Genomic DNA, 57,671 nt, shown 5'->3' with positions numbered 1-57,671 from the left:
CCATTGCTATGGAATATATTAAATCTAATGCTGAATATTTTGGTATCGACCCAGAGGTTTTTGAAAAGTACAATGTACATATTCACGTTCCGGAAGGGGCAACGCCTAAAGATGGTCCGAGTGCAGGTATAACCATGTTAACTTCTTTAGTTTCTTTATTCACTCAAAAGCGCATTAAAAAGAGCTTGGCGATGACAGGTGAAATAACCTTAAGAGGAAAAGTATTGCCTGTTGGCGGAATAAAAGAAAAGATTCTTGCTGCAAAAAGAGCAAAAATTAAAGAAATTATTCTTTGTGCAGATAATGAGCGTGATATTAAGGAAATCAAAGAATCTTACTTAAAAGGATTGACTTTTCATTATGTAAAGGAAATGTCTGAAGTAATTGATATTGCAATTACCGATGTCAAAGTAAAAAACGCGAAAGAGTTGTAATACAGCTTTTCTTTATATTTTTGGAACAATGAAAAAAATCACTATTGCAATTGACGGATTCTCTTCTACGGGAAAAAGCACTTTGGCTAAGCAGTTGGCTAAAAAGCTAGAATATGTTTATGTAGATACTGGGGCAATGTATCGTGCAGTTACATTGTTCGCAATGAAGTCCGGTTTTGTAGAAGCTGGTGAGGTTGATGAAGATGCATTGGTGAGATCATTAGGCGATATTGAACTGAACTTTATTTTTAATTCAGATTTAGGGTATGCCGAAATGTATTTGAATGGTGAAAATGTAGAGAAGGAAATTAGAACCATGCCTGTTTCGAAAAATGTAAGTCAGGTTTCGGTTATAGCAGCTGTTCGAGAGAAATTGGTAGCCATGCAACAAGCGATGGGTGTAGATAAAGGTCTAGTTATGGACGGTAGAGATATCGGTACCGTGGTTTTTCCTGATGCTGAGCTTAAAATTTTCATGACCGCTTCACCAGAGAAACGTGCGGTAAGAAGATATAAAGAATTATTGGATAGGGGAGAGAATGTTATTTATACAGATATTCTTGAAAATGTACAAAAACGAGATTATATTGATAGTAACCGTGCAATTTCACCTTTAAAAAGAGCAGATGATGCTATTGAGTTTGATAATAGTGATTTAGGACTAGAAGATCAGTTTCAAAGAATCTATGAACACTCGCTTCGGGTTATTGAAAAACATCAAGCATAAAAAAAGAGGTTAGCAAAGCTAACCTCTTTTTATTTATATAGTATCGATACTATTTATTTGGAATAACCAATACTTGATCTGGATGAATAACATCTGGATTTTTCAAGATACCGGTGTTGGCTTCGAATATAGCTTTGTATTTCATAGCATCACCATAGTAGTGCTTAGCTATTTTGCTTAAAGACTCACCACCTTTAACAACGTGTCTGTGATATACAGTATCGTCTTCAACAGTTATATTAGCTTTAATATCAGAAGGGCTTTCACCACCTATTTGCTTTATTTTATCCCACATTAGGTCTTTCTCGTAAGGAGTTTTTGCTTGTCCTTTAATTTTAAGGACATCACCTTCAACGGTTACATTTCCGTCTTTTATACCCAATTGCTCACCAAGATCTAACAAACCTTGATATTTTGCCTTAACACTCATAATTTTACTTTTTTTAATGGTTATTATAATACTTCTAAGATAAGCATATTTAAGATATTTAATTCTAAAATCATGCCAAATTCATTAAATGAACGCGTAATACTTTGTTGTGTTGCCTAATTTAAATAAAATGATTATTTTTGCACACCTTTTTTGCAAGGAAGTCAAGAGAAAAAGGGTTAGAAAAAAAATAAATGTAACTACTTTCATAGTCGTTGCCTAAGTCTTGATAAGGTTATGGAATACAAACTATTAATCAGCAAATGGCTGAAGAAAAAACAAACGCAGAGGTAGAAGCTACTACTGAAGCAACACAACAAGCTGTTGAAACTCCACAGCAAGATCCACAAGAATTTTTAGAAAGTTTCAATTGGGAAAAGTACGAGCAAGGAATTGAGCGTGTTGATGATTCTAAATTGAAGGAATTTGAAAAATTAGTGGCTGAAAATTTCGTTGACACCGCAGATGCTGAGGTTGTTGAAGGAACTGTAGTTTATATTACTGATAGAGAAGCTATTATTGATATCAACGCAAAATCTGAAGGTGTAATTTCGTTAAACGAATTTCGTTATAACCCAGGTTTAAAAGTTGGTGACAAAGTAGAGGTTTTGATCGATATTCGTGAGGATAAAAGTGGTCAATTAGTATTGTCTCACAGAAAAGCAAGAACTATCATGGCATGGGATCGTGTTAACGCGGCTCATGACAAAGAAGAAATCGTTAGTGGTTTTGTTAAATGCAGAACTAAAGGTGGTATGATCGTTGATGTTTTCGGAATTGAGGCATTCTTGCCTGGTTCTCAAATTGACGTGAAGCCAATTCGCGATTACGATCAGTATGTAAATAAAACAATGGAATTCAAGGTTGTAAAAATCAACCACGAATTTAAAAACGTTGTTGTTTCTCATAAAGCTCTTATTGAAGCTGATATTGAAGAACAGAAGAAAGAAATCATTAGCCAATTAGAAAAAGGACAAGTATTAGAAGGTGTTGTTAAAAACATTACTTCTTATGGTGTGTTTATTGATCTTGGTGGTGTTGATGGTTTAGTTCACATTACTGACCTTTCTTGGAGCAGAATTAACCACCCGAACGAGGTTGTTGAATTGGACCAGAAATTAAATGTTGTAATTCTTGATTTTGATGAAAACAAATCTAGAATACAATTAGGTCTTAAGCAGTTAGAGAAGCACCCTTGGGAAGCTTTATCTGATGAAATTAAGATTGGTGATAAAGTAAAAGGTAAAGTAGTTGTTATAGCTGATTATGGCGCATTCATCGAAGTTGTTGAAGGTGTTGAAGGTCTTATTCACGTTTCTGAAATGTCTTGGTCAACGCACTTGCGTTCAGCTCAAGATTTCGTGAAAGTTGGTGATGAGGTTGAAGCAGTTGTATTGACATTGGATCGTGAAGATCGTAAAATGTCTCTTGGTATCAAGCAATTGACTCCAGATCCTTGGACTGATATTACTACTAAATACCCTGTAGGTTCTAAGCATAAAGGTATTGTAAGAAACTTTACAAACTTTGGTGTTTTTGTTGAACTAGAAGAAGGTATCGATGGTTTAATTTATATCTCTGATCTTTCTTGGACTAAGAAAATCAAGCATCCATCTGAGTTTACCAATGTTGGTGATACTTTAGAGATAGAGGTGTTAGAATTGGATGTTGATGGTCGTAAGTTAAGCTTAGGTCATAAACAAACTACTGAAAACCCTTGGGATAAATATGAAACTGAATTCGCATTGGGTACAGTTCATACAGCTACCATTTCTGATGTAGTTGATAAAGGTGCAACAATTGAATTTAACGAAGATATTACTGCATTCATTCCTCAACGTCATTTAGAGAAAGAAGATGGTAAAAAACTAGGTAAAGGCGATGAAGCTGAATTCAAGATTATTGAGTTCAATAAAGACTTTAAACGTGTTGTAGCTAGTCATACTGCTATTTTCCGTGAAGAAGAGCAACGTAATGTAAAAGCGGCTGTCAAAAGACAATCAGCTAGCGCAGATGAAGCTAAGCCTACTTTAGGTGATGCTAACGATGCACTACAAGCGTTGAAAGACAAAATGGAAGCTGATTCTAAGAAGAAGTAATTTCATAGTATAGATTCTGAATAAGAATCAAAAGTAAAAGCCCGGATAATTATCCGGGCTTTTTTTATATCCATACTATCAGTTCCTATTAGGGTTCCAACAAAATGAATTACTAATGGAGATTTTATATTTAGAAGTTAAAATTCCTTCTAATTTTTTTTTTTGAAGTTTTGGTGTCAATGGTTGACTTAGTATACCTTCTTTTTTACGAACCAGATATCTTCTAAGCTTAAGTTCAGGGTAACCAGATGATATTTCTCTTTAATAAGTACATTCTGTAATAATCCCTTAGAGCCATAACTGTAAGAAAGGTTGATCATAGAGTGGCTACCTCTACTCGCTGGTATTCCGATACCTGCCGTTAAGTTATAACCTTCTATTTTTTTATCGCCTATTGCTAAATAGCCGTTATCATAATTGTAACCTAATTTATAGCTAATTCGTTGACCGTATTTATAACTAGGGGGGTCTTTAAGGTATTCTAAACCAAACGCGTAAATGTCTTGGTCTTGATAGCTACCTATGTTTTCGGATTGATCAGTATCTGTCCAGAAGTTTTTCTTATAATCTGCACTAAAGGTTAACGCCTCAATTGGTTTTATACTCATACCAAAGCCGAGCTCTAATGGAAGTTTAAAATCAGAAACATTATCAGAACTTTCGTCTTCAACAGTAATTTCAGTTCCTAATAAAGTTTTATTAACTGACCTTTTTAAACTGCCGTTTAAGCTAGTAGGCAGCTGAACCGTACTACCAATGGTTATATTATCATTGACATCAAACTGTAGTCCGAAACCTAATCTCGCACCGCTATAATTAGTTTTTTCTGTAGACTCGAAAGTAGAAGAACTATAACTAAAAGATTCGGTTTCATCAATGCTTCCAAATAGAAACGACGCACTTAATCCTAATCTCAATTTTGGAATAACTGAATATCCAACATTCAGTTTAATATCATTTAGCCCGCCCAGTCCGGTAATATTACTTTCAAAAGTTTCTGTAGAACCTTCAATATTAGTGTTTACACCTAGTAATGAATACCCAACATCGCTATAAGGTATCATGGTTATACCGGCACCTAAATTATCGGTAATTCTAAATCCGAAGGCTATATTAGAAAAGTTAACGGTCGATTTTTCTTCAGATGTAGAAGTATTGCTATAGTTATTGAATTCGCCCGTTACACCGATATCATATAAAAAAGAATGTTGAGGTATTAGAGCATAGTTTGCGGGGTTGAGGTTATTAAGTTCATATGGCGATTTTATACCGATACCACTATAACCTAGACTATTAAATTTACCAATGCTGGTTTGGTTTATTACTCCGAGTCTGTATAAAGAATAAGGTGAGCTTGTTAACGCTTCAGACTGGGCAGAAGCTAGTTGACATGCTGATACTATTCCTATTGTAAAAAAAATAATTTGGTTAATCTTCATCGTATATACCGTATGTTAATTCTAAAATTGTTTCGTTTTCTCCATTTCCATTTCCACTCATAATAAATCGATCGACCGAAGAATTATAGTCAATCGGCAGAAGAATCAACGCATCATCTATGTCTCTATCTTTTAACTGCAGTTCTTCTAAAAAGTAGGCTAGTGATATTTCATAATAGATATCATTGAATTCTTGGTTTTCTCTGTTAAGTATGGCATAATACGTTGAGGTTAGTGTTTCTACTAGTTCATTATTTTGATCAACCACGTAAACGGCAAGCGTATCTCTTAGCTTTAAATTGTTGTTATAAGATTGGGCAACCGGTTTAATTTTTAAAACTCCGTCTAATATGGTGCCGTTGCCTGGTATATCGTACAGACTACCAATATGTGGAAATTGAATTCGCATGGCAATTCCGATTCCCGATTCAATATAGCTTTGGTTGTTAGAATCTGAACTAGCAAGATTGGTCTTGCTATCTGTCAAAGATTGTAATGGGGTAATGGGGTCGTCAGCGATAATTTTATTAAAAAATGGTAGGGGAGAAGTGGCGGCATTTATTTGAACATCAATATATTCTTGAATATTATCATCGGCAGTATCTGTGCTAAAATACAAGCGCATATAGGTGTTTTCAGAAGATTTAGAAAAACCAATAATAGAACCGTTATCAGTTTCGTCTGGTAGAATACCGATACCTTTAAAATAATCTCTGTACTCGTCAGAGTTTACAATATTCTTGTCTTGAAGTTGGGTAAATACATCAGACCCAAAATCATCTATCAGCTTAATAGTAATTGAGTCGCCCGCTAGAGGTCTTGGGTAATATTCAAGTATGCCAAGGTCAGCTTCTTCATAACCAATACTGCTGGTATTGTAGAAATAATCATCGCTAATTGGTTTTAAATTTTCATTTATTTTTTTAATGTGGATGGTATTTTTCTGTAATGTGTCATTATAATAATACTGGTCGTAACCTAAAACCATAACAAGGCTGTCAAATTTGGCATCGCTATCAATAGTGTAAGATGCAGGTAAAAATTGCATGTAGCTAGATGCTGTTATAGTGCCAAAAACGGTATCGGTATATTTTCCTGTGAGTATTCGTGTAGATACAGATGTAGCGATACTATCAAACTTCATCGTAGAAGTGCTAACTGTCAACGTATCTATCAATAAAAGTCGAATAGTACTATTTGTAAAAGTTTCACCGGCAACAAATTCTGAATCATTATAAATATCATCACTGCAAGAAACTGCGATTATCGTAAAGACACCACCGAACATAATCATGTAGAACACATGTATTTTATTTAAGAACACCTTCATTTAGAATTTAATTTTTATCAAAGCTAAATGTCAGTCTTGGTTGTAAAAACCCGAATAGACGAATCGTGTATGTTAAGGGATGAATACTGTTATTTGAACTATCAAAGAAAAGTTCGTGTTGGTAGATGAAATTTTGGGTTTGGTATGTTAAAAACCAATTTTAATCTATTGTGTTTTTTTGAACCCTAAGGCCTCTAGTAGATTTGAACTCGAATACAACGAAACTTAAAACAAAAAATGATGAATAAAAGAAAATGGTATGTGTACAAGATTACTGGTATGCTGATTATGGCTATGGTATTTACGAGCTGTTCAAGTGAAGATGAAGATGATGATTTAGGTAACTGGGTAGATAAATCTGTTTTCGATGGTAGTGCGAGAAGTAGTATATCTGGTTTTACAATAAACAATATCGGCTACATGGGGGTTGGTTATGATGGTGACGATTATCTATCCTCGTTTTGGGCATATGATATTGAGGGTGATTATTGGTCACAGAAAGCAGATTTTCCGGGGGTGGCCAGAAATGCTGCGGTAGGTTTTGAGGTTGATGGTGTCGGTTACATTGGCTCCGGCTATGATGGTGTAGATGAGTTAACAGATTTTTACAAGTATAATACAGCCTCTAATACATGGACTGAAATTGCATCGTTGCCAACGGCAAGAAGAAATGCGGTAGGCTTTGGCGTAAACGGTTTTGGCTATGTAGGTACTGGTTATGACGGTGAAAACGATAGAAAAGATTTCTGGAAGTATAATCCGGCAAACGATACATGGACAGAGTTAGTTGGCTTCGGTGGAAATAAAAGAAGATCGGCCACGACATTCACTATTAATGAACAAGTGTATTTAGGTACAGGAGTGTCTAATGGTGTTTACCTAGATGATTTTTGGGTTTTTGATCCTACCACAGAAAGCTGGACAAAGAAGTTAGATTTGGACGAAGAAGATGAATACGCAATACAACGAAGCAATGCAGTTGGTTTTACCGTAAACGGATATGGTTATATCGCTTGTGGAGAGCTAAGTGGTGCTACAAATACTGTTTGGGAATATGACCCGATTACAGATGAATGGGAACAAAAGACTTCTTTTGAAGGAGCAACGCGACAAGATGCAATAGCTTTTTCAAATGGCAGTCGGGTATTTATAGGTATGGGTAGAACGGGTACATTATACCTAGATGATTTAGATGAATTCTTTCCTCAAGATGAGTATGAGGAGGAAGATTAATTTTCATAGTGAGTGCAATTGTTAATTTTTTGGGTCAATCTATGTGAATTGGCCCATTTTTAAACATTTATTTATGATTTCGACTGCAAAATTTTGGGTACTTATTGTTCTATTTTTGGCACTTGTGTTCGGTTATTCAATTTATAATCAAACATTCACTAATGAAACTCAAAGTTTTCATAGTCAGGTGGTCAATCTAAATGATGGTTATGGTTATCAGATTATGAGAGGAGAAAAAATAGTGATTTTACAAGAGTTTATACCAGGTTTTACCGGTAAACAAAAGTTTGTTAACGAGGCTCAAGCCTTAAAAATAGCAGACCTTGTTATAGCAAAAATAGAAGCAGGTAAGTCTCCCGTTTTAAAACTATCAGATTTGACTGATAACAAAATTTCAACTGGGGCAGCGCACTAGTTTCTATATGAGAATAAGTTTAAAAAATAGGGTTCAGATAGTTGTTCATATGAGTATATGGATATTGTTATACGGACTCGCTTTTTACCCGATTTTAAATAACGATAGACCTATACCGTCAGATGTTTTACCTAAGCTGATTGTTATTCTGGTTCTTTTCTATTTTAACTACTTCTATTTAGTACCAGAGTATTTATTAAAGAAAAGTGTATTGATTTATCTCTTTGTTTCAATTGGGTTATTAATTATTGCAGTAGCGGGGCTTAACCATTTTTATGAGCCTAAACTACAAGAAGATTTTTTTTTAGAAAGACAGCCACCAAGAGGGTTCGGGTATATGCCTATTTATAGGTCGTTCATAAACTTAGGTATACCCTATGTTATAAGTGCAATTTTAAGAATGTATGTAGAATGGAAACGTAACGAGAACTTACGATTGTCTGTTGAAAAGGAAAATATTAAATCAGAGTTGCAATTTTTAAAGGCACAGTTAAATCCGCATTTTTTATTCAATTCACTAAATACGATTTATGCGCTTTCTGTAAAAAAATCGCCAGATACCTCTGACGCCATAGTTGATTTATCTGAATTAATGCGCTACATGATTTATGAGGCGGATAAAGATCTAGTGCCATTAAATAAAGAGTTAGACTACATAAAAAGCTACATACAGTTACAACGTCTGCGTTTATCTGATAGTGAAAACGTATCGTTAAAAATTACAGGTGAAGATAGAGGTAGGGCCATACCGCCATTATTGTTTATCTCATTTATAGAAAATGCATTTAAATATGGCACAGATTACAAAGGTAAAACTTATGTTAAAATTACATTGATTATTACAGATGTCGCTGTTTATTTAAATGTGAGAAATAAGATTGGAATTTTTAGAGAACCAACCAAAAACTCGGGCATCGGACTCCAGAATATTAGAAACCAATTAAAATTGATTTATCCGGAGTTGCATAATCTAGAAGTAGAAAATGATGGCAAAGATTATGAAGTTTCATTAACTATTTATCAAAAACAAGCGAAACCATGAGATGTATAATAATTGATGACGAACCATTGGCAATAGAAATACTATCAAGCTATTGCCAAAAATTAGATTTTATCGATTTGGTAAAAACATACACCAACCCTTTAGATGCGATAAGTGAAATAAAAGAGAAGAAAATCGATTTAATTTTTTGCGATATCGAAATGCCCCAAATTAACGGAATCGATTTTATGGGTACGCTAGATAATAAGCCATTTTTCATATTTACAACAGCCTATTCTCAATATGCCGTTGACGGTTTTGAGTTGAACGCCGTAGATTATTTAGTGAAACCGATACCGTATCACCGTTTTATTAAGTCGGTATCAAGAGTTCAAGATTTAATTTCTAAAAAACAAAAAACTATCATGGAAGCAAACGTATTCTCATCGACCGGAGATAATTCAGTAGATAAAAAGTTCATTTTTGTAAAGGCAGAATACGAAAGTATTAAAATCGATTTAGACCAAATTGAATATGTACAAGGTTTAAAAGATTATTTAAAAATCCATATTTATAATACCAACAAAACCATTCTTACGCTCATGAGTTTCAAAGAAATTATGAGTAAGTTACCTTCAAATCAATTTCTTAGAGTACATAAATCTTACATTGTAAATGTAAATTTCATTAAAACAGTACAGCGTAATAGAATAGTTATAAACGATATGCGCATACCAATTGGTGAAAGTCATAAAGAAGCATTTTTCTCTATATTGGGTTTATAGTAGACACTTTAGAATATAATAATTGAGTATTTCAAAATCACTTCTTACTTATGCTATCAAAGTTTAAATAGAATTATCTATTTTTGTTTAGCTAAAAGCATGGGTGCCTATTATGAGTCAAAAAGTTTTACTCTCTTCTAAAGAAATAAATATCATCCTGCATCGATTGGCTTGTCAGCTTCTTGAAACCCATTTAAGTTTTGAGAATACTGTTTTAATAGGTATTCAGCCAAGAGGCAAGTTCCTTGCCCAGCGCTTGACCAAAATTCTTAAAGAAGAATATAAAGTAAAGCATATTGACCTTGGTTACTTGGATATCACTTTTTATCGTGATGATTTTAGACGGGGAGACAAAACTTTAGAAGCCACAAAAACAAAAATAGATTTCTTGGTAGAAGATAAGAATGTGGTCTTAATTGACGATGTTCTATATACCGGTAGAAGTATTAATGCGGCATTAACAGCTTTACAATCTTTTGGCAGACCAAAAGATGTTGAACTATTGTGTTTAATAGATCGCAGATTTAGCAGACATTTACCTATACAGCCTAACTATAGAGGTCGTCAAGTAGATGCCATAAACGATGAAAAAGTTAAGGTGATGTGGGAAGAAAATGATGGGGAAGATATTATATATTTAGTAAATAGATAAGAAAATGAGCGAACTGAGTGTTAAACACTTGCTGGGAATTAAATACCTAAAGGAAACCGATATTCAGCTTATTTTTGAAACTGCCGATCATTTTAAGGAAGTGATCAATCGATCTATTAAAAAAGTCCCTTCGCTTCGAGATATTACCATTGCCAATATCTTTTTTGAAAATAGTACCAGAACCAAATTATCATTTGAACTTGCTGAAAAACGGCTATCTGCCGATGTACTTAATTTCTCTGCCAGCCAGTCTTCGGTAAAAAAAGGAGAAACCTTAATAGATACTGTAAACAATATATTATCTATGAAAGTAGATATGGTGGTCATGCGGCATCCAAATCCTGGTGCAGGTATATTTTTATCAAAGCATGTTAATGCTTCTATTGTAAATGCAGGCGATGGTGCTCATGAGCACCCTACTCAAGCGTTGTTAGATTCTTATTCCATCCGAGAAAAACTTGGCGATGTAGCTGGTAAAAATGTGGTAATCGTAGGTGATATTTTGCATTCAAGAGTAGCGCTGTCAAATATCTTCGCATTAAAATTACAAGGAGCAAATGTTAAGGTCTGTGGGCCTAAAACATTGTTGCCTAAATATATAGACTCTTTAGGTGTTGGTGTAGAAACAAATCTAAGGAAAGCTTTGGAGTGGTGCGATGTAGCAAATATGCTACGTATACAGAACGAAAGGTTAGATATCAGTTATTTTCCGACTACAAGAGAATATACCCAACAATTCGGGGTCAATAAAAAGCTATTGGATAGCTTAGATAAAGAGATTGTAATCATGCACCCCGGACCAATAAATAGGGGGGTTGAAATTACCAGTGATGTTGCAGATTCAAAACAATCTATAATTTTGAATCAAGTTGAAAACGGAGTTGCCATACGTATGGCGGTTATTTATTTGTTAGCATCTAAAATAAAGTGATATGATTTTTACTAAAGAAGGATCGTTGATTATTGTTTCTCAAGAAGAAATATCAATAGAACGTTTTTTACAAAATTTGGAGAATGAATATGCCAAATTAAAGAATGATAATTTGGTGTTAGATTTATTAGGGTTCTCAAAACTGACGCCTTATAATGTTATTTCGTTTTTAGAAATAGCTAGAAAACATAAAAAAAACGGACAGTCATTTGTTTTGGTTTCCGATAAAGTATCGTACGACGATGTGCCAGAAGAAATGAGTTTGGTACCTACACTTCAAGAAGCACGAGATGTTATTGAAATGGAAGATATAGAACGCGATTTAGGTCTGTAATTACAGATACCTAAAGAACATAGAACATAATTAATATGCGACTTACCGTATTGGGTTGTTACGCTGCAACACCAAGAACACTTACAAACCCAACTTCTCAAATACTTGAAATTAATAACCATATGGTTTTAATAGATTGTGGCGAAGGTACTCAAGTAGAGCTAAGAAGGCATAAAATTAAGTTCTCAAGAATCAACCATATTTTCATCTCGCACCTTCATGGTGATCATTTTTTTGGTCTTCCCGGCTTCATTTCTACGATGAGGTTGTTGGGTAGAGAGAAAGAGCTCCATGTGTATGGTCCAAAAGGTATAAAAGAGGCTATAACATTGCTTTTGAAATTAGGCGATTCATGGACGAACTATCCCTTACTGTTTCATGAGCTCTCAAGTAAAGATTCTGAGCTGGTCTTTGAGGATACGAAAATCACAGTAACCACAATTCCGTTAGATCATAGAATCTATACTAATGGATTTTTGTTTAGAGAGAAAGTAGGTAAAAGAAAGTTGAATATAGCTGCTGCTGAAGAGTATGGCATTGACAAAGCCTATTACCAAAACATAAAAAATGGTAAAGATATTACCTTAGACAATTGTGAGGTAATTGCGAATAGCGAATTGACTTTTGATCCACCTAAACCTAAATCTTATGCTTTTTGTAGCGATACTATTTATGATGAAAATTTAGCTGCGAAAATTAAAGATGTTGATGTTTTATATCATGAATCTACCTTTTTAGAGTCAGAAGCAGAATTGGCAACGAAAACTAAGCATGCAACAGCAATGCAAGCGGCTAAAGTGGCTAAAGCGGCAAATGCTAAAACCTTGGTATTAGGTCATTATTCAACACGGTATAAATCTATCGAGCTTTTTAGAGAAGAAGCTTCAACTATATTTGAAAATGTACTTCTTGCCGATGATGGTAAGAGTTTCGATTTTTAAATCTTTTAATACGTTTTTATACCATTTATTTTCCTTTCTTTTTAGAACTTTGTTTATCTTGTTTTTAACACGAAAATGATGCAGAAAGATTTAGGAGATTATAGAAAATCGTATGAGAAAAGTGCGTTGATGGAAGACAGTATATCTGACAACCCCATTCAGCTATTTCAAACTTGGTTTTATGAGGTTGAAAAATCAGATGGAGTTGATGAGCCTAATGCCATGACAGTTTCTACGGTGGGGTTAGACGGTTTTCCTAAAAGCAGGGTAGTTCTTCTAAAAAAATATACCCACGAAGGTTTTATATTTTATACCAATTACAATAGCGAAAAAGGAAGAGCGATAAACGAAAATCCGAAGATTTGTATTTCTTTTTTCTGGGCGAATTTAGAACGTCAAATAATTATAAAAGGCACCGCCGAGAAATTGGCAAAAAATCTTTCTGATGGTTATTTTGAATCGAGACCAGATGGTAGCAAATTAGGTGCTTTAGTTTCTGATCAGAGCACGGTAATTAACTCTAGGTCTATTTTAGAAGATAAACTTACCGAGTTAGAGAAAGAGTATGAAGGTAAAGAAATTGAAAGACCAGAGCATTGGGGCGGCTATTTGGTAAGACCGGTCTCAATGGAGTTTTGGCAAGGTAGACCCAACAGGTTGCATGATCGAATTCGATATACCCTGACCGATGATTTTGATTGGAAAATGGAAAGATTGGCACCATAAATTTAATTAAGCCGTATGAAGAATTTATATTTAATGCGACATGGTAAGTCATCTTGGGAACTCAATGTAAGTGATCAAGATAGGTCGCTATTGCAAAGAGGTATTTTTGATGCCCATTTGATAGGGGAAAAAATAGCAAGTAAGAATTTAAAAATAGACCAGGTATATACGAGCCCCGCAAACAGGGCGTTTCATACCTGCATAATTTGTCTACGTGCACTTGAGTATCCTCTTGAGAATTGTAATATAACTTCAGAGTTGTATGATTTTTCTGGAGATCAGGCACTTCAATTCATTAAGAATTTAGATGATAATTTAGATGATGTCCTCCTTTTTGGGCATAACCATACCTTTACCCATTTGGCAAATTCCCTTGGAGATAAACATATCGATAATGTTCCTACCAGTGGCTTTGTTCACTTACAATTCAATGAAAATACTTGGGCTACTATTTCAAAAGGCTTAACAATACAAACTATTTTTCCGAAGCAACTAAAAGCATGATAAAAAATAACAACCAGTACATAAACAGAGAGATAAGTTGGTTATGGTTCAACGAACGGGTTTTGCAAGAAAGTGCAGATAAAAATGTACCGTTAATTGAGAGACTTCGTTTTTTAGGTATTTTCTCTAACAATTTAGATGAATTTTTTAAAGTGCGTTACGCAACTGTTAAGCGTATTGTAGAAGCTGGTAAGACCGGTAAAAGTGTGCTGGGTGGCGAAAAAGCTAAGGATCTTTTAGATGACATTACAAATATTGTAATAGAGCAACAAACCAAAAGTTTAACGATTCTTAGAAGAATAGAACACGAACTAGAGGGCAAGAATATTTTTATTATTCAGGAGACGGAATTAAATGAAAATCAGAAAGAATTTGTAAAAGCTTATTTCTTAAAAGAGGTGAGTCCGCAATTAATGACTATTATATTAAATGATCTTACACGTTTTCCTACGCTAAAAGATACTGCGGCATACTTGGCGGTAAAAATGGTAATTAAGAGTGAAGAAAGTAAGAAAGAAAAACGTTACGCTTTAATTGAGATTCCGAAAGGAATAGATCGTTTTGTGGTATTGCCAGATGAAGGTGAGAAAAGTTACATTATCATTTTAGATGATATGATCAGGTATTGTTTAGATAATATTTTTACCATGTTCGAGTACGAATCTATTTCGGCACACATGATAAAAATTACAAGAGATGCCGAATTAGATATAGATAATGACCTAAGTAAGAGTTTCATTGAAAAAATATCATCAAGTGTAGAGCATAGAAAAACTGGTGATCCAGTTCGTTTTGTATACGATAAGAGTATAGGTAGAGATACTCTAGCTTTTCTAAAAGAAAAAATGAATATTGAAGATACGGATAGTGTAATACCTGGTGGTAGATATCATAACCGTAGAGATTATATGGGCTTTCCTAGTTTAGGTAGAAAAGATCTTTTGTATGATAAAATCGTCCCATTACCTGTAAAAGGGTTAAGTGTAGAAGGTAGTATATTAGAAAGTATTGCGAAAAAAGATTATTTACAATACACTCCGTATCACACCTTCACCTATATCTTAAAGTTTTTGCGTGAAGCTGCTTTAGATCCCAAAGTTCGTACTATTAAAATTACGGTGTACAGGTTGGCAAGTGATTCTCAAATAGCTGCATCATTAATAAATGCGGTTAAAAATGGAAAACAAGTAACCGTACAAATAGAACTTCAAGCCCGTTTTGATGAGCAGGCGAATATTGAATATGCAGAGCAATTACAGGCAGAAGGTGTAAAACTTATTTTCGGAGTACCAGGCTTAAAAGTACATAGTAAAATTTGTATGATCGAACGCGAAGAAGCAGGGTCTTTAAAAAGATACGGATTTGTTAGTACAGGTAATTTCAACGAATCTACAGCAAGAATTTACACAGATTTTACCTTGTTTACTGCAGATGAATCCATATTAAAAGAACTGAACAAAGTTTTTGATTTCTTTGAGACGACGTATAAAATTAATAAATACAAACATCTTATCGTATCGCCGCATTATACCAAGAATGCGTTTATGAAATTAATTGATAATGAGATTGCAAATGCTAAGCAAGGTAAAGTAGCTTTTATCAAAATAAAAATGAACAGTTTTACCTCTTATAAAATGGTAGATAAACTGTATGAAGCAAGTAGAGCTGGGGTAAAGATCCAGTTGATCATAAGGGGTATATGTTGCTTAATACCAGGTGTTAAGGGTATGAGTGAAAATATCGAGGCTATTAGTGTTATTGATAAATTTTTAGAGCATACACGCCTTTTTGTTTTTGCCAACGGAGGAGATACAAAAATATATATTTCATCTGCAGATTGGATGACCAGAAACCTCGATTATAGAGTAGAGGTAGGTTGCCCAATTTATGATGTAGACATAAAAAAAGAGCTGATGGATACTTTTGACATTTGTTGGAAAGACAATATGAAAGCTCGTATTTTCAATGAAAAACAAGATAATGCCTATAGAAAGACAACCGTGCCAAAAATAAGGTCACAGTTTGCTACTTATGAGTATTATGCGAATAAACTAGAATCTTAAAAAAGTAATCTTTTGAAGATAAGAAAATTTGCGGCGATCGACATAGGCTCTAATGCAATTCGGTTGCTTACACATAACGTAATTGAAGATAAGGGGAAAAGAACCCAATTCAGAAAAAGCTCTTTAATTAGGGTGCCTGTGCGACTGGGCGAAGACTCATTTACAGTAGGTGAAATTTCTGAGATAAATGAAAAAAGGTTAATAAGTACTATGAAAGCTTTTAAACTGCTGATGGAAGTTGCAGGAGTTGAAAAATACAGAGCTTGTGCTACCTCTGCGATGAGAGAAGCCAATAATGGAAATGAGATAATTAAAAAAATTGCTTTAGAATCAGGAATACAAATAGATTTGATAGATGGTAAGCAAGAAGCAGCTATAATAGCCGCGACAGATTTAAAAAGTCTTATTAAGGAAGATCAATCTTATTTATATATTGATGTTGGTGGCGGTAGTACAGAATTCACCTTGTTTTCTAATGGTAAAATTCAAGTTTCCAAGTCGTTTAAGTTAGGTACTGTCAGACTATTGAATAATATGGTCAAACCCGAAACTTGGAATAAATTGGAAGAGTGGATAAAATCAATTCTGAAAGATAAACCCAAGTTATCCATAATTGGCTCAGGTGGTAACATTAACAAATTGCATAAGATTTCAGGAAGAAAAGAAGGCGAACCTTTGTCTTATTTATGGTTGAATGCCCAATATCATTTTTTAGATAGTCTAAGCTATGATGACAGAATTTCAGAGCTAGGGTTAAATCCAGATAGGGCAGATGTTATTATACCGGCAACCAAAATTTTTCTATCAGCGGCCAAATGGAGTGGCGCTAAGAAAATTCATGTTCCCAAAATCGGACTTTCAGATGGTATTATCAAAGATTTATATAATTCAGAAAGTAAATAAGGTTTGTTTTAGCCGTGAATACTTTCTTTTGTGCCTAAATCTTTCATGATTTGAGCTTCATATTCCAAGAGGCTATTCCATTTTGTATTCACCTCTTCTAGTTCGCCATATTTACGAGCAAATTTTAAGAACATAGTATAATGTCCGGCTTCACTGATCATTAGTTTATGATAGAATTCGGCTAATTTTTTGTCTTCTAACTCTTCAGATAATAACCTAAAACGCTCGCAACTACGCGCTTCAATTAGTCCGGCATATAATAATCGATGTACGAGTTGGGTAGTTCTGCTACCTCCTTTTGGAAAGAATTTTATTAGCTGAATGACATAATCATCTTTGCGGTCTCTGCCTAAAGTGTTGCCACGTTTTAGTATAAGGTCATGCACCATTTTAAAATGGCCCATTTCTTCTCTAGATAAAGCAACCATTTCTTCAACAAGCTCTGTATATTCAGGGAAAGATACAATTAGGGATATAGCGGTACTAGCAGCTTTTTGCTCACAATAGGCGTGATCCGTTAAAATTTCATCAATATTTTTCTCAACAATATTTACCCATCTTGGATCGGTAGGTAGTTTTAAGCCTAGCATAGTTTACTTTTTTTCAAAATTAGAAAAGATTTCGAGACCTAGCCAATTATAATCAAGAACCTAGACAAGTTACTGCTGAATAATAATTATTTTTGATGTAAAGTCAATCTTATTACAAAATGCACAATCAAAAAGACATGCGAAATATTTTAGCACAATTTGGAACACCAGAAAGTGTTAGTTGGCTAGAAGGTAAAATTGAGAAGTTGGTTGGCGATAAGTCTTCAAAAAATTTATTCATGGCCTATAGTCTTCTAAATGTAAAATTTGATGCTACAAAACCAATTTCATTTAAACAATTAGATACTGAAAGTGCTAGCTATTTCAGCGCACATAGAGCAGATATTCTACAAGTAGCACGTATCTATTTGTTGTCAGAAGTTCTAGGGCATGATGAGGAATATTATACACCTAAAGTTGCAAATATTATACAGGTGGCTGATACAAGTGAGTTAGAAACTTTTCTGAAATACTTGATTTTATTGCCAAACCAGGAAGCCTACAAACAAACAGCGGTAGAAGCTTTAAGAACGAATATTGCTACCATTTTTGATGCAATTTCATTGAATAATCCATATCCAGCGAAATATTTTAACGATCAACAATGGAATCAGATGTTTTTAAAAGCCGCATTTATGGAACGAGATCTTTCGCAAATAGAATCTGTTGATGAAAGGGCAAATGCTGATTTAATTAGAATAATATCTGACTATGCACATGAAAGGTGGGCTGCAGGCAGAAAAATTGATCCATTATTTTGGAGACCAGTTTCTAAATTTTTAAATGAGGACCTGTTGAATGATATGAAGACACTTCTTCTTAGTGATGATGAATTAGAAAATATGTCAGGAGCTCTTTGTTGTTATCATTCAGAAAATGATAAAGCATTGGCACTTTTGAATAGTAAACCAGAGCTAAAACATAAAATAGCAGAGGGGCAGATAACGTGGAATACGATTAAACAACAATAGAATGGAAGATAAAATGATGATTATTGACCCGCATGTTCACATGACGTCAAGAACAACAGATGATTATGAAGCAATGGCAGCAGCGGGAGTTGTAGCGATAATAGAACCTTCATTTTGGTTGGGTCAACCTAGAACCCAAGTAGGTTCTTTTCAAGATTACTTTAGCAGTCTTGTTGGTTGGGAGCCTTTTAGAGCTAGCCAATTTGGTATTAAGCATTATTGCACAATTGGCTTAAACTCTAAAGAGGCTAATAATGAGGCTTTGGCAGAACAAGTTATTGAATTATTGCCATTATACTTACATAAAGAAAATGTTGTTGCCATTGGTGAAATCGGTTATGACGACCAAACACCTGCAGAAGACAAGTTTTTTAGAATGCAATTAGAGATGGCTAAAGAGTTGGATATGACCGTACAGGTACATACACCACATCGCGATAAAAAAGCCGGTACCATTAAGAGTATGGAAGTTTGTTTAGAACATGGTTTAGATCCTGCCAATGTAATTATTGACCATAATAATGAAGAAACGGTTAAAGAGGTTCTTGACCGCGGATTCATAGCTGCATTTACTATTTACCCAAAAACAAAAATGGGTAATGAACGAATGGTAGAGGTGGTTAAGAAATTCGGTAGTTCTAATATTATCGTAGATAGCTCGGCAGACTGGGGTGTAAGTGATCCATTAGCAGTGCCGAAAACAGCTTCTTTAATGTTGAAAAGAGGTATTTCTATGGAAGATGTTAGAAAGACCTGTTACCAAAATGCTTTGGATGCTTTTAGTAAAAATGGTAAAATGAAAGAAGCGCATTGGTTACAGCCAGATAGCATTAATCAATCGCAATTGTTTAATGATAATAGTGTGTTAAGAGGTCAGAAACCAAGAATAGACGAAGACCAAATTACCTAAAATGAAAGAGAAGTTAATGGGTTTTGCTCGTTTGGCAAGACCCGCAAATTTGCCGACTGCAGCAGCAGATATTTTGGCGGGTATTACAATAGCATTTTATCTAAAAAATATAGAGGCGCTAAAATTTTTAACAGAACAAAGGGGTGATGTTCTTTTATTAGTATTCTCGTCTGTTGCTTTATATGCTGGAGGTGTAGTTTTTAATGATGTATTCGATGCAGAATTAGATGCGATTGAAAGACCAGAAAGAGCTATACCAAGTGGATTGGTGCCTAAGCGTGAAGCTATTTATTTTGGAACCATTTTAATGTTAATTGGCGTTACCTTGGCGTTTAAATGTAATATGCTTTCAGGGATAATATCAGTAGTCTTGACTATTGCTATTTTAACTTACGATGGGTATTTCAAGCAATTCGGTTTCGCAGGTCCTTTGAACATGGGTGTTTGCCGTGGATTAAACTTATTAATGGGAATGTCAATTTTAGGGATACTTTCTCATTGTTACATAGCGTTAGTGCCTGTAGTTTACATTTTTGCCATTACATTAATCAGTAGGGGCGAAGTAAATGGTAATAATAAGAAACACATTGTTCGGGCAGGTGTTTTGTATGCAATAGTCATATTGTCTATTGCGTTAATTGTAATTCAACAGGGAGACAATGTTTTAGTCTTATTGCCGTTTTTAATTCTGTTCGGGTATTTAATATTTACCCCATTGGTAAAGGCATACAAAGAGAATTCGCCTAAGAATATAAAGAAGGCGGTAATGGGCGGTGTATTATCACTTGTTGTCATGAACGCTTGCTGGGTAGCCGGTTTTTCAGATTGGTATTTGGCAATAGCGGTTTTGTTGTTATTACCGGTATCAATGCTGTTATCAAAATTATTTGCTGTAACATAAAATCATATGCAATTACAACCTATAAAACAGTCTTTTCAAGTACAATACGATTATCAATTGTACTTTACTTCAGGGCTATTTGCTTTAGAAAATCCGTTATTCGAAAAATTAATTGCGGACTATAAAGATTTTGAACCTGTCAAACTTCTTTTTGTATTGGATGACGGAGTTAAAAAGCATCATCCTGCATTAATAAATCAGATCGAAGCCTATTGTAAAAAAAATCAGGAAACTATAAAGTATACAAATACTTTAGTATTGCCAGGTGGTGAGCAAGTTAAAAACAGCGATGCGGCTATTGAGTCTGTTTTGAAAGGAGTCAATGAAAACAAAATTTGTCGTCATTCATTTGTAGTTGTCATAGGTGGTGGTGCAGTAATCGATATGGTTGGTTATGCAGCTGCAATTGCACATAGAGGTGTTAAGTTGATAAGAATACCCACTACAGTGTTATCTCAGAACGATTCTGCAGTTGGGGTAAAGAATAGTGTAAACGCTTTCAAAAAGAAAAATTTTTTAGGAACGTTCGCTCCACCTTTCGCAATCATTAATGATAGTAATTTTCTAAAAACCCTAGAGCAACGCGATTGGATTTCTGGTATTTCGGAAGCTGTAAAAGTTGCTTTAATTAAGGATAAAACCTTTTTTAAATACATAGCTGATAATGCTACGGCATTGAAAAATAGAGAAATGGAACCTATGCAATATGTAATTTATAAGTGTGCAGAAATGCATATGCATCATATAGCGCAAGGTGGCGATCCATTTGAATCTGGTTCTTCAAGACCCTTAGATTTCGGACATTGGGCAGCCCACAAAATGGAATTCATGACCAATTATGAATTGCGACATGGTGAGGCAGTAGCAAAAGGTATTGCATTAGATGTAACCTATGCGCAATTAACCGGTTTAATTTCAGAGGCAGATTTACAGCATATTTTAGACGTGATGATTGCTATAGGTTTTGACCTTTCTCTTCCGGTAGAAAGCGGTGTGGAGATTCAATCTTTGTTAGATGGTCTTGAAGAGTTTAGAGAGCATTTAGGAGGGCAATTGACAATTACCCTAATTTCTGACTTAGGTGTTAAACATGACGTACATACAATCGATATGGGGCTGATGACACAAGCAGTTTTAAAGTTGAATCATCAATTCGCATTAAATTAAGTTCAATGCAACTAAAAGAAAATCTTCATTTAACCTATTGTACAAATATCCACCCTGGTCAAGATTGGAAAAGTACCTTTGCGAGTATTAAAAAACATGTGCCAGGAATAAAACAAGAAGTTTCAAAAAAACAACCATTTGGTCTAGGACTTAGATTATCTAACAAAGCCAGTGAAGAGCTTGATATAGATACTAATATGTCCGATTTCAAAAAGTGGCTAGATTCCAACAATCTATATGTTTTCACCATGAACGGATTCCCATATGGAAACTTTCATGATGAACGGGTAAAAGATATGGTGCATGCTCCAGATTGGACTACCGATGATCGATTGAAATATACAAAACGATTGTTTCGTCAATTATCCGAATTAATACCTGCGGGAATGAATGGCGGAATTTCTACATCACCAATTACATATAAATACTGGCATAAAACTGAAAGTGAAACAAAGAACGCCTTTCAGTTAGGAGCTAAAAATATGTTAGAGGTTGCCAAACAATTGTTCGCAATTGAGAAAACTACAGGAACTTATTTGCATTTAGATATAGAACCAGAGCCAGACGGATTGTTGGAAAATAGTGATGAAGTATTATTCTTTTATTCTGACTACTTATTACCAATAGGAGCATCATTTTTCAAACAGGAATTAGGGTTAGGGCAAAAGGAATCTGAAGAGTTAATTAAAAAATATATCACCGTCTGTTATGACGTTTGCCATTTCTCATTGGCCTATGAAGAACCTACAGATACCTTTTCTAAGTTTAAAAAAGAAAATATACGAGTAGGTAAAATTCAAGTTAGTGCAGCATTAAAAATTCTTTTTAGTGGAGATAGTGATGAGGTTATTTGGAAACAATTATCTCAATTCAACGAACCTACCTATTTACATCAGGTAACTGAGATAATAGATGGCAAAGTAAAAACATACAGCGATTTACCTCTGGTTTTAGAGGGGGAAAGAAATCACAAAGAACTTAGGGCACATTACCACGTTCCTATTTTCTTAGAAAAATATGGCGAGTTGTTTTCAACGCAAGATCATATTTTAAAAACGATGGAGTATATCAAATCTAATCCTGTATCAGAACATTTAGAAATAGAAACCTATACTTGGGATGTACTTCCTCCAGATTTAAAACAAGATTTATCAGTATCCATAATTCGAGAAATAGAGTGGTTTAAATCACACATGTAATATGAAAAAAACGGTAGTTATAAATGTAGTTGGGTTAACGAAGCGATTGATTGGTGAGCATACTCCGTTTATAAAATCATTTTTAGAAAAAGGTCAATCTTCTTACATAGAACCTGTATTGCCAGGTGTAACCTGTGCCGTGCAATCTACCTATGTAACAGGTAAATGGCCATCAGAGCATGGTATTGTTGGCAATGGCTGGTATTTTAAAGATGAATGCGAGGTCAAGTTCTGGCGACAATCGAACAAATTGGTAGAGCAACAAAAAATATGGGACGATTTAAAAGAGAAGGATTCTAATTTCACTTGTGCCAATCACTTTTGGTGGTATAATATGTACAGCAATGTAGATTATAGCCTTACACCAAGACCTAATTATTTAGCAGACGGTAGAAAAATTCCAGATGTATATTCTTTTCCGGCTGAGTTGCGCGACGAAATGCAAAAAGCATTAGGTACTTTTCCGTTGTTCGAATTTTGGGGTCCTAAAACAACCATTAATTCTTCTAAATGGATAGCTAATGCCGCTTTATTGACAGATAAAAAGTACAATCCAGATTTAACCTTCATTTACCTTCCACATTTAGATTATAATTTACAACGGTACGGTCTTGATTTCAAGATTATTTCAAAAGACCTGAACGAGATAGATGCTGTAGTCAAGCAATTGGTGCAACATTATGAAGTGTTGGATACCAGAGTGATTTTGCTTTCAGAATACGGAATTACAAATGTAAACAGACCAATTCATCTTAATCGTGTATTAAGAAAAGAAGGAATGTTGGCTATTCGTGAAGAACGAGGTTTAGAGCTTTTAGATGCAGGAGCCAGTGATGTGTTTGCAGTTGCTGATCATCAAATAGCACATGTCTATTGTAAGAATTCTAAAGATATAGAGCGTATTACCGAATTGATGAAATCAATTGACGGTGTAGAGAAAGTTCTTTACGGAGAAGATTTAAAGACCTATCACATAGACCATGAGCGTTGTGGTGATATTGTGGTAGTTGCAGATAAAGATTCTTGGTTTACCTATTATTTCTGGCTAGATGATGCAAAGGCGCCAGACTATGCAAGAATGGTAGATATTCATAAAAAACCAGGTTACGATCCAGTTGAAATGTTGACAGATCCAAAAGATAAATTGGTGATGGCAAAAGTAGTGGGTAAGCTGCTTAAAAAGAAAATGGGCTTTAGAACGGTCATGAATATTATACCAATTGATGCTACTTTAATAAAAGGTTCTCATGGTCGTTTAACTGAAGATATCGAAGATTTTCCCATCTTCATAAGCAATCATGTGACGGGTGATAACAATCAGAAGATTAGTGCAATACAAGTGCGTGATCTTATTGAAAATCACCTATTAAACTAAATTTAAATGAATCTATTATTTAAGATATTAGAGTATGTTTTTGCAGTCTTATTTACTGTCGGTGCAGTTCTTCAATACAATGATCCAGACTCATTAAATTGGATTATTATATACGGCGTTGCGGCTTTAATATCTTTATTATTCGCATTAAATAAAATTGGGTACATAGTACCGATGATTTTAGGTGTACTCGCTTTTATTGGCTTCTTGTATCTATATCCATCAGATTTTCAAGGATTCGATTTAAATGATGGTGATATAGTTACCGTAGAATTAGGAAGGGAAGCCTTCGGACTTTTAATAATTTCAATAGTACTATTAATATTTGTTTTTCGAAGTAAAAGAAGGTTATAAATACAGGTCGAACTCTGTTCTTAATAAATCGATAACCGGATTTTTTTCTCTTAATTTTTCGTATTTCTCTTCGGGCGTAAATGCATACTTGGTTTCGGTTGTTTCATTCACGGTAATTACTAAATGAACAAAGTGATTATTCAGTTTTGCACGTAGATATTCCATTAATTCGAACTGCTCACGCTCAATTTCCTTCTTCATAGTCCCGTTAGGAAGCTCAATATGAATAGCAAAATTCTCTTTTAGTTTCGGAATATCTGAATGAAGATTAGAAGCAAGAATCTTTTGACCTTTCTTATCAATGATTTCTATAAAATCTGCCCAGTGCTTACGTAGTTCTTCTTCCGTAAAATTATCTTTTGGTAAGTTGTTTTCATCAATAACAACTTCAATTTTATTAAGCTCATGTTGCTTTTTGGCATTTAAGCTAGAAATTGAAAGTCCTGAAACTCTTTTAGTGGGGCGATCAATAATCGGTTTTTTACTATCAGGAGTAGTTTCTGCTGGTGGTGCTTCACTAGTTTTTTCTAAAGTTCCTTTAGGTTTTTCTGGAGTTACTTGTGCTGGTTTTGATACTGTCGGAGTTTCCACTACCTTATTGACAGAAACTATTTCTGTTGAAACCTCTACTTCTGATTTTATAGCAGTTGGTTGATTTCCAGTTACTGGTTTTACCTCAGATTCTTTAGTTAATGCTTTGGGTACTTGATTATAAAATGCAGAAGGAGCAATAAAATTAATAGTCTGGTTATGGAGAGCTACCGATTCAGGATTTTTTTTTTCTCCATCAAAATCGATAGAGGCAAGTTTCATAAGAGTTAATTCAACGAGCAAGCGTTGATTCTTACTTGTTTTATATTTTAAATCACAGTCGTTGGCAATATCCAATCCTTTAAGTAAAAAAGCAGGAGATGTTTTTTTGCCTTGATCTCTGTATAATTGTTGTGCAGCTTCCCCGACTTCTAAAAGTGTAATAGTATCAGGGTGCTGGCATACCATTAAATCTCTAAAATGAGACGCTAGTCCAGATATAAAGTGGTGTCCGTCAAATCCAAGAGATAGGGTCTTGTTAAACAATAACAATAATCCTGGTATATTATGTTCTAAGATTAGATCTGTAGCTTCAAAATAGGTGTCATAATCTAATACGTTTAAATTCTCGGTAACTGCCTTACGAGTAAGCTCAGAACCAGAAAAGCTAACCACTCTATCAAAAATAGATAAAGCATCACGCATAGCGCCATCAGCTTTTTGGGCAATAATGTGCAAAGCATCTTCTTCAGCTTTTACGCCTTGGTTTTCTGCAATATATTTTAAGTATTCGGCAGCATCTTTAACTGTAATTCTTTTAAAATCAAAAATTTGACATCTAGAAAGAATCGTCGGTATAATCTTATGCTTTTCAGTAGTTGCTAAAATGAAAATAGCATGCTTTGGCGGCTCTTCTAATGTTTTTAGAAATGCATTAAAAGCAGACTGAGACAACATATGCACCTCATCAATTATATAAACCTTGTATTTGCCTACTTGTGGTGGTATACGTACTTGATCAATTAGATTACGAATATCATCGACCGAGTTGTTCGAAGCGGCATCAAGCTCAAAGATATTGAAAGCAAAATCTTCGTTTTCTTGTTCGGTACCATCAGAATTTATCTGTTTGGCCAAAATTCGGGCACAGGTAGTTTTACCAACACCTCTTGGTCCGCAGAATAATAAAGCTTGTGCGAGGTGATTTTGATCTATCGCATTTTGTAATGTATTGGTTATAGATTGCTGACCCACAACATCTTTAAATGTCTGGGGTCTATACTTTCTAGCCGATACAATAAATGGTTCCAAATTGCTGCTTCTGTTTATACTTATACAAATATAATTATAGCCTTTAATTCTAACGAGAATTAAGAAAAGAGATCATCCTTAGTTATCAACAATTGCAGTACATTTGCGCTTAGCAGGCCACCTTATCGCTGCCAAGAAATTGGGAGAGGAAAGTCCGGACACCATAGTGCAGTATAGCGGGTAACGCCCGTCCGCTGAGAAGTGAGGACAAGTGCAACAGAAAGCAAGTACAGTTCGGCTGTAGTGAAACCAGGTAAACTCTATACGGTGAAACGTCATGTAAATCGGTGCTTAAGGGCTGCACGCTCAAGCCGAAGGGTAGGCGGTTCGAGCTCTGGGGTAACCCATTGCCTAGATAAATGATAGGGAATTCTGAATTTTTTCAGAATACAGAATCCGGCTTATGGCCTGCTTTTTTTAATGATAATGCAAAACTAATATTAGAGTCATCAAATCAACTCTAAGCATAGTCGAAGTGTCTTTTTGCATTTTTATAAGCTAAGTCAATTTTTTTTTAAATTTTAATTCTCAAAAAAACTAAAAACACTTCCTCCGTATTTTCTAGAATTTTTATAATGTGGAAATTCAGCTAAACTGGTACGGTTAGAATGTTCAATAATTAAAACTCCGTCTTCTAAAAGAAGATTATTTTGAAAAACTAATTCTGGTAGTTTTTCAAAATCGCTAAGTTCCATATCGTAAAATGGATCTGCGAATATAATATCGAATTTTTCCGTATTTCGTTGTAGAAAGCTAAAGACATCACTTTTTAGAGTTCGAACGTTCATTTCTAACATTTTTACCGTTTTGTCTATAAATTCTATGCATCCGGCATCTGCATCTATGGCTAGAACATCATCAACACCTCTCGATGAGAACTCATAACTTATATTACCGGTACCGGCAAAAAGGTCAAGAACTTTCAAATCTGGAAAATAGTAGCTATTGTTCAGAATATTAAACAGACTCTCTTTGGCCATGTCTTTGGTAGGCCTTACAGGTAGTTTTTTAGGAGCCATTAAATGACGTCCTTTATGTTTTCCTGATATGATTCGCATTATATAGTATTAATAAGGGTGAAATCTATTCTACTAGTTGAAGTCTCGCCAAGTTTAAGCAATTGAGAAGATGATGGCTCAAAAATGCTGATATTTTGAATGTATTTATAACACAATTGATAGATTTCATCGTCTTCCTCGATTTCTCCGAATAGTTTAACATTGACTGTCTTAGGGTCTAATTCTAACTGTTCTAGAACAAATAACAAATAGTAAGCGAAATCTTCTTTAGTGTTATATTTAAAGCTGTTGTATAGTAGAAGTTTACGTTGGTTTAAGACGGTTATATCTAATTGATTTTTATATACATGCGCAAAACAAGTCGTCTCTTGGTTTTGTGTTTGGTTGTTTAATAATGACTGCAAAAGAACAGTACCATTGTGCATATAATCGAACTCGCCAAATAGTTCATAAATGTAATTGTTGACGTTTGTGTAGGGAACATACACATTTACAAGCTCATGATTTTCTACCTCGTCATAAGCCAAAACATCATTAGCCAATACCTTGGTATTGAATTTAAGATATTCGTTTAAATGATTTTGGTTGAATAAGGATTTGGGCACTAAACCAAATAGGGTATTTCTATGAACAGCAATAACTTCATCGAATTGCATGTTTTCAATATCATGCTTTTGAAATAGTTTTTGCAATTCATCTTTAACGAACATGGGGTTTTTTTCTTCTGAAAAATCGACCCTATCAGAAATTAATAATTTTTGTGAAACAGTATCTGCTACACAAAAAGAAAGTCCATTCAAGCTAACCTGAATGGACAATTTCTTAAAATTCTTATCCGCTATATTTAAGCTACTATTTTTTTTCTTTTTTGTCATAAATAGGAGGCCAGTTACCGCTAGTACTTACGTCTACTAAAGAACCAACATATATTGAAGGTCCGTTAACTTCTTCTACACTTAATGCAGCTTTTTCGCGAGCTAATAAATCTTTCGGCTGATCATAAAGAATAACATCTTTATCAACTTTAGCTTCGAAAACCGGAGCTTTATAGCCACTTTTTTCTACAAATGCAGCTTTCATTGTAAATTTCTCGCCGTTTACAGCTGTAGGTACATCCATTAAGGTCTTGTATCTATTGTCTGTTTTGAAAAGTGAATCTTTTACAGAAACAGTACCTAAGGTGTCAATAATCTTTACTTCTTTCAACAAATCGATACCAAATGCCTTATCGAATTCCATATAAGAAGAATCTCTCTGTTGCGTAATTACATATTTACCGGTGTCGATAAAACGAATAAGACTATTAAAGTCATTCGCATATTTGCCATTAACGGTTTTGTAAGCTTCTTGAGAATTTCTAATATCTTTTAATTTGGCAACTACTTGCGAAAAACGTTCTTCTTTTACCTCTTTAAATTTAATTGGTCCGGTAATGGAGTTATAAATAAGGTATGCAAAAGCGATACATCCAATCCAAAGTAAAATTTGTATAATGGTTTTCATTTCGTATGTGTTATTTTTATTTAGTGGTCTTCACAAATCTACAATTTTTTTTTAATCGTAAAAGTTTTTAGGCTAAAAATCATCTTTATCTTTGAAGGCACATGAAACCAACAACACCTGCATCATTCTATAGTATACTTGAAACTAAATTTCCACACACACCAACTGCCACACAATCAGTGGCTTTGCAAAAATTGGCAGAGTTTACGCTCTCTTCGATTAAAGATGAAGTTTTTTTATTAAAAGGTTATGCCGGTACCGGTAAAACGACCTTAATTGGTACTTTGGTCAACAGTTTATGGAAAGTTCAGAAGAAAGCTGTGCTTATGGCACCTACTGGTAGGGCTGCAAAAGTGATGTCGAATTATTCAAAAACGCAAGCATTTACCATCCATAGAAAAATATATTTTCCGAAGAAACAAAGTGGTGGTGGAATTCAGTTTGTTTTAGCGCCCAATAAGCATAGAGATACATTATTTATTGTAGATGAAGCTTCAATGATACCAGATACGGCTGCAGATTCAAAATTATTTGAAAACGGTTCGTTGTTAGATGATTTAATGATGTTCGTGTATTCTGGGCACAATTGTAAGTTGCTATTAATAGGAGATACAGCGCAATTGCCACCAGTGCATTTAGTATTGAGTCCGGCTTTAGATGGCGATAAACTCTCATCGAATTATAATAAAGAAGTTGTTCGTTTAGAATTGAATGAAGTAGTAAGGCAAGCTGGTGATTCAGGTATTTTGGCAAATGCGACATTATTAAGAGAGCAGTTGCAAAGTGATTTTTTCGAAGATTTTAAGTTTGATGTTGGTCCCTTCACAGATATAGTGCGGTTAATAGATGGTAATGAAATTCAAGAAGCAATAGATAGTTCTTATTCAGAAAATGGAAAGGAAGAGACGGCATTTATTGTCCGCTCTAATAAAAGGGCGAATCTTTATAACCAAAATATTCGTGAACGCATATTGTTTTTAGAAAATGATATAGCAGTAGGCGATTTTATGATGGTGGTCAAAAATAACTACTATTGGTTAAAACCAAATTCTGAAGCAGGTTTTATTGCAAACGGAGATATTATAGAAATTTTAGAAATATATGATATCAAAGAAATCTACACATTTAAATTTGCAGAGGTAAAGGTAAAGATGGTCGATTACCCAAATATGCCACCGTTCGAAACCGTTTTATTATTAGATACTATTGCTGCAGAATCTCCGTCGTTATCTTATGAAGATGGTAATAGACTATATCAAGAAGTAATGAAAGATTTTGCCCATGAAAGTTCAAAATATAAAAAGTTTTTAGGCGTAAAGAATAATAAATATTTTAACGGGTTACAAGTAAAATTCTCGTATGCCATAACCTGTCATAAATCTCAAGGGGGTCAGTGGAACACCGTTTTTGTAGAGCAGCCCTATTTGCCGAACGGAATTGATAAGGAGTATTTAAGGTGGTTGTATACTGCAGTTACAAGAGCAAAAAATAAATTATACCTTATCGGCTTCAAAGACGATTTTTTTCTTGATTAAGAAAAGTTTATTTTAGTGATTATTCACATAGTAAAGTATTTTTCAAATAGTTAATATCATTATGACGACCGATACAGTTTTAAGTATTTTTTTAGGGATAGGGCTAGCCGCTTCGGTTGGTTTCAGGGTGTTTTTGCCCTTATTTGCGTTGAGCTTAGCATCATATTTCGGAATATGGGAACTAAATGATAATTGGCAGTGGATAGGAAGTTTGGTTGCTGTTTTAACCTTAGGGGTTGCAACATTATTAGAGATATTCGCCTATTTTATACCTTGGTTCGATAATTTGCTAGACAGTATAGCTGTGCCATTGGCGGCAATTGCCGGTACGGCAGTAATGGTATCTACAGTTGCCGATTTAGATCCGGTTATAACATGGTCGCTGGCAATAATAGCTGGGGGCGGTACTGCCACCGCAATTAAAGGCGCCGGGGCAACGGGTCGTTTAGCGTCAACGGCAACGACAGGTGGGTTGGCTAATCCGTTGATTACTACAGTAGAAACGGGTACAGCGGTAGTAGTATCGGTAGCATCTATTTTTGCACCTATCTTAGCGGCCGTTTTAGTAATAATAATTTTGGTAATTATTTTTAGAATATATAGAAGCCTACGACCAAAGGCTAACACTTAATTCAGAACTAGTTGAAAAAAATAGCAATGATACCTGCCCGTTATGCGGCATCAAGATTTCCTGCGAAATTAATGCAAGATTTGGCTGGTAAGCCCGTCATTTTAAGAACATATCAAGCTGCGGTACAAACCAAATTATTCGATGAGGTATATGTAGTAACAGATAGCGATATAATTTATGAAACGATAACTGCTGCAGGCGGTTTGGCTATAATGAGCCAAAAAGAACATGATTGTGGTAGTGATCGTATTGCAGAAGCGGTTATGCAGATGGATGTTGACATAATCGTAAATGTACAAGGTGATGAGCCGTTTACAGATAGAGAAAGCTTAGAAGGGGTAATGAAGGTTTTTGAGGATGATATTCATAAAGAAATTGATCTAGCCTCTTTAATGGTTAAAATTACGGATGAACAAGAAATTAATAACCCGAATACTGTAAAGGTAATAGTGGATAATAGAAATTTTGCACTATACTTTTCTAGATCACCAATACCATACCCAAGAGCAAAAAGTGAACACACGATATATTACAAGCATAAGGGAATATACGCATTTAGAAAAAGTGCTTTAATGGATTTTCAGCGACTACCAATGCTACAATTAGAAGCGACAGAGAAAATTGAGGCCATACGATATTTAGAATATGGTAAGAAAATAAAAATGGTAGAAACTAATGTTCAGGGAATAGAAATAGATACTCCAGAAGATTTAAAGAAAGCACAAGCAGCATGGAAATAAATTTTGACGGAATTACTGTAATAGGCTTTGATGCTGATGACACATTATGGGTAAATGAAACCTATTTTAGAGATACTGAAGATAAATTTGCAGATCTTTTAGAGAAATACGAAACTAAAAATAAGATAGATCAAGAACTTTTTAGAACAGAAATAAAGAACTTAGATTTATACGGTTACGGTATAAAAGGCTTTATGCTTTCTATGATCGAATGTGCTCTAGATCTATCTAATAATGAAGTGTCGACGAAAACGATAAGTGCCTTATTAGACTTAGGGAAAGAAATGATTACCCAGCCAGTTGAATTATTGGACGGAGTAGAAGATGTTTTAAAAAGTTTAAAAGATAAGTATCGTTTAATTGTATTGACCAAAGGTGATCTTTTGGATCAAGAGCGAAAATTAGAACGATCAGGGCTGTCAGCGTATTTTCATCATGTAGAAGTATTGAGCGATAAAAAAGAAAAAAATTACACTGATCTACTTGAACATTTACAGATAGCGCCAAGTGAATTTTTAATGGTCGGTAATTCACTGAAATCAGATGTGTTACCATTGGTAGAAATAGGGGCAAGGGCAGCTCATGTACCTTTTCATACGACATGGGAACATGAAGAAGTAAAAGGTCCTATAGAAAATAAAGGGTATATAACCATCTCAACCTTGACAGATATTTTGGAATACGTTTAATGAAAATGGAAGTAAAAAAACAAATGGCATTAAAAAAAATACCTACTAAAGCTTCAGAGGAGTTTAGAAATTTTCCGATGGTACCTAGGGTAGTCTATGGTAAAGGAAGTTTTAACACCCTAGGTGATATTTTAATGTCAAAAAGAAAGCACTCAGAGGCACCTATGATTTATTTGGTAGACGATGTTTTTGAGAATACCGAACTTATTGATAGAATTCCGAGTATTTTTTGTGATCAGATTATTTTAATATCTGCCGAAGAAGAGCCAAAAACTGAGCAGGTAGATGCTTTGGTAAAAATGATAGTAGAGAAGTATACCGAGTTACCATCAGGTATTATTGGTATTGGAGGTGGTACTTTGTTAGATTTGGCAAAAGCAGTAGCCATTATGTTGACCAATAAAGGTAGCGCATCAGAATATCAAGGGTGGGACTTAGTGAATAAACAATCTATTTATCATGTAGGTATACCGACCATAAGTGGTACAGGCGCAGAGGTATCGAGAACTACGGTATTAATGGGTCCGGAAAAGAAATTAGGTATAAATTCAGATTTTACCACTTTCGATCAAGTTTTATTAGATCCTGAACTAACGAAAGGAGTGCCAAAAGATCAATGGTTCTATACAGGTATGGATTGCTATATACATTGTATTGAGTCACTTAACGGTACATTTTTAAATGCGTTTAGTCAGAGTTATGGTGAGAAATCATTAGCGCTTTGTAAAGAAGTTTTTTTAGAAGACATACCAGAATCAGAGAGTAGAGAAAAACTGATGATGGCATCTTGGCATGGCGGTATGAGTATTGCATATTCACAAGTAGGCGTAGCACATGCCATGAGCTATGGTTTAGGATATGTTTTAGGAGTTAAGCACGGAATAGGCAATTGTCTTGTTTTTCAATATTTAGAAGAGTTTTATCCTGAGGGAGTAATGATTTTTAATAAAATGCTCAAAAGACATGAAATTGTATTACCAAAAGGAATTTGCGCTAATTTGACAACTTCTGAAATGAATACGATGATTTCTGTAGCAATAAGCATGGCCCCTTTATGGGAAAATGCTTTAGGTGAAAATTGGAAGTCCATAATAACTCCCGAAAAGCTAGAAGCTATTTACAGAAAAATTTAATATAAGATATCTTTATCTAATTAGTTGGCTCGTAGCCAGCACATTTATATTATGCAGAAAATAGCAAAATTTATCTATTTCAAATTATTAGGTTGGAAGCTAAATGGCGAATTCCCATCACATTTAAATAAATTTGTGGCTATTGTTGTACCGCACACCAGTTGGTGGGATTTTTTATTGGGGTTGTTGATACGAGCGGTTTGGCAAGAAGAAATAAACTATGTAGGAAAGAAGAGTCTGTTTAAAGCACCTTTCGGTTGGTTTTTTAGGTGGACAGGTGGAGCGCCAATTGATCGAACTAAAAATAGTGATACCGTAAAGGCTACAGCACATATATTTAGTGAACGGAAAAAATTTAGATTGGCACTATCTCCGGAAGGCACACGAAAAAAAGTTGAAAAATGGAAAACAGGCTTCTATTATATAGCTAAAACAGCCAATGTACCCATCGTATTGGTAGCTTTTGACTACGGCAAAAAAGAAATAAAAGTCTCAGAACCATTAATACCTACAGAAGATAAAGATGCTGATTTTAAAAAGTATCATGCCTTTTTTGATGGGGTTGAGGGGAAGTATAGGTGAGAGATAATGTTATTTAATTTTTAAATTCCAACAACAAATGTTCATTCAGCGACAGTAAAGTTGATTAACTAGTTAAAACAAAAAAAAGGAGACCATTTCGGTCTCCTTTTTTTTATAAATTATATTAAAATTTACTCTTCCATCGAGTGATAAACATACTGTACGTCATCATCTTCTTCTAATTTTTCTAAAAGTTTTTCCACATCAGCAGCCTCTTCTTCGGTAAGTGCTTTTGTTACTTGAGGTATTCTTTCAAAACCTGATGATAAAATTTCAATCTCACGATTCTCCAGTTCTTTTTGTAGCGCCCCGAAGCTTTCGAATGGTCCGTAAATTAAAATTCCGTCTTCATCGACAAATACCTCTTCAGCACCAAAATCAATTAATTCTAATTCTAATTCTTCTGGGTCTAGACCTTCTGCGGGTATTCTGAAATTACAGGTATGGTCGAACATGAATTCTACAGAACCTGATGTACCCATATTGCCATTACACTTATTAAAATAACTTCTAACATTTGCAACGGTTCTTGTATTGTTGTCAGTAGCGGTTTCAACAAGAATTGCAATACCATGTGGGGCATAGCCTTCAAAAAGCACTTCTTTATAATCACCTAAAGATTTGTCACTAGCTCTTTTTATGGCGCGTTCAACATTGTCTTTAGGCATATTTACTGCCTTGGCATTTTGTATAACTGCTCTTAGTCGAGAATTGGCGTCCGGATCTGGTCCGCCTTCTTTAACGGCCATCACAATATCTTTGCCTATACGTGTAAAGGCTTTAGACATTGCTGACCATCTTTTCATTTTACGTGCTTTTCTAAATTCAAAAGCTCTTCCCATGGTAAATTATTTTAAACAAATGTACAAAAACGGGCAATGTTCAGATATCAATAAATTGAATTTTCTAAACAACCAGTAAGTAATTAGTATTGATTATTAAAATTCACTTTCTATTATATCTTCTATAGTTCTAGCCAGAACAAAATCTTTTTCGGTAACTCCATTAGCATCGTGAGTGTTCAGACGAATATTTACAGTATTGTACACATTGCTCCAGTCTGGGTGATGGCCTTGCGCTTCACATTCAAAGGCAATACGCGTCATTACAGAAAAGGCTTCCTTAAAATTTTTAAATTCAAAAGTGGTTTCTATGGCACCATCCACATACTCCCATCCGTCAAGTTGACCCAAATAGTCCGCTATTTGCTGGTCAGTAAATTTTTCCATTTCTTTCATAATTGTTACTAATTTAAAACATGATGGTCAATAATATCTTGAAAAGTAAACTGTAAATTTTTAGGTAATTTATTAGTCTTTGGTAAGACTGCCAAATACCTGTCTTCATTAGTGGTATAAACCCTTTTAATAATAGCGTTAAAATTACCAACACGTTCTAGGACTTCTTTGATAAAATCTTCATGATGTGTTAAATCATTGCTGCCTAAATGGTAAATACCAGTTTTATTTCTATTGATAAGGTAATGAATTTGTTGAGTTAGCTTATCATCATTGGTGACATTTAATATCAGGTTAGGGAAGACTTCAATAGGTGCATTTTCTATAATAGCCTTTTTCATTTCCTTAATTCTGGGCGAGCTATTGCCAAATACCATTGGTACTCTTAAGATAGCCATTTTATTTTTTGGCAACCTAAGAAGCATATTTTCAATTTTTATTTTTAGTCTGCCATAAACACTTTCAGACAAAGTTTTGTCCATTTCATATGATGGATATTTACTATAGGTATCAAAAACATTGGCAGATGATATAAAATAAATTTTACAATCTTCTTTAGTAATATATTCGACAATATGATTATGTGCGATTACTAAAGCAGCAAAATTTCCTCTTAATGCTGAAACTATTACTTGTGGCTTAATGGCTTCTAAAACCTCAACAATATCATCTTCTTCTAAATTATAATGTACAAATTGTTTGTTAGAGGAGAATGAATTTGCAGCATGACAATAGGTGCCATAAGTATCGAAATAATTACAAAGTTCTTTGTAAATCGCATTACCTATGAAACCGCTTCCGCCAAGAATCAATATTTTTTTAGTTTCTAATTTCAAAAAATGGAAAGTTCAGTTTCTGTAGTTAATTTCTCTAAGGCAAGCATTCCTAATTTAGAATTTCCTTTAGGGTTGAGACCAGGAGACCAAGTAGCAACACAAAATTTATTTGGTAGAAATGCAACGATTCCGCCACCGACACCACTTTTACCAGGCAGTCCAACTTCAAAAGCAAATTCACCTGCTTCATCATAAAAGCCGCACGTCAACATTATGGCATTAATACGTTTTACTTGCGATGTGGTTAGGAACGTATTATTTTTTCTACACTTTCCATTGTTCATGAACATGAAAAAAGTGTTCGTTAACTGCGAGCAACTCATGGCAAGTGAACATTGATGAAAATAAAAATCTAGAACAACGTCAACATCATTTTTTAGATTACCATACGATTTTAAAAGGTTGGCTGCTGCAAAATTTCGGAACCCTGTTCGTTTTTCAGATTTGGCTACATCAAGATCATAAGCTATGGTGTCATCATTCGCTATATTGCGCACAAATGCTAGAAAATCTTCCTTAGCATTTTTTAATTGAGAAATCAGAATATCGGCAATTACAATAGCACCAGGATTTATCAACGGATTTCTAGGAATTCCGTTTTCTAATTCTAAAAGCGATAAATGATTGAACGGATCTCCAGAAGGTTCAACATCAACACGTTTCCAAACTTTTTCTCCAATGAGTCCTAAAGCCATAGAAAGGCTTAAAACCTTCGAGATACTTTGAATCGAAAATTTTTCATCAGATTTTCCGGCAGAAAAACTATTTTGTTGAATATCAATAAGATGTATTCCAAAATTGTCAACGTCAACCTTTGCTAATTCAGGAATATAATCTGCAATCTTACCTTTGTCCTTTTCATTTGATGCAGTTTCATTTATTGCGGTAAGAACACCTTGAAAATCTATCATTTACTTTTTGTAAAATGGTAATTTAATTATAGTAGCAGGTACAGCATTTTTACGAATTTGAATATTGATTTTGCTACCTACATCTGAGAATATGGGAGGAACATAACCTAAGCCGATACCAGTACCCATCGAAGGTGACATAGTACCAGAAGTTACCACACCTATTGTTTTGCCATTACCATCTACAATGTCATAGCCATGTCTAGGTATACCACGTTCGTTTAGTTCAAAAGCAACTAACTTTCGTTCTGGTCCGTGTTGTTTTTCTTTTTCTAAAGCTGCAGAGTTGACAAAATCTTTATTAAATTTTGTAACCCATCCTAAACCAGCTTGAATAGGAGAGGTATTATCGTCAATATCATTACCATAAAGGCAGTATCCCATTTCTAAACGTAAGGTATCTCTAGCTGCCAATCCGATTGGTTTAATTCCGAAATCTGCTCCGGCTTCAAAAACCTTGTCCCATATTTGTTTTACCTCGTCATTCTTACAGTAAATTTCAAATCCGCCAGAACCGGTATATCCTGTTGCTGAAATAATTACATTATCTATACCTGCAAAATCGGCAACTTCAAAATGATAAAATTTTATATCAGCTAAATTAACAGATGTTAAAGATTGCATCGCTTCAACAGCCTTAGGACCTTGAATAGCTAAAAGTGAATACCCTTCAGATATGTTTTTCATATCAGCATTGAATTCATCGTTGTATGATGAAATATGATTCCAGTCTTTCTCAATATTTGAAGCGTTCACCACTAATAAATATTGTTCTTCTTTAATTTTATAAATAATAAGGTCATCAACAATACCCCCGGTTTCATTAGGTAGACAACTGTATTGTGCTCTGCCAATAGTCAATTTTGTCGCATCGTTAGATGATACTTTTTGAATTAAATCTAAGGCATTAGGACCAGAGATTAGAAACTCACCCATATGCGACACATCAAAAACTCCCACACTTTTACGTACGGTTTCATGTTCGGCATTAACACCTTCGTATGAAACGGGCATATTATAACCAGCAAATGGAACCATTTTGGCACCAAGAGATTCGTGAGTAGTGGTAAGCGCAGTATTTTTCATCTTTTTCTATTTATTGGCGATACAAATTTATCGAAAATAAATAGAAGCAAATGTGGCTAAACCTCGAATTAGGAAAATATTGTAACCTTTAATAGAAGACTAAGATTTTAAAAGAAAATCTTTGAGTCCGTCATAGGTTGAAATCTTAATAGATTTTTTGGTTTTTCCCATTACTTTTTGAATCTGTGTAGGGATTTCTAATTTAATATGAAGTGTTTCCTCAACAATATCCAAGAACTTTACGGGGTGTGCCGTTTCTAAGAAAATACCATAAGTATCAGGGTTTTGTTCTTGATATTTTTTCAAGCCCAAATAGCCGACCGCACCATGAGGATCAGCAATATATCCGTTGATATTGTAAATTTCTTTTAAAGCATCTTTAGTTTGATTATCATCAAAAGGATAGGAAGAAAGATTCTCTTTTAGCGCTTTAAAATCGTCTTGAAATAAATGTCTTATTCTTATAAAATTACTAGGATCGCCAACATCCATCGCATTAGAAATCGTAGCTGTAGAAGGTTTAGGGGTATACTCTTTTGTTAGCATAAACTGCGGTACAGTATCGTTCACGTTTGTAGATGCTATAAAGTGCTTTACAGGCATTCCTAATCGTTGTGCAACTAAGCCTGCACATATATTACCGAAATTACCAGAAGGTACAGAGAATACGATTTCTTTACCTTTAGATTTTGCCTGTTTATAAGCAAATAAGAAATAAAATAACTGTGGTAACCAACGAGCAACATTAATAGAATTCGCTGAAGTCAATTTCATATGATCAAGAAGCTCTTTATCTAAAAAGGCATTCTTTACCATGGCTTGGCAATCATCAAAAGTACCATCAACTTCTAAAGCGGTAATATTTTTACCTAGAGTAGTTAATTGTCTTTCTTGAATATCGCTTACTTTTCCGCTAGGGTAGAGTATAACTACCTTGACACCTGCAACACCTAGAAAGCCATTAGCAACGGCACCACCAGTATCACCAGACGTAGCTACAAGTACGGTAACTTGATTTTTCGTCGATCTTGAAAAGTAACCTAGACATTGTGCCATAAAACGAGCGCCAACATCTTTAAATGCCATTGTCGGACCATGAAAAAGCTCTAGAGTTCCAATATTGGGAGTGATTTCAACTACAGGGAAGTCAAAATCCAACACCTCTTTTAAAATACTCTTTAATACATCGTCTGGAACAATACCCGATACAAATTGTTGTATTGCGGTAAAAGCAATTTCTTCGTTAGCTAGGCTCTCAATATTCTCGAAAAAAGAACTGGGTAAAGCACTAATTTTCTCAGGAAAATACAAACCTTTATCAGGTGCAATACCATTGACTACGGCAGTATCAAAAGAAACTTCGGGTGCGGTATGATTTAAACTATAGAATTTCAAGCTGAATATTTTTAAATGTTATATATGTAATATTGTTGAACTTATAAAAGTTTTACGCCTTCCATATTAATTTTTGATACGTGTATTTCGTAAGCAATACCGATTTTATCGTAAACCGTTTTCATTGCTTCGCCTACTTTTATAGCAATATCGTTTCCTTTACTAAACGCAAAGATTGAAGGTCCGGATCCAGAGATGCCAGAACCTAATGCACCTGCTACGATAGATACCTTTTTTACTTCATCAAAACCAGGGATCAATATAGAACGAATAGGCTCTACAATATGGTCTTCTAATGAGCGACCAATCAAATCATAGTCCTCTTTGAATAATCCGGCAACCAAGCCACCTACATTACCCCATTGTTTAATTCCGGTTTCCATAGAAATAGTAGTTTTCAGAATCTTTCTAGAATCTGATGTTTTTATTTCTATCTGCGGATGGATAATGGTTACATATAATTCTTTAGGAGCAGGTATGGTAATTACGTCTAACGGACTGTAGCTACGCACCAAAGTAAACCCACCAAATAGGGCAGGGGCTACATTATCGGCATGGGCAACATCACTTGCCAAACGTTCACCTTCCATGGCGAATTTTACCAATTCGGTTTTGCTGAACGGGTTACCCAATAAATGGTTCATAGCCCAAACAGCACCTGCAGAACTTGCGGCGCTACTACCAATACCACTACCAGGTTTTATTTTTTTATTGATTTCAATTTCGAATCCGCCATGGTAATCAGATGCTAATAAAAAAGCATTACCGGCAACTCCAGCTACATTGTTCAGAGTTTCCTTTGGTAGGTCTTGTCCTGTTAGTTTGGTGATTCTAATACCTTTTTGAGGCACTTTTCTCACTATCATTTCATCACCGACCGAGTCTAGGGCAACGCCTAGAACATCAAATCCGCATGAAACGTTTGCAACTGTTGCAGGGCAAAAGACTTTAATTTCGTTTTCGTTCATAATGAATACTATTGTTATGAAATTTAGAAATTACCAATTCGTATAATATCGGCAAATATACCAGAAGCTGTTACTGCTGCACCGGCACCGGCACCTTTAATGATCATGGGTTGATTAGGATATCTTTCAGTATAAAAAAGTACAATGTTGTCGCTTCCTTCTAAATTGTAGAAATCGTGACCTTTAGGTACTTCTTGTAAACCTACACTTGCTATGCCATTATCGAACTGAGCAACATATTTTAATTTGCTATCAGATTTTATTGCACTAGTATATAAAGACTGAAAATGAGCTTCGTTTTTCACTAAAGAAGCAAAGAATTCATCATTATTAGCTGTGTTTAAACTTTCTTCAGGTAAGAATGGATTGTTTGTAATATCACTGATTTCCAATTGATTTCCACTCTCACGAGCTAAGATTAAAATTTTACGCATTACATCAACGCCACTTAAATCAATTTTTGGATCAGGTTCTGTATATCCCTCTTCTTGAGCTTGTTTTACCACATCATGAAAGGTAGTTTTATCATTGAAGTTATTGAAAACAAAGTTTAAACTTCCTGAAAGAACGGCCTGAATTTTCAAGATTTTATCTCCAGATGCAATAAGGTGTTTTAAGGTATCTATAATTGGTAAGCCCGCACCTACGTTAGTTTCGAATAAGAAAGGAGCGTTATATGTTCTAGCTAGAGATTTTAAATGAGAATAGTTTTCGTAGGCAGAAGAGCAGGCGATTTTATTACAAGTAACTACAGAAATGCTATTACCTAAATATTCGTTATATGTATTAGAAACCTCTTCACTTGCTGTGTTGTCTACAAAAATACTATTTCTAAAATTTAGACTATTTACGAGCTCTAAGAATTTAGATTTATCTGCTTTTTGACCTGCCGTAAGTTTTGTTGACCAATCATTTAAATCTATCCCTTTTTCATCAAAAAGCATAGTTCTAGAGTTCGACATTCCTATTACTCGAATGTTCAATTTTAAATTCTCTTTTAAGAACTTACGTTGCTCTTTAATTTGCTCTAGAAACTTTGCGCCAACATTACCAACACCCATTACAAATAGGTTTAATTGCTTAATGTTTTCTTCAAAAAATTCTTCGTGCAATGCATTTAGTGCTTTTTTGACATCCTTTTCATCTATAATACAAGAAATATTTCTTTCAGATGCACCTTGGGCAATCACTCTAATGTTGACATTGTTTTTACCAAGAGTACTGAACATTTTACCGCTCAGTCCTTGGTGGCTTTTCATATTATCGCCAACTAGAGCAACGATAGCTAAATCTTTTTCAGGAATTACCTGTTTTATTCGACCTCTTTCGATTTCATATTCAAAAGCCTCGTTCACAATTGAAACAGCTTTATCTACGTCATCGGCAGAAATACCAACACAGATAGAATGTTCAGAAGAAGCTTGGGTAATTAAAACAACACTAATATCAACTTGAGAAAGAACCTCGAAAAATCGTTTCGAAATTCCTGGTATACCTACCATTCCTGATCCCTCTAAAGATAATAATGCAATATTGCCAATATGGCTAATTCCACGAACGGTTTTTCCTTTTTCGTTTTTAGATTTGGTAATTAAAGTACCCGCTTCCTCAGGGCTAAAAGTGTTCTTAATGACAATAGATATCCCTTTCGATAATACAGGTTGGATAGTGGGGGGGTATAGTACTTTAGCACCAAAATGAGAAAGCTCCATAGCCTCTTCATACGATATATGCGGAATAGCTTTGGCTTGCTTCACCATTTTTGGGTTGGCAGTATACATACCACTAACATCTGTCCAGATTTCTAAAATATCGGCATCTATGGCGGCAGCATAAATTGCTGCCGTGTAATCAGAACCACCTCTGCCAAGAGTAGTAGAAACTCCTTCCTCAGAAGTAGCAATAAAACCAGGGCAAACAGTTATTTTTTTATCGGAGCTCTTAAAAAAATCGACGCAATTAGCATTGGTTTTATTGAAATTTACCACATTCTTGCCGTTAAGCTTATGTGTAATTATCAGCTCTCTACTATCTTTAAATTCAGCGTCTAATTTTTCGCTAATAAGGTATTCGCTAATAATGTAAGAAGAAAGAAGTTCGCCGTAATTTACTATTTTATCTGATAATTTCGGAGTGATTTCTCCTATAAAATATGCACCTTCTAAAAGCGTTTCTAAAACATTGAATTCGCTTTTTACCTTGCTAAGAACTTTACTTTGGGCCGTAACAGGCAGTAATTCTTTGATGGTAGATAAATGTCTTTCTTCTAGTGTGCTAAGAATATTTTTGTAAGATTGATCTTGTGTCGAAGCTAAAGAACCGGCTTCTAATAATAGATCTGTTACGCCCCCTAGTGCAGAAACAACCAAAACAATTGGGTCGTTGTACTTAGAGATTATATTTTTAATTTTAATTATATTTTCAGGTTTGGCTACAGATGAGCCACCGAATTTTAGAACTTTCATGTTGTGAAATATTGACTTTGTAATTTAAGATATGGTGTAATTAAACACGGGTACGGAGAAATATAGTTTTTAACCCCAAAGGGTGAAACATGCCGTAGCTGTACCATAAGTAATAGTAGCTGAAGTGAAATCGAATGTTATGTCTGTATTATAGCAGTCCATAAATACTAATGGTTGAAAATCAAATGTAGTACATTTGATATCTTAATCAAATGATTCCACAATTTTTTACGGAATCGTTACTTTTTAGCTGTAAAAAAAATAAAGAATGAAATTATATAGTGCAAAACAGATTTATAAGGCAGATCAGATTTCTATTAAAAAAGAGGAAATAGGCAGTAACGAATTAATGGAACGCGCAGCCTTACAGCTCTTTAATTGGATGCATTTGCGTATGCAGGGTGCACCTGTTAAAATACATTTATTCTGTGGTATTGGTAATAATGGGGGAGATGGTATTGCTCTTGCTAGGCACCTTGTAGATCACGGGTATAATGTAGAAGTGTATGTTATAAATTATAGTGAGAAGCGGTCAAAAGATTTTCTAATAAATTTAGATAGATTGAAAGATCGTAAGGTATGGCCACATTTTATGAATTCTGATGATGAACTTCCTGTAATTGGTAAGGAGGATATTATCGTAGATGGTATTTTCGGAATAGGACTAAATAGAACACCAGATGCATGGGTGGTTAAGGTTATTCAGCATTTAAATAATTCTCAGGCTTTTATTCTTTCTATTGATATTCCTTCGGGATTATTCACCGATCAAGGTCCGGAAGATTTTGATGCTATCATAAAATCTAATTTCGTGTTGAGTTTTCAAACTCCTAAACTAGCATTTTTCTTACCAGAAACGGGAATATACATTGAACAGTGGGAAGTTTTAGATATAGGGCTTGATCCAGAATATTTAAAAATTACAGAAACCGATTATGAACTCATTGGTAAAAATGAAGTGCTTACCTTATATAGACCTCGCGAGAAATACGGACACAAAGGAACTTATGGGCATTCGTTAATAATTGGCGGTAGTTACGGTAAAATAGGCTCAGTTTGTCTTTCATCTAAAGCAGCGTTGTATTCAGGTAGTGGTTTAGTTACCGCATTTGTTCCTAAAATAGGATATAGCATATTGCAAACCTCATTACCAGAAATTATGGTTCTGACCGATGCCAATGAAAATGAGCTTACAGATTTGAAATTTGATATAGAACCAACGGTTATCGGAGTTGGTATCGGAATAGGGACGAGCGAGGCAACCGTTAAAGCGTTATCTAGTTTCTTAAAAAATAATAAATCGCCATTGGTACTTGATGCCGATGCGCTTAATATTCTTTCTAAGAATAAAAATTTATTGAAAGATTTATCAGAAGATTCGATTTTGACTCCGCATCCAAAAGAACTGGAGCGTTTAATAGGTAGTTGGAAAGATGATTTCGATAAACTTGCTAAGGTGAAGAAATTTTCAAAAAAGTATAAGTGTATTGTAGTAATTAAAGGTGCACATACTATTATAGTGCAGAATGGAAAAGGTTATGTGAATACTACAGGAAACCCAGGTATGGCTACAGCAGGAAGTGGTGATGTCTTAACAGGCATAATAACAGGCTTACGAGCACAAGGTTATCCTGCTTTAGATGCAGCAATATTCGGAGTCTATTTGCATGGTAGAGCTGGTGATATTGCGGTAGAGTATACAGGTTTTCAATCTTTAACAGCATCGCATCTAATAGATAATTTAGCGGGTGCTTATTTAGACCTTTTTAAAATGCCAGAACAACATGAAGTAGAAGAAGAAAATCAACCAAGTTAATTTTCTTTTAAGAGTTTACTCTTCTTTTTACCCATTTTAGAGCATTATCATATTCAATGAAAAACTTCATGGGTTTTTTGTAGAACAGTTTTTCAATCTTAAAGTTATGCATGTCTATCTCTTTAACAGAAACAATAGCAAAAGCTTTAAGATTGTCTAGTTGTTTTAGATAGTTATATATGGTTGGGTCGATGGCAAATGAGTGTTTGCGTAGGCTAATAAAACCGAAGTTTTTATCTCTAAAGTGAATTTCAGAAATACCAATAATTTGATATGCTCTTTCTAGAGTTAACGTAGCTCCTTCATCAAAGATGGATACCATGTAATTCTCATATACTTGAATTTTTCCTGTTTCTAATTCGTATTCCCTTACAATTACCTTCTTCTTGGTAGATCCAATCTTCATTCTATTTGTATTAATATAGTGTGTCTGAAGCGAAAGTAAAAGGAACGACATTCTCTAGGTAAATTTTTAGTTTAAACGCGAAAATATCGTTCATACTGCGTATGGCTACTATTGAGTGTGTTTTTATTCTTACAATTAAAAATGAATTGTACGAAAAAGGAGCCCTACAATAGGGCTCCTTTTTTATTTTTAAGTAAAGTATAAATACCTAGGATTTAGGCGATTCTTCTTCTGCTTTTTCAATTTTAATAGTTAGTTCTTCACTTTTCTTATCAAGATCGATATAAATACTATCGCCCTCGTTAAGTTTAGAATTCACTATTTCTTCCGCTAAGGCGTCTTCAATGTATTTTTGAATTGCTCTTTTAAGCGGTCTGGCTCCGTACTGTTTGTCAAAGCCTTTCTCTGCGATATAATCTTTAGCTTCATTTGTTAAATTCAAGTGATAGCCAATATCCTTGATTCTCTTAAATAATTTAGCTAATTCAATATCTATTATCTTATGAATGTCTTCTCTTTCTAGAGCGTTGAAAACAATAACATCATCTATTCTATTCAAGAATTCAGGAGCGAAAGCTTTTTTCAATGCATTTTCGATGACACCTTTTTGATGAGAGTCTTCTTGAGATTTTTTAGCTGAAGTACCGAAGCCGACACCTTGACCAAAATCTTTCAATTGTCTTGCTCCAATGTTTGAAGTCATAATGATGATTGTATTTCTAAAATCAATCTTACGACCAAGACTATCAGTTAAGAAACCATCATCCAATACCTGTAAAAGCATATTGAATACATCTGGATGCGCTTTTTCAACTTCATCAAGTAAAATTACAGAGTAAGGTTTTCTTCTAACTTTCTCTGTTAATTGTCCGCCTTCTTCATAGCCCACGTATCCTGGAGGTGCACCAACTAATCTAGAAATAGCAAACTTCTCCATATACTCACTCATATCTATTCGAATAAGTGCGTCTTCCGAATCAAAAAGCTCTTTCGCCAATACTTTCGCTAATTGTGTTTTACCAACACCTGTTTGTCCTAAAAATATAAACGAACCAATTGGCTTGTCAGGATCTTTAAGTCCGGCTCGGTTACGTTGAATCGCTTTAGAAACTTTGGCAACTGCTTCGTCTTGTCCAATTACGTTCGACTTAATTAGTTCTGGCAATCCGGCTAGTTTGTTACTTTCTGTTTGTGCAATTCTGTTAACAGGTATACCGCTCATCATAGAAACAACATCAGCAACATTATCTTCGTTAACGGTCTCTTTGTTCAGCTTACTATCATCTTCCCAGCGTTCTTGAGCAATAGCAAGGTCTTTTTCTAGACTTTTCTCGTCATCACGCAATTTAGCGGCTTCTTCATATTTTTGCTTCTTAACAACACTGTTTTTAAGCTCACGAACATCTTCTAATTTCTTTTCCAATTCAAGAATTTGTTTTGGAACGTCCATATTTACAATATGTACACGAGAACCAGCTTCATCAAGGGCATCAATAGCTTTGTCTGGTAAAAAACGATCTGTCATATACCTATTTGTCAATTTAACGCAAGCTTCAATAGCCTCGTCGGTATAGGTTACATTATGGTGATCTTCGTATTTACCTTTAATATTATGTAAGATTTCAATTGTTTCATCAACCGTAGTTGGCTCAACAATTACTTTTTGAAAACGTCTTTCTAATGCGCCATCTTTTTCAATATACTGTCGGTATTCATCAAGGGTTGTTGCACCAATACATTGAATTTCACCTCTTGCCAATGCTGGTTTGAACATGTTCGAAGCATCTAAACTTCCGGTAGCTCCACCTGCACCTACAATAGTATGAATTTCATCAATGAATAAAATTACATCATCGTTTTTCTCAAGTTCGTTCATCACTGCCTTCATTCGCTCTTCGAACTGTCCACGATATTTCGTACCAGCAACTAAAGATGCAAGATCAAGGGTAACAACTCTTTTGTTAAAAAGAATTCTTGAAACTTTCTTGTTAATGATGCGTAATGCAAGACCTTCGGCAATGGCACTTTTACCAACACCTGGCTCGCCAATAAGCAATGGGTTGTTCTTTTTTCTTCTACTAAGAATTTGAGAAACCCTTTCAATTTCTTTTTCTCTACCAACAACTGGGTCTAGTTTATTTTCCTCAGCCATTTGGGTAAGGTCTCTACCAAAGTTATCTAATACCGGAGTTTTAGATTTCTTAGTGCCTTTTTGGCTAGAAGCGGCACCAAAAGTGCTTTCTTTACCTTCATTGGCATCTTCAGAATCACTAGGGAAAGATTCGGCCGTTGGACCGTCAACCATATCGTCGTCGCTTGTAATCATAAATTTAAACTGTTCTTTAACACCGTCATAGTCAACTTTTAGCTTGTGTAAAAGTTTTGTAGTCGGGTCATTTTCATTTCTAAGAATACAAAGCAAGAGGTGTGCAGTATTAATAGAAGAACTTTGAAAAAGCTTCGCTTCTAAAAATGTTGTTTTTAAGGCACGTTCTGCCTGTCTCGTTAGGTGTAAATTCTTTTTATCTTTTTGTACGCCACTAGCGTTAGGGTTCGAAGGACTAAGAATTTCTACTTTTCTACGCAGATGTTCTAAATCAACTTCTAAAGCATCTAAAATGCTTATAGCCTTCCCGTTTCCATCTCTAAGAAGCCCTAGCATGAGGTGCTCGGTACCGATAAAATCGTGACCAAGTCGCAATGCTTCCTCTTTGCTATATGCAATTACATCCTTTACTCTTGGGGAAAAATTATCATCCATATACTATATTATCTACTATAAAATTACTAAATCTCATCCAATCCATGGCAAATACCGTACCTATAATCGTTAAAGTTATTGTAAAACCCATTAAATGTGGCTCTATTATGACTTAAATAAGAATATAAACTGAAAATTAACACAAGTCGACCAAGTGTTAATAAAAAATAACATTATTAAAAGCACTTATTCTTAAAACGCTCAGGATTTAAGTATATTGGCATGCTTTTTTACTAATTAAAAAACAGAAGATTTTAAAATGGCTGACGGTGAAAAATTGATTCCTATTAATATTGAAGATGAAATGAAATCTGCCTACATTGATTACTCAATGTCGGTCATTGTGTCACGAGCTCTGCCAGATGTCAGGGACGGTTTAAAACCCGTACACAGAAGAGTTTTATTTGGAATGCATGAATTAGGGGTTAGAAGTAATAGCTCTCATAAAAAATCTGCGCGTATTGTCGGGGAGGTTTTAGGTAAGTATCACCCACACGGGGATACTTCGGTTTATGATGCAATGGTGCGTATGGCTCAAGAATGGAGTTTGCGATATATGCTAGTAGATGGTCAAGGTAACTTTGGATCTATAGATGGTGATAGCCCTGCAGCAATGCGTTATACGGAAGCCCGTATGCGTAAGATTGCAGATGATATGCTTTCTGATATAGAAAAAGAAACGGTAGACTATCAATTGAATTTTGATGATTCATTAAAAGAACCTACGGTATTGCCGACTAGAGTTCCGAACCTTTTGGTTAACGGGGCATCTGGTATTGCGGTAGGTATGGCCACCAACATGCCGCCACATAACCTTTCTGAGGTTATTGATGGTACGGTTGCCTATATAGATAATAATGATATTGAGATCGATGAGCTTATTACCCATATAAAAGCACCAGATTTTCCAACAGGTGGAATTATCTATGGTTATGATGGGGTAAAAGAAGCTTTTCATACAGGTAGAGGTCGTGTAATGATGCGTGCCAAAGCAACTTTCGAAGAAGTGCAAGGTAGAGAGTGTATTATTGTTCATGAAATTCCTTATCAAGTGAACAAGGCAGACATGATTAAGAAGACTGCCGATCTTGTAAATGATAAGAAGATCGAGGGAATTTCAAATATTAGGGACGAATCTGACCGTAATGGTATGCGAATCGTTTATATCTTAAAAAGAGATGCAATACCTAATATCGTATTGAACATGTTGTTTAAGTATACGGCATTACAAACTTCTTTTAGTGTCAATAATATTGCCTTGGTTAATGGAAGACCAAGATTATTGAACGTTAAGGAAATGATCCATTATTTTGTGGAGCATCGCCATGAAGTTGTGGTTAGACGAACTCAGTTCGAATTAAAAAAGGCTGAAGATCGCGCGCATATTTTAGAAGGTTTGATAATTGCTTCTGATAATATAGATGAAGTAATTGCTATCATTAGAGCATCAAATAATGCTGATGAAGCGCGTGCAAACTTGATGGAACGCTTTAAGTTAAGTGAAATTCAGGCAAAAGCGATCGTAGAAATGCGATTACGTCAGCTTACCGGTCTTGAGCAAGATAAGCTTAGAACCGAATACGATGAAATTATTCTTTTAATAGCCGATTTAAAAGATATACTTGATAAAAAAGAACGCAGAATGCAAATCATTAAAGATGAATTGCAAGAGATAAAAGATAAGTACGGAGATGAAAGAAGATCTGTAATTAACTTTGCAGGTGGTGATCTTAGTATGGAAGATATGATCCCAGATGAGCAAGTGGTAATTACCATTTCTCATGCCGGTTATATCAAAAGAACGCCGTTATCAGAATATAAAACACAAAATAGAGGTGGAGTAGGTCAAAAAGCATCTTCGACTAGAAATGAAGATTTCTTAGAACATCTCTTTGTTGGCACCAATCACCAATACATGTTGTTCTTTACACAAAAAGGGAAATGTTTCTGGATGCGTGTTTTTGAAATTCCCGAAGGAAGTAGAACTTCAAAAGGTAGAGCAATACAGAATCTTATAAACATTGAGCAAGATGATAGTGTAAAAGCTTTTATCTGTACTCAAGATTTAAAAGATGAAGAATATGTAAACGGTCACTTTGTCATCATGGCTACTAAAAAAGGTATCGTTAAGAAAACTTCTTTAGAGCAATATTCAAGACCACGTCAAAATGGTATAAATGCAATTACCGTGCGTGATGGTGATGAATTGCTAGAGGCAAAATTAACCACGGGTACCAGTGAAATTTTCTTAGGTCTTAAGTCTGGTAAAGCTATTCGTTTTGAAGAAAGCAAAACAAGACCAATGGGTAGAAATGCATCTGGCGTTAGGGGTATAACCTTGGCTAACGATGACGATGAGGTAATTGGTATGGTCTCAGTCCATAATTTAGAAGATGAAATTTTAGTTGTTTCTGAAAAAGGTTATGGCAAACGTTCAAGTATTGAAGATTATAGAGTTACCAACAGAGGTGGTAAGGGAGTTAAAACTATTAGTGTAACAGATAAAACTGGTGGTTTGGTAGCTATAAAAAATGTTACTGACTCAGATGATTTAATGATTATCAACAAATCAGGTATTGCAATTCGTATGAGCGTAGAAGATTTACGTGTAATGGGTAGAGCAACACAAGGTGTACGATTGATCAACATTAAAGGTAACGACTCTATTGCTGCTGTTGCCAAGGTAATGAAAGATGAAGATGATTTGGAAGAGTCTGAAATACTTGATATTGAGGTAGATGCAGAGGATGGCACGGAGATTGGTAATTCTGAATCAGAAGATGGCACAGAGATTGATAATACTGAAACCGAAGAATAAACATCATAAATTTTAAACACTAATAATTAATATATTAAAAATGAAAAATAGATTATTACTTGTAGCGGCGCTATCATTTACTATGATAGGTTTTGCTCAGAAAAATGAAATAAAAAATGCAGAGAAAGCATTGAAATCAGGTGATGCTGCCGGGGCACAAACTGCTCTTGAGGCTGCATCTGGTACTATTGCTGCTGCCGATGAGAAAACGCAAGCACAATACTATTTCACTAGAGGTAAAATTTATAGTGATTTGGCTAAAAAAGGAAATAATGATGCGTTTGAAAAATCAGCAACTTCTTTCAAAAAGGTTATTGAATTAGAAGAAGCTACCGGCAAGCAGAAATATACTTCTGAAACAAACCAATATATGGCATCATTGACTGCTGATCTAGTAAACTCTGCTGTTAGCGATAACGGTAATAACAAGTTTAAAGAGGCTGCAGAAAAATTGTACATGAGTTACACACTTAGCCCTAAAGATACTTCATACTTGTATTATGCTGCAGGTAGTGCTGTAAATGGTGGTCATTATGAAATGGCATTAGATTACTATAATAAACTACAAGAAGTAGGTTATGACGGTGGTGGAGTTGTTTATAAGGCTACGAACGCAGTATCTGGTGAAGTAGAAGAGATGGATAAGATACAGCGTGATCTTATGGTTAAATCTGGTACGTATTCAAATCCTGTAGATGAGAAAACTCCATCTAAACAAGCTGAGATTGTTAAGAATACAGCTTTGATTTATACGCAATTAGGTCAAGATGAAAAAGCTTTAGAGGCTTACCAACAAGCTAGAAAAAACGATCCAGAAGATGTGAATCTGATTCTTAATGAGGCAAATTTATATTTCAACCAAGGTAATAAAGATAAGTTTAAAGAATTGATGGCTCAAGCAATCGCTTTGGCACCAGATAATCCTGATCTTCATTATAACGTTGGTGTTATCAGCATGGAGCAAGAAAATTACGAGGATGCACGTGTGTCTTACAAAAAAGCTATTGAAATTGATCCAAAGTATACAAATGCTTACTTAAACCTTTCTACAACTTATGTAAATGAAGGTAACGCATTAATTGATGAGATGAATTCATTAGGTAACTCTAGAGCTGATATTGCAAAATATGATGAGCTTAAAGAGAAAAAAGATGGTTTGTTTAAGCAAGGTGCTGATGTATTGGAAAATGCATTGAAGAACAGTCCTGATAACGAAAATATAATGACTCAGCTTAAGAATATTTATGGAGCTATGGGTGATACGGAAAACTTCACTAAAATGAAGAAGTTATTAGGCGAGTAATCAATAGTACACTATAAAATTAAAAGGCCCTTATTAGGGCCTTTTTTTATATCACTTTTTTAATGACTCTTAATTGATGGGTATAAGTTCTTAGGTCATTATTGAAAATACCAGTGTGATCTATGCGATCGATTCGAACTTTACCGTTGACATGAATAACATAATTATTGTCCATAATAATACCTACGTGGTCAATAACACCATTGGCATTATCGAAAAATGCTAAATCGCCAGCCTCACTTTCTTCAACAAAACTTAGCGCTGTACCTTGTGTTGATTGTTGTTCTGCAGTTCGTAAAAGATGATATCCATTAATTCTATACACCATTTGTGTAAAGCCTGCACTGTCAATACCGAAAGGAGATTTTCCTCCTTTTAATTCCGGAGAATTTAAATACAGTAATGAGATATTGGTGAAATTCTCTTTAGGTTGTTCGTTACTTAAGATATTACCTTTAAAATTTACAGACAATGATGGGATTTCGTTAATACATGAACCGATAACTATAGGTGTTTCAATTTTGTTAGAATCTTCAACAATTGAAATTAAGTCGGCAACATAATTAAAATGTTTGCTTTCTTGAATCGCATTAAATTCATTATCAGTTATATATGTCAATTGACTATTCATTATCCAGCCCTCGCACTTGTCCAGAACAGTTTTTATTCTAGACCAATTTTTTCGGCTTTCAAGTATTTTATAGTGCTCTCCGAACAAAAGTTGGGTAACTAACTCAGATATTTCATCTGGTATACTTCTAATTGGGACAATGCTTAATTGACAAATACCGTATTGCATGTAATTTTTTTGAGCGTTTAAACCCTTTCGATAATTATTGCCGATGCACCACCACCGCCATTACAAATTGCAGCGGCTCCTAGTTTTGCATTATTTTGTTCCAATACATTTAAAAGTGTAATAAGAATACGTGCACCAGAGCAACCTAATGGATGGCCTAATGAAACTGCGCCACCATTTACATTTACATTCTTATCGTTTAAACCTAATATTTTCATATTGGCAAGACCAACCACAGAAAATGCTTCGTTAAATTCAAAGAAATCTATTTCTTCTAACTTTAAGTTAGATTTTGCCAATGCTTTTGGTAACGCTTTCGCAGGTGCGGTAGTAAACCATTCTGGCTCATGAGCGGCATCAGCATAGCCTTTTATAATCGCTAATGGCTTTAATTTTAATTCTTCTGCTTTTTCTCTACTCATTAATACTAGAGCAGCGGCCCCATCATTAATTGTAGAAGCATTTGCAGCCGTAACCGTACCATCTTTAGAGAAGGCAGGTCTTAAGTTGGGTATTTTATCGATGAAGACATTACTGAATTCTTCATCTTTTATAACCATTTTAGGCTCTCCGCGTCTTTGTGGAACTGCAACTGGTATAACTTCATTATCAAATTTCCCGTTTTCCCATGCTTCAGAAGATCTCTTGTATGATTGTATAGCGTAAGCATCTTGATCTTCTCTGCTGAATTCGTATTTAGTAGCACAAGCATCGGCACAAACACCCATAGCGTTTTCATCATATGCATCTACTAAACCATCTTTTTGCATACCGTCGATTAAAGAAGTAGGTCCGAATTTGGTACCTGTTCTCATATGAACGTAATGAGGTATTAGGCTCATATTTTCCATACCGCCAGCAATAACAATATCTGCATCACCAAGAGCAATAGCTTGCGCACCTTGCATAACAGCTTTCATACCAGAGGCACATACTTTGTTTATGGTAGTACAAGGTACGGTATTCGGAATACCTGCAAAAATTGCGGCCTGTCTAGCAGGTGCTTGTCCGGTTCCGGCTTGTACCACATTTCCCATGATAACTTCATCTACCAATGTAGGATCAAGATTTATTTTCTTTAATACACCTTTAATAGCAACCGCACCTAATTTCGGAGCAGGTATGGTTGATAATCCGCCCATAAAACTTCCTATTGGGGTTCTAACAGCAGAAACAATAACGACCTCTTTCATGTTTTTAATTATTTGATGTCGCGAAATTACTAAATTCTATAGCAACCCGAGGGATATCGTTTCAATTACTAGATATCAGATTATAATTTTCTATTTTTGAAGAACCTAATACAATTTTCTTTTGGATAATCTTTACAAACAGCAATCGCTCATTTTCAAATACATACTCTATGTTGTAGCTGTTGCTTTTATCGTGTTTTTTTTGCCCAAGGGAGGTAAATTCAAGTATGAGTTTCAAAAAGGTAAACCTTGGCAATTTGAAAACTTATATGCACCATTTGATTTTTCAATACAAAAAACAGATACTGAAATAGCCAAAGAAAAGCAGGTTATTGAAAGTAATCAACTACCGTACTATCGATATGACCAGGCTGAGGTTGAGAAAGTTACAGAACACTTTGAGCAAAAATTTGAAGATAAGTGGGGTAATACATCACTTAGGGAGAATCAGAAAAAGAGGTTAAAGTATTTTTCTAAAGTTATATTAGATTCCGTCTACGACAAAGGAATTTTACAAAATAATGGGAAGCAGGTTCAGCGCAGTTTTATTTTTCTGGTTAAGAATAATGAGGCTAGTAAAGTAAGGGTTTCAGATTTTTTTAGGGTCAGTGAAATTAATGACCTAATAGTTAGAGTTCTTTCCGATAATAATTTATCGGTTTTCGAAAAAGATACCCAGTCTCTATTTTTTGACATAATTGCGCCCAATGTAAGTTTTGACAATAACCTTACCCAAAAAGCAAGAAATGAAGCCTTATCTAAACTTTCGTATACACGAGGTACGGTTGATCAGGGTCGATTAATAATTGCAAAAGGCGAAGTTGTTGAAGCTGAAAATCTAAAGATCTTAGAGTCATTAAAGTCTGAATACGAATCAGAATTATGGACGGCCAGTAACTATTATTATATTTTAATCGGGTATACGGTACTAGTCGCACTGGTGCTTATTATGCTGTTCCTGTTCTTGAAAAAATATAGAAGAACAGTATATGAAAATAATGTAAAAGTTACGTTCATCTTCTTTAATATTTTGCTCATGGTTTTTTTAACAACTATTGTTATAAAATACAATGATCAATTGGTATTTGTAGTGCCGTTATGCATACTTCCATTAATTTTAAAAACGTTTTTTGATGCTCGGTTGGGTCTTTTTGTGCATGTATTGACTATTTTAATTTTAGGTTTTGTAGTACCCAATAGTTTTGAATATATATTCTTGCAGATAATTACCGGTATAGTGACTATACTTACCGTTTCTGAGCTGTATAAACGGGCAAACCTTTTTGTGAGTGTTGGTCAAATAACCCTTATTTATATTATCGGTTATTTGGCATTCCATACCATACATGAAGGGGATTTAAGTGATATAGAGTGGTATATATTAGGTCTTTTTCTGTTAAACGGAATGATTACTCTTTTTGTACAGCCATTAATTTATATCTATGAAAAGCTCTTCGGTCTTGTGTCAGATGTATCGCTGTTGGAGTTGTCAGATACCAATTCTAAACTTTTAAAAGAATTATCTAACAAGGCACCGGGTACATTTCATCATTCGTTACAAGTAGCCAATTTAGCTGAGGCGGCCGCTAACGAAATTGGGGCGAATGCCATGTTGGTTAGGGTAGGGGCTTTATATCATGATATTGGTAAAATGAACGAGCCTACCTATTTTACCGAAAATCAGGTTACGAATGTAAATCCGCATGACGAGCTGAGCCCAAAAGACAGCGCACGTATTATAATTGATCATGTTATTAAGGGGATTGAGATTGCTAGAAAGAATAACTTACCTGATCGTATTATAGATTTTATACGTTCGCATCATGGCACTACTTTGGTATTTTACTTTTACAAAAAGCAAAAAGAATTGGATGATGATGTAAACGAAGAGGATTTTAGGTACCCTGGGCCATTACCATTTTCTAGAGAAACTGCAATTTTAATGATGGCAGATTCGGTAGAAGCAGCATCAAAAAGTTTAAAAAATCCAACATTTTTAATTATCGATGAGTTTGTTGATAAGATAATTTCGGGTCAAATGAAGGCAAATCAGTTTTTGAATGCAGATATTACCTTCAAAGAAATTGAAACAATTAAGAAAATTTTCAAGCAAAAGTTAATAAATATCTATCATTTGCGTGTGGAATATCCTGAGTAACAGGGTAGTATTTTTTTATTGAAAAAAAACATGAAAAATAGTTGCGTAAAACGAGTTATACTTATACATTTGCATCCGCTATTTAGAGCAACAGTTCATTGAAGAATTACTGGAGAGGTGCCTGAGTGGCCGAAAGGAGCGGTTTGCTAAATCGTCGTAGGTGGAAACATTTACCCAGGGTTCGAATCCCTGTCTCTCCGCAACAATATGTTGAGAGACATATTTTTTGATAACCAATTCGGGGTGTAGCGTAGCCCGGTTATCGCGCCGCGTTTGGGACGCGGAGGTCGCAGGTTCGAATCCTGCCACCCCGACAAAAACCAGTTCAGAAATGAACTGGTTTTTTTATGCTCTTTTTTGAGCTTTTGATAATTTGCTTTTTAAGATTCAAAACTAATTTTAAAGTTCAATATCTTACAATAACTTTAGAGGGCTTGCAAAAATTTAATCTTCATAATCTTCCATATAATTATTTTGGAATAGGATATATTATCAACATAACAAATTATAATTCTCTGCTCTTTTAATGCCATTAGAGACACGACTTTTATAATCTTGACTAGTTGTTTGGTTTACGACCAATTTTAATATGTATGGGCATAGAAATGAGATTTAGAACTTTCATGTAAACGATAAGTTTCAATTTTGATTCAGAAGTTATTTCTGTGATAAACGGTATGGTTATTTTTGTTTCATCTGTAAAGCTGTACTTTTGAATCCTAAAAAATAGCTATCCTTAAATGCAAACGATTAAAGAACTGATAGAGCTGATAACTCTTAAAAGAATAGATGAAACCATATTTGAAGGAGAAAACTATAATGCCCCTTGGGGTAGAGTTTTTGGCGGACAAGTATTAGCGCAATCTTTACATGCAGCCTATCAGACCGTACCAGAAGATCGTATTGCACATTCGTTACATGGTTATTTTATTCTAGGAGGAGATTTAAAATACCCAATTCGCTACGAGGTCGATACCATTAGAAACGGAGGCAGTTTTACTACAAGAAGGGTAGTAGCCAAACAAAACGGAAAAGCAATTTTCAATATGGCCGCATCATTTCAGGTGAAGTCCGATGGAGTTAATCATCAGTTTCCGATGCCTAACTTAATACCGCCAGAGAAACTAACTACAAGTCTTGAGCAGTTAGAAGAGATTAAAGATTTGTACCCTGGTGCATATAAAAGATTAAAAGCGGTACAGCCTAAGGTGTTTGAATTTAAGCCAGTAGAAAAATTTACAACCCAATTAATCGAAAATGGTTCTCCATTTTTTAATACTTGGTTGCGCACTTCTGATAAAGCTGAAATCGCTTTGCCGATGCAACAACAATTATTGGCTTACGCATCTGATTATAATTTGCTGACCACGGCGACATTGCCACACAGAGAAGTATTAAATAAAGGCGAGACCTTTTATGCCAGCTTAGATCATGCTATATGGTTTCATC

General features: G+C 34.8%; 53 protein-coding genes, 2 tRNA genes and 1 other RNA gene (2 of these 56 only partly in view). 36 read left to right on the top strand and 20 right to left on the bottom strand.

Annotated features, from left to right (window positions below):
• Together lon and cmk are read left to right on the top strand one after the other, a co-directional pair.
• Positions 1 to 434, top strand: partial view of an endopeptidase La gene (gene lon / locus ACEN2N_RS09140; RefSeq protein ID WP_441824038.1) — the 3' end only. The gene continues 2,017 nt to the left of window position 1, outside the view; the window shows 434 of its 2,451 coding nt (coding positions 2,018-2,451); the start codon falls outside the window, past its left edge; its stop codon occupies positions 432 to 434.
• A gap of 28 nt (positions 435 to 462) precedes the next feature.
• Positions 463 to 1,161, top strand: coding sequence for a (d)CMP kinase (gene cmk / locus ACEN2N_RS09135; RefSeq protein ID WP_441824037.1), 699 nt, complete (start codon positions 463 to 465; stop codon positions 1,159 to 1,161).
• Positions 1,162 to 1,210: 49 nt separating this feature from the next.
• Here cmk and ACEN2N_RS09130 read toward each other — a convergent pair whose 3' ends face one another.
• Positions 1,211 to 1,591 carry a LysM peptidoglycan-binding domain-containing protein gene (locus ACEN2N_RS09130; protein WP_441824036.1) on the bottom strand — a complete coding sequence of 127 codons (381 nt, stop codon included), beginning with the start codon at positions 1,589 to 1,591 and terminating at the stop codon, positions 1,211 to 1,213.
• A 263-nt stretch (positions 1,592 to 1,854) separates the two neighbouring features.
• On the opposite strand from ACEN2N_RS09130, the gene rpsA reads away from it, so the two are divergent.
• The gene (rpsA, locus tag ACEN2N_RS09125; protein ID WP_424001578.1) at positions 1,855 to 3,690 is read left to right on the top strand and encodes a 30S ribosomal protein S1; all 1,836 of its coding nucleotides are present in this window, start codon (positions 1,855 to 1,857) and stop codon (positions 3,688 to 3,690) included.
• Between the two features lie 188 nt (positions 3,691 to 3,878).
• On the opposite strand, the gene ACEN2N_RS09120 is transcribed toward rpsA, so the two are convergent.
• Entirely contained in the window at positions 3,879 to 5,129 is a 1,251-nt protein-coding gene (locus ACEN2N_RS09120; protein WP_441824035.1) for an OmpP1/FadL family transporter, read from the bottom strand.
• The gene (locus tag ACEN2N_RS09115; RefSeq protein ID WP_441824034.1) at positions 5,119 to 6,459 is read right to left on the bottom strand and encodes a DUF4270 family protein; all 1,341 of its coding nucleotides are present in this window, start codon (positions 6,457 to 6,459) and stop codon (positions 5,119 to 5,121) included. Before ACEN2N_RS09115 ends, ACEN2N_RS09120 begins: the two co-directional genes overlap by 11 nt.
• A 237-nt stretch (positions 6,460 to 6,696) precedes the next feature.
• Here ACEN2N_RS09115 and ACEN2N_RS09110 point away from each other — a divergent pair, with 237 nt between their 5' ends.
• The 12 genes from ACEN2N_RS09110 to ACEN2N_RS09055 all read left to right on the top strand — a co-directional run bounded on the left by ACEN2N_RS09110 (position 6,697) and on the right by ACEN2N_RS09055 (position 16,928).
• On the top strand, positions 6,697 to 7,692 hold the full coding sequence (locus tag ACEN2N_RS09110) for a Kelch repeat-containing protein (RefSeq protein WP_441824033.1): 996 nt from the start codon (positions 6,697 to 6,699) through the stop codon (positions 7,690 to 7,692).
• 73 nt (positions 7,693 to 7,765) lie between these two features.
• On the top strand, positions 7,766 to 8,107 hold the full coding sequence (locus ACEN2N_RS09105; RefSeq protein ID WP_441824032.1) for a DUF4907 domain-containing protein: 342 nt from the start codon (positions 7,766 to 7,768) through the stop codon (positions 8,105 to 8,107).
• Between the two features lie 49 nt (positions 8,108 to 8,156).
• Positions 8,157 to 9,149, top strand: coding sequence for a sensor histidine kinase (locus ACEN2N_RS09100; protein WP_441824031.1), 993 nt, complete (start codon positions 8,157 to 8,159; stop codon positions 9,147 to 9,149).
• The gene (locus ACEN2N_RS09095) at positions 9,146 to 9,874 is read left to right on the top strand and encodes a LytR/AlgR family response regulator transcription factor (protein ID WP_441824030.1); all 729 of its coding nucleotides are present in this window, start codon (positions 9,146 to 9,148) and stop codon (positions 9,872 to 9,874) included. The genes ACEN2N_RS09100 and ACEN2N_RS09095 overlap by 4 nt, the downstream gene beginning before the upstream one ends.
• Before the next feature lie 112 nt (positions 9,875 to 9,986).
• Entirely contained in the window at positions 9,987 to 10,526 is a 540-nt protein-coding gene (gene pyrR / locus ACEN2N_RS09090) for a bifunctional pyr operon transcriptional regulator/uracil phosphoribosyltransferase PyrR (RefSeq protein ID WP_441824029.1), read from the top strand.
• Between the two features lie 4 nt (positions 10,527 to 10,530).
• Positions 10,531 to 11,457, top strand: a complete 927-nt coding sequence (locus ACEN2N_RS09085; protein ID WP_133689065.1) for an aspartate carbamoyltransferase catalytic subunit — start codon at positions 10,531 to 10,533, stop codon at positions 11,455 to 11,457.
• A 1-nt stretch (position 11,458) separates the two neighbouring features.
• On the top strand, positions 11,459 to 11,791 hold the full coding sequence (locus tag ACEN2N_RS09080; RefSeq protein WP_441824028.1) for a ribonuclease Z: 333 nt from the start codon (positions 11,459 to 11,461) through the stop codon (positions 11,789 to 11,791).
• A 35-nt stretch (positions 11,792 to 11,826) separates the two neighbouring features.
• Positions 11,827 to 12,732 carry a ribonuclease Z gene (locus ACEN2N_RS09075; protein WP_441824027.1) on the top strand — a complete coding sequence of 302 codons (906 nt, stop codon included), beginning with the start codon at positions 11,827 to 11,829 and terminating at the stop codon, positions 12,730 to 12,732.
• A gap of 78 nt (positions 12,733 to 12,810) precedes the next feature.
• Positions 12,811 to 13,458, top strand: a complete 648-nt coding sequence (gene pdxH / locus ACEN2N_RS09070; RefSeq protein WP_441824133.1) for a pyridoxamine 5'-phosphate oxidase — start codon at positions 12,811 to 12,813, stop codon at positions 13,456 to 13,458.
• A gap of 15 nt (positions 13,459 to 13,473) precedes the next feature.
• Positions 13,474 to 13,962 carry a SixA phosphatase family protein gene (locus ACEN2N_RS09065; RefSeq protein ID WP_441824026.1) on the top strand — a complete coding sequence of 163 codons (489 nt, stop codon included), beginning with the start codon at positions 13,474 to 13,476 and terminating at the stop codon, positions 13,960 to 13,962.
• Positions 13,959 to 16,025, top strand: a complete 2,067-nt coding sequence (ppk1, locus tag ACEN2N_RS09060; protein WP_441824025.1) for a polyphosphate kinase 1 — start codon at positions 13,959 to 13,961, stop codon at positions 16,023 to 16,025. Before ACEN2N_RS09065 ends, ppk1 begins: the two co-directional genes overlap by 4 nt.
• A gap of 12 nt (positions 16,026 to 16,037) precedes the next feature.
• Positions 16,038 to 16,928, top strand: coding sequence for a Ppx/GppA phosphatase family protein (locus ACEN2N_RS09055; RefSeq protein ID WP_441824024.1), 891 nt, complete (start codon positions 16,038 to 16,040; stop codon positions 16,926 to 16,928).
• An 8-nt stretch (positions 16,929 to 16,936) separates the two neighbouring features.
• On the opposite strand, the gene ACEN2N_RS09050 is transcribed toward ACEN2N_RS09055, so the two are convergent.
• On the bottom strand, positions 16,937 to 17,518 hold the full coding sequence (locus ACEN2N_RS09050) for a tRNA-(ms[2]io[6]A)-hydroxylase (RefSeq protein WP_441824023.1): 582 nt from the start codon (positions 17,516 to 17,518) through the stop codon (positions 16,937 to 16,939).
• A 137-nt stretch (positions 17,519 to 17,655) separates the two neighbouring features.
• On the opposite strand from ACEN2N_RS09050, the gene ACEN2N_RS09045 reads away from it, so the two are divergent.
• The 7 genes from ACEN2N_RS09045 to ACEN2N_RS09015 are packed head-to-tail and all read left to right on the top strand — an operon-like array spanning position 17,656 to position 24,395.
• Entirely contained in the window at positions 17,656 to 18,489 is an 834-nt protein-coding gene (locus ACEN2N_RS09045) for an EboA domain-containing protein (protein WP_441824022.1), read from the top strand.
• Position 18,490: 1 nt separating this feature from the next.
• Positions 18,491 to 19,399 carry a TatD family hydrolase gene (locus ACEN2N_RS09040; RefSeq protein WP_441824021.1) on the top strand — a complete coding sequence of 303 codons (909 nt, stop codon included), beginning with the start codon at positions 18,491 to 18,493 and terminating at the stop codon, positions 19,397 to 19,399.
• A 1-nt stretch (position 19,400) separates the two neighbouring features.
• Entirely contained in the window at positions 19,401 to 20,300 is a 900-nt protein-coding gene (gene eboC, locus ACEN2N_RS09035; RefSeq protein WP_441824020.1) for a UbiA-like protein EboC, read from the top strand.
• A gap of 6 nt (positions 20,301 to 20,306) precedes the next feature.
• Positions 20,307 to 21,467 carry a 3-dehydroquinate synthase gene (locus ACEN2N_RS09030; protein ID WP_441824019.1) on the top strand — a complete coding sequence of 387 codons (1,161 nt, stop codon included), beginning with the start codon at positions 20,307 to 20,309 and terminating at the stop codon, positions 21,465 to 21,467.
• A 5-nt stretch (positions 21,468 to 21,472) separates the two neighbouring features.
• A complete protein-coding gene (gene eboE / locus ACEN2N_RS09025) occupies positions 21,473 to 22,666 on the top strand; it encodes a metabolite traffic protein EboE (RefSeq protein ID WP_441824018.1) in 1,194 nt (397 codons plus the stop codon).
• A 1-nt stretch (position 22,667) separates the two neighbouring features.
• Positions 22,668 to 24,041, top strand: coding sequence for an alkaline phosphatase family protein (locus tag ACEN2N_RS09020; protein WP_441824017.1), 1,374 nt, complete (start codon positions 22,668 to 22,670; stop codon positions 24,039 to 24,041).
• 6 nt (positions 24,042 to 24,047) lie between these two features.
• The gene (locus tag ACEN2N_RS09015; RefSeq protein WP_441824016.1) at positions 24,048 to 24,395 is read left to right on the top strand and encodes a transmembrane 220 family protein; all 348 of its coding nucleotides are present in this window, start codon (positions 24,048 to 24,050) and stop codon (positions 24,393 to 24,395) included.
• Here ACEN2N_RS09015 and ACEN2N_RS09010 read toward each other — a convergent pair.
• On the bottom strand, positions 24,390 to 26,237 hold the full coding sequence (locus tag ACEN2N_RS09010; RefSeq protein ID WP_441824015.1) for a DNA polymerase III subunit gamma/tau: 1,848 nt from the start codon (positions 26,235 to 26,237) through the stop codon (positions 24,390 to 24,392). The two genes, ACEN2N_RS09015 and ACEN2N_RS09010, sit on opposite strands and share 6 nt — an antisense overlap.
• A 109-nt stretch (positions 26,238 to 26,346) precedes the next feature.
• Between ACEN2N_RS09010 and rnpB the strand changes: the two genes are divergently transcribed.
• An RNA gene (gene rnpB, locus ACEN2N_RS09005) (RNase P RNA component class A) lies at positions 26,347 to 26,656 on the top strand.
• 102 nt (positions 26,657 to 26,758) lie between these two features.
• Here rnpB and ACEN2N_RS09000 read toward each other — a convergent pair.
• Genes ACEN2N_RS09000 through ACEN2N_RS08990 form a run of 3 tightly spaced genes read right to left on the bottom strand, consistent with a single transcriptional unit; the run spans position 26,759 to position 28,759 of the window.
• Positions 26,759 to 27,295 carry an RsmD family RNA methyltransferase gene (locus ACEN2N_RS09000; protein ID WP_441824014.1) on the bottom strand — a complete coding sequence of 179 codons (537 nt, stop codon included), beginning with the start codon at positions 27,293 to 27,295 and terminating at the stop codon, positions 26,759 to 26,761.
• Complete coding sequence (locus tag ACEN2N_RS08995; protein WP_441824013.1) at positions 27,295 to 28,131, bottom strand: DUF3822 family protein; 837 nt, start codon at positions 28,129 to 28,131, stop codon at positions 27,295 to 27,297. Before ACEN2N_RS08995 ends, ACEN2N_RS09000 begins: the two co-directional genes overlap by 1 nt.
• The gene (locus ACEN2N_RS08990) at positions 28,109 to 28,759 is read right to left on the bottom strand and encodes a hypothetical protein (protein ID WP_441824012.1); all 651 of its coding nucleotides are present in this window, start codon (positions 28,757 to 28,759) and stop codon (positions 28,109 to 28,111) included. Before ACEN2N_RS08990 ends, ACEN2N_RS08995 begins: the two co-directional genes overlap by 23 nt.
• A gap of 101 nt (positions 28,760 to 28,860) precedes the next feature.
• Between ACEN2N_RS08990 and ACEN2N_RS08985 the strand changes: the two genes are divergently transcribed.
• The 6 genes from ACEN2N_RS08985 to ACEN2N_RS08960 all read left to right on the top strand — a co-directional run bounded on the left by ACEN2N_RS08985 (position 28,861) and on the right by ACEN2N_RS08960 (position 34,069).
• A complete protein-coding gene (locus ACEN2N_RS08985; RefSeq protein ID WP_441824011.1) occupies positions 28,861 to 30,294 on the top strand; it encodes an ATP-dependent DNA helicase in 1,434 nt (477 codons plus the stop codon).
• Positions 30,295 to 30,355: 61 nt separating this feature from the next.
• The gene (locus tag ACEN2N_RS08980) at positions 30,356 to 30,925 is read left to right on the top strand and encodes a DUF4126 domain-containing protein (RefSeq protein WP_424001527.1); all 570 of its coding nucleotides are present in this window, start codon (positions 30,356 to 30,358) and stop codon (positions 30,923 to 30,925) included.
• Positions 30,926 to 30,951: 26 nt separating this feature from the next.
• Positions 30,952 to 31,665 carry a 3-deoxy-manno-octulosonate cytidylyltransferase gene (gene kdsB / locus ACEN2N_RS08975; RefSeq protein WP_441824132.1) on the top strand — a complete coding sequence of 238 codons (714 nt, stop codon included), beginning with the start codon at positions 30,952 to 30,954 and terminating at the stop codon, positions 31,663 to 31,665.
• On the top strand, positions 31,656 to 32,354 hold the full coding sequence (locus ACEN2N_RS08970) for an HAD family hydrolase (protein ID WP_441824010.1): 699 nt from the start codon (positions 31,656 to 31,658) through the stop codon (positions 32,352 to 32,354). The genes kdsB and ACEN2N_RS08970 overlap by 10 nt, the downstream gene beginning before the upstream one ends.
• 5 nt (positions 32,355 to 32,359) lie before the next feature.
• The gene (locus ACEN2N_RS08965) at positions 32,360 to 33,487 is read left to right on the top strand and encodes an iron-containing alcohol dehydrogenase family protein (protein WP_441824009.1); all 1,128 of its coding nucleotides are present in this window, start codon (positions 32,360 to 32,362) and stop codon (positions 33,485 to 33,487) included.
• 51 nt (positions 33,488 to 33,538) lie between these two features.
• Positions 33,539 to 34,069 (top strand): 1-acyl-sn-glycerol-3-phosphate acyltransferase, encoded by a 531-nt coding sequence (locus ACEN2N_RS08960; protein WP_441824008.1) that lies wholly within the window; start codon positions 33,539 to 33,541, stop codon positions 34,067 to 34,069.
• A 131-nt stretch (positions 34,070 to 34,200) separates the two neighbouring features.
• On the opposite strand, the gene ACEN2N_RS08955 is transcribed toward ACEN2N_RS08960, so the two are convergent.
• The 8 genes from ACEN2N_RS08955 to thrA all read right to left on the bottom strand — a co-directional run bounded on the left by ACEN2N_RS08955 (position 34,201) and on the right by thrA (position 42,968).
• Positions 34,201 to 34,911, bottom strand: coding sequence for a YebC/PmpR family DNA-binding transcriptional regulator (locus ACEN2N_RS08955; protein WP_441824007.1), 711 nt, complete (start codon positions 34,909 to 34,911; stop codon positions 34,201 to 34,203).
• Between the two features lie 96 nt (positions 34,912 to 35,007).
• Positions 35,008 to 35,298: a 4a-hydroxytetrahydrobiopterin dehydratase gene (locus tag ACEN2N_RS08950; RefSeq protein ID WP_073245998.1), complete on the bottom strand. Its 291-nt coding sequence runs from the start codon at positions 35,296 to 35,298 to the stop codon at positions 35,008 to 35,010.
• A 17-nt stretch (positions 35,299 to 35,315) separates the two neighbouring features.
• Positions 35,316 to 36,143, bottom strand: a complete 828-nt coding sequence (locus tag ACEN2N_RS08945) for a sugar nucleotide-binding protein (protein ID WP_441824006.1) — start codon at positions 36,141 to 36,143, stop codon at positions 35,316 to 35,318.
• Positions 36,140 to 37,054, bottom strand: a complete 915-nt coding sequence (locus ACEN2N_RS08940) for a glutaminase (protein ID WP_441824005.1) — start codon at positions 37,052 to 37,054, stop codon at positions 36,140 to 36,142. The genes ACEN2N_RS08945 and ACEN2N_RS08940 overlap by 4 nt, the downstream gene beginning before the upstream one ends.
• Complete coding sequence (gene gcvT, locus ACEN2N_RS08935) at positions 37,055 to 38,140, bottom strand: glycine cleavage system aminomethyltransferase GcvT (RefSeq protein ID WP_441824004.1); 1,086 nt, start codon at positions 38,138 to 38,140, stop codon at positions 37,055 to 37,057.
• Between the two features lie 99 nt (positions 38,141 to 38,239).
• Complete coding sequence (gene thrC / locus ACEN2N_RS08930; protein ID WP_441824003.1) at positions 38,240 to 39,535, bottom strand: threonine synthase; 1,296 nt, start codon at positions 39,533 to 39,535, stop codon at positions 38,240 to 38,242.
• A gap of 41 nt (positions 39,536 to 39,576) precedes the next feature.
• Positions 39,577 to 40,503 (bottom strand): homoserine kinase, encoded by a 927-nt coding sequence (locus tag ACEN2N_RS08925; RefSeq protein WP_441824002.1) that lies wholly within the window; start codon positions 40,501 to 40,503, stop codon positions 39,577 to 39,579.
• Positions 40,504 to 40,526: 23 nt separating this feature from the next.
• The gene (gene thrA / locus ACEN2N_RS08920) at positions 40,527 to 42,968 is read right to left on the bottom strand and encodes a bifunctional aspartate kinase/homoserine dehydrogenase I (RefSeq protein WP_441824001.1); all 2,442 of its coding nucleotides are present in this window, start codon (positions 42,966 to 42,968) and stop codon (positions 40,527 to 40,529) included.
• A 268-nt stretch (positions 42,969 to 43,236) separates the two neighbouring features.
• Between thrA and ACEN2N_RS08915 the strand changes: the two genes are divergently transcribed.
• On the top strand, positions 43,237 to 44,784 hold the full coding sequence (locus ACEN2N_RS08915) for an NAD(P)H-hydrate dehydratase (protein ID WP_441824000.1): 1,548 nt from the start codon (positions 43,237 to 43,239) through the stop codon (positions 44,782 to 44,784).
• A gap of 7 nt (positions 44,785 to 44,791) precedes the next feature.
• On the opposite strand, the gene ACEN2N_RS08910 is transcribed toward ACEN2N_RS08915, so the two are convergent.
• Positions 44,792 to 45,190, bottom strand: a complete 399-nt coding sequence (locus ACEN2N_RS08910; RefSeq protein ID WP_424001383.1) for an STAS/SEC14 domain-containing protein — start codon at positions 45,188 to 45,190, stop codon at positions 44,792 to 44,794.
• A gap of 208 nt (positions 45,191 to 45,398) precedes the next feature.
• Positions 45,399 to 47,951 (bottom strand): ATP-dependent Clp protease ATP-binding subunit, encoded by a 2,553-nt coding sequence (locus ACEN2N_RS08905; protein ID WP_441823999.1) that lies wholly within the window; start codon positions 47,949 to 47,951, stop codon positions 45,399 to 45,401.
• A 259-nt stretch (positions 47,952 to 48,210) separates the two neighbouring features.
• On the opposite strand from ACEN2N_RS08905, the gene gyrA reads away from it, so the two are divergent.
• Together gyrA and ACEN2N_RS08895 are read left to right on the top strand one after the other, a co-directional pair.
• Complete coding sequence (gene gyrA / locus ACEN2N_RS08900) at positions 48,211 to 50,769, top strand: DNA gyrase subunit A (RefSeq protein ID WP_441823998.1); 2,559 nt, start codon at positions 48,211 to 48,213, stop codon at positions 50,767 to 50,769.
• A 40-nt stretch (positions 50,770 to 50,809) separates the two neighbouring features.
• A complete protein-coding gene (locus tag ACEN2N_RS08895) occupies positions 50,810 to 52,072 on the top strand; it encodes a tetratricopeptide repeat protein (RefSeq protein ID WP_441823997.1) in 1,263 nt (420 codons plus the stop codon).
• Between the two features lie 46 nt (positions 52,073 to 52,118).
• On the opposite strand, the gene ACEN2N_RS08890 is transcribed toward ACEN2N_RS08895, so the two are convergent.
• Both ACEN2N_RS08890 and ACEN2N_RS08885 read right to left on the bottom strand, forming a co-directional pair.
• Entirely contained in the window at positions 52,119 to 52,871 is a 753-nt protein-coding gene (locus ACEN2N_RS08890) for a C40 family peptidase (RefSeq protein ID WP_441823996.1), read from the bottom strand.
• A gap of 17 nt (positions 52,872 to 52,888) precedes the next feature.
• Positions 52,889 to 54,064, bottom strand: coding sequence for an acetyl-CoA C-acyltransferase (locus tag ACEN2N_RS08885; protein ID WP_441823995.1), 1,176 nt, complete (start codon positions 54,062 to 54,064; stop codon positions 52,889 to 52,891).
• Positions 54,065 to 54,185: 121 nt separating this feature from the next.
• Here ACEN2N_RS08885 and ACEN2N_RS08880 point away from each other — a divergent pair, with 121 nt between their 5' ends.
• The 4 genes from ACEN2N_RS08880 to ACEN2N_RS08865 form a co-directional block, all read left to right on the top strand.
• Positions 54,186 to 56,222 carry an HD family phosphohydrolase gene (locus tag ACEN2N_RS08880; protein ID WP_441823994.1) on the top strand — a complete coding sequence of 679 codons (2,037 nt, stop codon included), beginning with the start codon at positions 54,186 to 54,188 and terminating at the stop codon, positions 56,220 to 56,222.
• Positions 56,223 to 56,333: 111 nt separating this feature from the next.
• A tRNA-Ser gene (locus ACEN2N_RS08875) sits at positions 56,334 to 56,422 on the top strand.
• Positions 56,423 to 56,461: 39 nt separating this feature from the next.
• A tRNA-Pro gene (locus ACEN2N_RS08870) sits at positions 56,462 to 56,536 on the top strand.
• Between the two features lie 426 nt (positions 56,537 to 56,962).
• A protein-coding gene (locus ACEN2N_RS08865; protein WP_424001189.1) for an acyl-CoA thioesterase crosses the window boundary here: on the top strand, positions 56,963 to 57,671 show its 5' portion. Its footprint extends 152 nt past the window's final position; 709 of the gene's 861 nt are visible here — the first part of the coding sequence; the start codon lies at positions 56,963 to 56,965; its stop codon lies off the right edge, out of view.

The organism is Maribacter spongiicola (genome assembly GCF_052119685.1).
GTDB classification, from domain to species: Bacteria; Bacteroidota; Bacteroidia; order Flavobacteriales; family Flavobacteriaceae; genus Maribacter; species Maribacter spongiicola_A.
This window is presented reverse-complemented; position numbering and strand designations above follow the sequence as displayed.

Excerpts from the sequence above, each read along its gene's own strand:
- ACEN2N_RS09030 (WP_441824019.1), top strand. The coding sequence starts at position 20,307 with ATGCAATTACAACCTATAAAACAGTCTTTTCAAGTACAATACGATTAT.
- ACEN2N_RS08990 (WP_441824012.1), bottom strand. The coding sequence starts at position 28,759 with ATGAAAACCATTATACAAATTTTACTTTGGATTGGATGTATCGCTTTT.
- ACEN2N_RS08910 (WP_424001383.1), bottom strand. The coding sequence starts at position 45,190 with ATGAAGATTGGATCTACCAAGAAGAAGGTAATTGTAAGGGAATACGAA.
- ACEN2N_RS09020 (WP_441824017.1), top strand. The coding sequence starts at position 22,668 with ATGAAAAAAACGGTAGTTATAAATGTAGTTGGGTTAACGAAGCGATTG.
- ACEN2N_RS08905 (WP_441823999.1), bottom strand. The coding sequence starts at position 47,951 with ATGGATGATAATTTTTCCCCAAGAGTAAAGGATGTAATTGCATATAGC.
- ACEN2N_RS09085 (WP_133689065.1), top strand. The coding sequence starts at position 10,531 with ATGAGCGAACTGAGTGTTAAACACTTGCTGGGAATTAAATACCTAAAG.
- ACEN2N_RS09095 (WP_441824030.1), top strand. The coding sequence starts at position 9,146 with ATGAGATGTATAATAATTGATGACGAACCATTGGCAATAGAAATACTA.
- ACEN2N_RS09080 (WP_441824028.1), top strand. The coding sequence starts at position 11,459 with ATGATTTTTACTAAAGAAGGATCGTTGATTATTGTTTCTCAAGAAGAA.
- ACEN2N_RS08995 (WP_441824013.1), bottom strand. The coding sequence starts at position 28,131 with ATGACAAAAAAGAAAAAAAATAGTAGCTTAAATATAGCGGATAAGAAT.
- ACEN2N_RS09100 (WP_441824031.1), top strand. The coding sequence starts at position 8,157 with ATGAGTATATGGATATTGTTATACGGACTCGCTTTTTACCCGATTTTA.
- ACEN2N_RS09120 (WP_441824035.1), bottom strand. The coding sequence starts at position 5,129 with ATGAAGATTAACCAAATTATTTTTTTTACAATAGGAATAGTATCAGCA.
- ACEN2N_RS09130 (WP_441824036.1), bottom strand. The coding sequence starts at position 1,591 with ATGAGTGTTAAGGCAAAATATCAAGGTTTGTTAGATCTTGGTGAGCAA.
- ACEN2N_RS08980 (WP_424001527.1), top strand. The coding sequence starts at position 30,356 with ATGACGACCGATACAGTTTTAAGTATTTTTTTAGGGATAGGGCTAGCC.
- ACEN2N_RS09050 (WP_441824023.1), bottom strand. The coding sequence starts at position 17,518 with ATGCTAGGCTTAAAACTACCTACCGATCCAAGATGGGTAAATATTGTT.
- rpsA (WP_424001578.1), top strand. The coding sequence starts at position 1,855 with ATGGCTGAAGAAAAAACAAACGCAGAGGTAGAAGCTACTACTGAAGCA.
- eboE (WP_441824018.1), top strand. The coding sequence starts at position 21,473 with ATGCAACTAAAAGAAAATCTTCATTTAACCTATTGTACAAATATCCAC.
- ACEN2N_RS09015 (WP_441824016.1), top strand. The coding sequence starts at position 24,048 with ATGAATCTATTATTTAAGATATTAGAGTATGTTTTTGCAGTCTTATTT.
- ACEN2N_RS08940 (WP_441824005.1), bottom strand. The coding sequence starts at position 37,054 with ATGATAGATTTTCAAGGTGTTCTTACCGCAATAAATGAAACTGCATCA.
- ACEN2N_RS08885 (WP_441823995.1), bottom strand. The coding sequence starts at position 54,064 with ATGAAAGAGGTCGTTATTGTTTCTGCTGTTAGAACCCCAATAGGAAGT.
- ACEN2N_RS08965 (WP_441824009.1), top strand. The coding sequence starts at position 32,360 with ATGGAAGTAAAAAAACAAATGGCATTAAAAAAAATACCTACTAAAGCT.
- ACEN2N_RS08955 (WP_441824007.1), bottom strand. The coding sequence starts at position 34,911 with ATGGGAAGAGCTTTTGAATTTAGAAAAGCACGTAAAATGAAAAGATGG.
- ACEN2N_RS09110 (WP_441824033.1), top strand. The coding sequence starts at position 6,697 with ATGATGAATAAAAGAAAATGGTATGTGTACAAGATTACTGGTATGCTG.
- eboC (WP_441824020.1), top strand. The coding sequence starts at position 19,401 with ATGAAAGAGAAGTTAATGGGTTTTGCTCGTTTGGCAAGACCCGCAAAT.
- ACEN2N_RS09115 (WP_441824034.1), bottom strand. The coding sequence starts at position 6,459 with ATGAAGGTGTTCTTAAATAAAATACATGTGTTCTACATGATTATGTTC.
- ACEN2N_RS09045 (WP_441824022.1), top strand. The coding sequence starts at position 17,656 with ATGCGAAATATTTTAGCACAATTTGGAACACCAGAAAGTGTTAGTTGG.
- ACEN2N_RS09105 (WP_441824032.1), top strand. The coding sequence starts at position 7,766 with ATGATTTCGACTGCAAAATTTTGGGTACTTATTGTTCTATTTTTGGCA.
- ACEN2N_RS09075 (WP_441824027.1), top strand. The coding sequence starts at position 11,827 with ATGCGACTTACCGTATTGGGTTGTTACGCTGCAACACCAAGAACACTT.
- gyrA (WP_441823998.1), top strand. The coding sequence starts at position 48,211 with ATGGCTGACGGTGAAAAATTGATTCCTATTAATATTGAAGATGAAATG.
- thrA (WP_441824001.1), bottom strand. The coding sequence starts at position 42,968 with ATGAAAGTTCTAAAATTCGGTGGCTCATCTGTAGCCAAACCTGAAAAT.
- ppk1 (WP_441824025.1), top strand. The coding sequence starts at position 13,959 with ATGATAAAAAATAACAACCAGTACATAAACAGAGAGATAAGTTGGTTA.
- ACEN2N_RS08915 (WP_441824000.1), top strand. The coding sequence starts at position 43,237 with ATGAAATTATATAGTGCAAAACAGATTTATAAGGCAGATCAGATTTCT.
- ACEN2N_RS08985 (WP_441824011.1), top strand. The coding sequence starts at position 28,861 with ATGAAACCAACAACACCTGCATCATTCTATAGTATACTTGAAACTAAA.
- ACEN2N_RS08895 (WP_441823997.1), top strand. The coding sequence starts at position 50,810 with ATGAAAAATAGATTATTACTTGTAGCGGCGCTATCATTTACTATGATA.
- ACEN2N_RS08960 (WP_441824008.1), top strand. The coding sequence starts at position 33,539 with ATGCAGAAAATAGCAAAATTTATCTATTTCAAATTATTAGGTTGGAAG.
- ACEN2N_RS08890 (WP_441823996.1), bottom strand. The coding sequence starts at position 52,871 with ATGCAATACGGTATTTGTCAATTAAGCATTGTCCCAATTAGAAGTATA.
- ACEN2N_RS09040 (WP_441824021.1), top strand. The coding sequence starts at position 18,491 with ATGGAAGATAAAATGATGATTATTGACCCGCATGTTCACATGACGTCA.
- ACEN2N_RS09065 (WP_441824026.1), top strand. The coding sequence starts at position 13,474 with ATGAAGAATTTATATTTAATGCGACATGGTAAGTCATCTTGGGAACTC.
- cmk (WP_441824037.1), top strand. The coding sequence starts at position 463 with ATGAAAAAAATCACTATTGCAATTGACGGATTCTCTTCTACGGGAAAA.
- ACEN2N_RS08925 (WP_441824002.1), bottom strand. The coding sequence starts at position 40,503 with ATGAACGAAAACGAAATTAAAGTCTTTTGCCCTGCAACAGTTGCAAAC.
- gcvT (WP_441824004.1), bottom strand. The coding sequence starts at position 38,140 with ATGAAAAATACTGCGCTTACCACTACTCACGAATCTCTTGGTGCCAAA.
- pdxH (WP_441824133.1), top strand. The coding sequence starts at position 12,811 with ATGCAGAAAGATTTAGGAGATTATAGAAAATCGTATGAGAAAAGTGCG.
- ACEN2N_RS09000 (WP_441824014.1), bottom strand. The coding sequence starts at position 27,295 with ATGCGAATCATATCAGGAAAACATAAAGGACGTCATTTAATGGCTCCT.
- ACEN2N_RS08950 (WP_073245998.1), bottom strand. The coding sequence starts at position 35,298 with ATGGAAAAATTTACTGACCAGCAAATAGCGGACTATTTGGGTCAACTT.
- kdsB (WP_441824132.1), top strand. The coding sequence starts at position 30,952 with ATGATACCTGCCCGTTATGCGGCATCAAGATTTCCTGCGAAATTAATG.
- pyrR (WP_441824029.1), top strand. The coding sequence starts at position 9,987 with ATGAGTCAAAAAGTTTTACTCTCTTCTAAAGAAATAAATATCATCCTG.
- ACEN2N_RS08970 (WP_441824010.1), top strand. The coding sequence starts at position 31,656 with ATGGAAATAAATTTTGACGGAATTACTGTAATAGGCTTTGATGCTGAT.